The sequence below is a fragment of the Novosphingobium olei genome, assembly GCF_012927405.1.
GTDB classification, from domain to species: domain Bacteria; phylum Pseudomonadota; class Alphaproteobacteria; order Sphingomonadales; family Sphingomonadaceae; genus Novosphingobium; species Novosphingobium olei.
The window spans coordinates 526,963-580,966 of sequence record NZ_JABBGM010000001.1 but is presented as its reverse complement, the minus strand read 5'-3'; the positions used below and the strand labels follow the sequence as shown (position 1 = coordinate 580,966).

The following is a 54,004-nucleotide window of genomic DNA, read 5'->3' as shown; positions in this document are numbered from 1 at the left end:
TCGGTCTCGATCACCGGTCCGATATCGTTGATCACGGCCCCGGCGATCCTGTCGGCGCCGCCCAGTGCCAACAGCATGGTCAGCAGGCCGCCCAGCGACGTGCCGATCGACACGAAGCGCGAAATCGCCTCGGCCTCGAGCAGCGCCTCGATATCCTCGACATACTGGCCCGGATGGTAGGTCATCGGGTCCTTGGCATAATCGCTATCGCCACGGCCGCGCAGGTCGATGCAAAGGACACGCCAGCCAAGGTCCGAAAGATGCTCCGCCAACGCTTCGAAATCACGCGCATTTCGGGTGAGACCGGGCATGCAGAGCACCGGTGGGCGCGCTGGATCGCCCGGATAGTCGCGAAAATGGAGGCGCAAGCCATCGCGGCTGGACCAGCTGCGCACCTGGTAATCGGCCATGGTCGCCAAGATGTCCTTCCTGCTGCGCTCGCGCTCGACCGAACGCAAAACGGACCCGGCCGTCCCAGCGCGTGCTTGCGCGGGCGACCGACGGGGGCCACTAATGCCGCGATGATCCCCGACCCGCAAGACGCCGCCTATCGCCCCGCCCCCCGAATCCGCGCTTTGGCCGACTGGCTCGGCGATCCGGTGGCTGCGGCGGACTTTCCCGAAACGGTGCTGCGCTTGCGCAACGATCGCGCCGCGGCGCAAGTCGGGCTCGCCAATCTGTCGGATGCGCAATGGCTGGACCATTTCGGTCGGTTTTCGCCGCTGGACGACAATCTCCCCCAGCCGCTGGCCCTGCGCTACCACGGCCACCAGTTCCGCGTGTACAATCCGGATCTGGGCGATGGCCGCGGCTTCCTTTTCGCGCAATTGCTCGATGGCTCGGACCGCCTCATGGATCTTGGCACCAAGGGTTCGGGCCAGACCCCATGGAGCCGCCGCGGCGATGGGCGCCTCACGCTGAAGGGCGCCGTCCGCGAGGCGCTCGCCACCGAAATGCTCGAAGCGCTGGGCGTCAACACAAGCCGCACGTTCTCGATCATTGAAACGGGCGAGGCGCTGTGGCGCGGCGATGAACCTTCGCCCACCCGCTCTGCCGTGCTGGTCCGTCTGTCGCACGGGCACATTCGCTTCGGCACCTTCCAGCGCCTGCTCGCGCTCGAAGCCAGAGACGAAATGGCACAGCTGGTGCAATACTGCCTCGCCAACTTCCCCGGAGCCGCCGGCCCCGATGGGGCGAGCCCGGCGACACGGCTGCTCAACCAGGTGGTTGAAAGGATGGCCGATCTTGCCGCGAGCTACATGGTTGCGGGGTTCGTGCACGGCGTGCTCAACACCGACAACATGAACATCTCGGGCGAAAGCTTCGACTATGGCCCCTGGCGCTTCCTGCCGCGCTGGGATGCCGGCTTCACCGCTGCCTACTTCGACGAAGGCGGGCTCTATGCATTCGGCCGCCAGCCGGAAGCGATCCACTGGAATTGCGGGCAGCTTGCCGTTGCGCTCCGCCTTCTGGAAGATTCGCCACCGCTGATTGCCGCTTTGCAGCGCTTCCCTGACCTGTACCGCGAAGCGATGGCCCGCCGCTGGTGCTGGCGCCTTGGCGTCGAACCCAAGGGGCTCGATCCCGACAGCGCGCTGGTGGCCGCCTGCGAACAGGTCATGGTCAGCGACGGCGTCGCGCCAGATGCGCTGCTGTTCGGCTGGCGCGGCGGACGGCGCCCTGCCGATGCGACAAGCGAAGCGGCCAATGCGCTTGCGGATATGCTCGCCGGGTACGTACCCACACCTTCCGATCATCCCTACTGGAACGACGATGTACCGCAGTCGATGCTGATCGAAGAGGTCGAGGCGATCTGGGCTCCGATTGCCGAAAACGACGACTGGTCGGCCTTCCACGCCAAGATTGCCGCGTTGCGCCGGACGGGCGCAGCGCATGGTCCAGCCCCCATGCCGGCTGGACATATCGAAGGATAAGGGTAATCCCCTAATCCCCCGGTCCGGGTTTACCTTCTTTATTTGGTTACCAATTCCGTCCTAATGCGGAACAGCAGCTTGCGGCGGGAAGGCCGCCGTGATGAAGGAAAACGTGGAGCAGACGCCCGTCATTCCCGACGAGATCGTATCGATCGAACCCGCTACCGGCGTCGAATTCTGGCGCGGCAAGGTTGGGGACGTCGACGAGATAGTCGCCCGTGCGCGCAGGACGTGGCCGGCCTGGGCCGCACAACCGCTGTCGACGCGCATAGAACTTGTCCGCCGGTTCGCCAACGAAGTGCGCAAGGAAGCCGACAAGCTTGCCACCACGATTGCGCGCGAAACCGGCAAACCGATGTGGGAAGCCCGCGCCGAAGTCGAAAGCGTGGTCAACAAGGTAGAGATTTCGGTGCGCGCCTATGCCGAGCGCACGGCCCAGCGCCGGCTCGACAGCGCCTTGCAGGGGACTTCGGCGATCCGCCACAAGCCGCATGGCGTGATGGCCGTGATCGGTCCTTACAATTTCCCCGCACACCTTCCCAACGGCCACATCGTGCCCGCCCTGATCGCGGGCAACGTGGTGGTGTTCAAGCCTTCTGAAAAGGCGCCGGCCACGGGCGAATTGCTCGCGCAATGCTTCCACCGCGCGGGAATTTCCGCCGCCGTGGTCCAGGTCCTGATCGGCGGGCCGGCACAGGGCCAGGCGCTTGCCCAGCATGATGGCGTCGACGGCGTGCTCTTCACCGGCTCGGCGCATGTCGGCATCGCCATCAACCGCCGTCTTGCCGGAAACCCGGGCAAGGTCGTTGCGCTCGAAATGGGCGGCAACAATCCGATCGTGGTGTGGGACACGCCCAAGATCGCCGATGCCGCGGCCATCGTCGCCCAGTCTGCCTTCACTACGGCAGGGCAGCGCTGCACCTCGGCCCGCCGCCTGATCGTGAAGAGCTCGATCTACGACGACATCGTGGGTGAAGTGAAGCGGCTTGCCGATCGCATGATCGTCGGCGCGCCGTTCGATGATCCCCCGCCCTTCATGGGTCCGGTGATCGACAACCGCACCGCCGACGGCCTGACCGAGAGCTTCGTCTACCTGCTGTCCAGCGGTGGCCGACCGATCAAGCACATGGTGCGCCTGCACGAAAACCTGCCCTTCCTCAGTCCGGCGATGATTGACGTGACGTCGATCGCGGAACGGCCTGATGTGGAACTGTTCGGTCCGCTGCTCCAGATCGTCCGGGTCGATGATTTCGACGCGGCCATTGCCGAAGCGAACAATACCCGCTTCGGCCTGTCGGCGTCGCTGGTGGGCGGTACCCCCACCGATTACAGCCGCTTCTGGGCGAACGTGCGCGCGGGTGTGGTCAACTGGAACCGCCCGACCAACGGCGCTTCGTCCGCTGCACCATTCGGCGGCACGGGCCTTTCGGGCAACAACCGGCCGAGCGCTTATTACGCCGCCGACTACTGCGCCTATCCCGTCGCCTCGACGGAGATGGAGCAGCCGCGCGCCGGGATCGGCGTGGGCCTGCGCAGCGACTGACGCTTACTGCCCGGCTCGCCCGGTCGGATCGGGCAGCGGCCGCACCGGATCGATCGGCCCGGCGGGCACCATCGCGGCATTGCGCATGTTCTTCTGCGACAGGTCGGGATCGACGAGGAGCTGGCCTTCGATGGCCTCGGTCATCACCGGATCCTCGTTCTGCCTGCGCTCGTCGGGCGCGCTGTCTGCGCACCCCGTCACAAGCGCCAGAAGCGCCAGACTTGCCATCTTGCGACCCGTTCCCATCGACCTGCCCTAGCACGCCGCTGGTTAAGAACGCAAAAAGGAGCGCCCCGGCGAACCGGAGCGCTCCTCGTCTGCCTTGCCCTGGTGCGACCCGAAGGGCTGGCTATGTCTTAGCGGCAGCGCGAACCGCCACGGTCCACTTCACGGCCCAGCAGCGCGCCGCCGGCTGCGCCAAGGATGGCGCCAAGCGTGCGGTCGCCGCGGTAACCGGCCACTTCGCGACCGATCAGCGCGCCAGCCGCGCCACCGACCAGCAGACCCGTCGTGCCATCGTTGCGGCGGCAGTACGTGCGGCCATCCCGCCCGCGCCAGCTCTGCCCGCGGTAGTAATCGCCACGGCTGTAATCACGGCGATCGTAGTCGCTGTAGTAACGACGGCCATAATCGCCGCCGCGATAACGGTCGTACCGGTCATAGTCGCCATAGCGGCCATCGTGGTTCCAGCTCTGCTCGAGCTGCACCGTACGTGCCTGCGGCGTTCCGAAATCGGCGGCCACCGCCGGAGCGACAGCGGTGGTGAAGGTGCCTGCAGCGGCGAGCGCCATCGCGGCCTTGGTCATGATCTTCATGGTTGGTCTCCTGTTCTGGCGGCGCTTCGACCTCTTCGGAGCGGCGTCGTTGGTTCATGTTTAGAAGGTCGAACCTGAACGGAATGCAACGCGTCCGTCAGATTTGCCGAAATCGACGAACCGTTCGTTTGCAGCCATGAGCTGTGCGGAGTGAGCGACGAAACATTGCTTGGCCTGCCAGTCGCTCTCTGCAACAGAGCGGCCATGACGTCTTCCAAGTTGGTCGGCCCGGGTCTTGGCGCCGCAATCCTCGCCTATCTGATCTGGGGCTTCCTGCCCCTCTACTTCCATGCGCTCGTTCATGTGCCAGCGCTCGAACTCGTGGCGTTCCGGATCTGCCTTACGCTGCCATTCTGCCTGATCGTCATCGCCTGGCGGGGTTTTGGCGCTGAACTGCGCGCCGCGCTGCGCAATCGGGCCGTGCTGATACGTTTGTGCGCCAGTGCAGCGCTGATCGCCACCAACTGGCTGATATTCGTCATGGCCGTCGCCAACGGCCATGTCCTCGCATCGAGCCTGGGATACTATATCAACCCGCTGCTCAACGTGCTGATTGGTACAATCTTCCTTGGCGAAAAGCTGAACCGCACGCAGTGGACTGCCGTCGCCGTCGCTGCGGCCGGTATCGCTCTGCTGCTGTGGGGCGCGCTCGACATGCTCGGGATCGCCATGGTGCTGGCGGTCAGCTTCGCGCTCTATGGCCTGATCCGCAAGATAACGCCGGTCGCCTCGGTTCCGGGGCTGACGATCGAGACGATGGTCCTGTTCATTCCCGCAACCTGTGCGGTGATCTGGTTCGCGCTTCAGCCAGCCGGCTCCAGCCTCACCCACGGCGCCGGCACAGCAGGCCTCCTTGCGCTAAGCGGCATCGTCACCGGCGTGCCGTTGCTGCTCTTCGCCTTTGCCGCGCAGAAGCTTGACCTGTCGGTCCTGGGCTTCGTCCAGTTCCTTGCGCCCACGATCAGCTTCCTGCTCGGCACCGTGGTGTTCGGCGAACCGCTCGATACGGTGCGCCTTTCCTGCTTCGTGCTGATCTGGACCGCGATTGCGCTGTTCAGCGCCGACATGCTCCGCCGCCGGCGCATCGAATCGCGCTCAAGAAGCGAAGCGCCAGCCTAGCGATTCGCCGGCATGGAACGGCACGATCATCGTGCCGTTCGCATCGACCGTCTCGGGCACGCTCGTTCCCATGCGCTCCAGCGTTACCGTGCCCTCGTTCACCGGCATGCCGTAAAACGCCGGACCGTTGAGCGAGGCAAAGCCCTCGAACTTGTCGAGCGCGCCTTCCTCGTCGAACACCGCGACGTAGCTTTCCAGCGCATAGGGCGCATTGAAGATGCCGGCGCAGCCGCAAGCCGCCTCCTTCAGATGCTTGGCGTGCGGCGCGGTATCGGTGCCCAGGAAGAACTTCGCGCTGCCCGACGTTGCCGCCTTGCGCAGCGCCAGCCGGTGCTTTTCGCGCTTGGCCACCGGCAGGCAATAAGCGTGCGGACGGATCCCGCCGACCAGCATCGCATTGCGGTTGATGTGCAGGTGCTGCGGCGTGATCGTCGCGCCGATCCGGTCGGATGCCTCTGCCACGAACTGCGCGGCTTCCTCGGTGGTGATGTGCTCGAACACCACCTTCAGCCCGGGCAGCGCTTTCACCAGCGGGATTAGCGTGCGCTCGATGAACACCGCTTCGCGATCGAAGATGTCGACATGCGAATCGGTAACCTCGCCATGGATCAGCAAGGGCATTCCGATCTTCTCCATGCGTTCCAGAACGGCCATGATGTTGGCGATCGCCGTCACGCCATGCGCCGAGCCCGTCGTCGCGTGCGCCGGATAGAGCTTGGCCGCCACGAACACGCCGGCGGTGAAGCCGCGCTCGACCTCGTCCGGATCAGTCGCATCGGTGAGGTAAAGCGTCATCAGCGGGGTGAAATCGACGCCTTCGGGCACCGCTGCAAGGATGCGGTCGCGATAGGCGGAGACGCCGGCAACGTCGGTCATCGGCGGGGAAAGGTTGGGCATGACGATCGCACGGGCGAACTGGCGCGCGGTGTAGGGGAGCACGCCTTTCAGCACCTCGCCATCGCGCAGGTGAACGTGCCAGTCGTCGGGGCGGCGGATCGTCAGAGTCTCGGTCATGGGGCAGACGCTTTGCCACAGCGCGCCGATGACGCAACCTGCTCTGCAAGGAAAAGCTGGACCGCCCCACTTGAACGCGCCCCCGCCCATGCCAAATGGAGCGCATGACCCAGCCCCGCCTGTTCGACCGCGCGCTCGTCCGCCTCGCCCCTGAAGACCCGGCCGAGGATGTTGCCGCTTTCCTCCAGGGCATCGTCACCAATGACGTGAAGGGGCCGCTCCCGGTCTGGGCGGCGCTGCTCTCTCCGCAAGGCAAGGTGCTGTTCGATTTCTTGGTCTGGCCCGATGGCGATGGGCTGCTGCTCGATTGCGAAGCCTCGGTCGCCGATGCCCTTGCCAAGCGCCTGTCGCTTTACCGCCTGCGTCGCAAGATCCGCATCGAACGCGCCGACAACCTGGGCGTCTACTGGGAAGGCCATGCCGGCGATGGCGGCGCCGCCGATCCGCGGCTTCGCGCGCTCGGCCAGCGCTGGATCGCCCCGGTGGGGGATGAAGACCGGGCCGCGGATGCCGCATGGCTTGAACACCGCCTCCGCCTTGGCGTTACCGAAGGGCAGGCCGAACTCGGCAGCGACAAGACGCTTTGGCTCGAATGTAACGCAGTAGATCTCAACGGCGTCAGCTTCACCAAGGGTTGCTATGTCGGCCAGGAAAACACCGCGCGCATGAACTGGCGGCAAAAGGTCAATCGCCGGCTCGTGGTCCTGCCGCTGGATCGTTCGGACGAATCCCGCCGCCGCGCTGCATATCCCGAACTGGGTTTGGCGGTCGATCACCTGCGGGTCGAGGACATCACCCCCGACCTTGCGCCGCACTGGATGGACCTTACCCCTCCGGCGTGATCGGCGCGGGCTGCAACCCTTCGACCAGCATCGCTTCGGCCCGGTCGCGTGCGGCATTGCGCGGCAATTCGAGCGCTTGCGCCAGCGGCCCGCCCATCAGCGCATCGCCCAGCGCCATCAGCACCAGAGCCAGCGTATTGCCGCGCTGCGTGTCCGAACCGTATTCGTCCAGATCGACGACAAGGTCGTGGATCGTATCGACGATGGGATCGAGCGCGTCTTCGTTGCCGGAAAGCAGCATCCATGATGCCAGCGCACCTGCCCCTTCCTTGTCGAACGCATCGAACGTCAGGTCGACAACGTCGCGCGGGCAGCCGATACCGGAACGCTGTGCGATCACCGCCTCGCGGATCGTGGCGCAGATCGTCTCGGCCAGATAACCCGCTAGCGCCTTCTGCAGGCCCGAGGCAGAGCCGAAATGGTGGAGCAGATTGGCATGCGTGCGACCGATCCGTCCCGCCACTGCCTTCAGCGTCACCGCCTGCGGCCCCGCCTCGATCAACAGTGCGCGCGCGGCTTCAAGGGCGGCGACGCGGCTTTCCTCCGGACTGAGGCGCTTCCTTATTGACATTGTTGTCAGTTACTCTATCTCTGGCCCTACTGACATATCTGTCAATTATGCGTGGGTAGAACGATGACTGCAGACTTGCAAGCCCTTGACGTAGCGTCCGCCGCCTCGGCGGGCAAGGCGGCCGCCCTTGGCAGCGCCACCCCCGCCGATCTGGAGCTGGTCGTGCGCGACCGCCGCTTCGGCCGCGAACGCAAGCTGCCGCGCTGGTGGCTGAACAACGATCCCATCGCCTCGGCCTGGTACAATGCCCTGTCGCTGACCTTCCCCCGGGGCGAGGCGTTCTTCATCGAATCGGTCAAGGCCTTCCGCGAAGGCACGCCGCCCCGTCTCGAGGCCGAGATCCGCGACTTCATCCGCCAGGAAATCAACCACACCCGTGAACACGTCGCGTTCAACCGCGCGGCGACCGAAGCGGGCTACGACCTGTCGGAAATGGAACGCCGCCTCGCCGAAAACCTCGACGAAGCGAAGGGCCGCCCGCCGATCGCCAACCTCGCCACGACCATGGCGCTCGAACACTTCACCGCAATCCTTGCGCTCGAACTGTTGCGGACGCCGGCGCACCTCAGGGGCGGCGAGGAAGAGACCGCCAACCTGTGGCGCTGGCACGCGATCGAGGAAATCGAGCACAAGGGCGTCGCCTACGATACCTGGCTTCACGCCACCCGCGACTGGAGCCGGTGGAAGCGCTGGAAGATCAAGTCGCTGCTCATGCTGGCCGTCACGCGCGAATTCTTCATTCACCGCATCGACGATACGCTCGAACTGCTTCGGCAGGACGGCCTCACCGGCTGGAAGATCAAGGCCAGGCTCGCCGCCTACCTGCTTATCAAGCCCGGTCTCGTCAGCCGTATCCTGCCCTTGTGGCTCAGCTACTTCCTGCCCGGTTTCCACCCGTGGAACCACGATGACCGCGCCCTTATTGGCAAGGCCGAGCGCGACTTCCCGGCAACCGCCGCACTCGCCTGATGCCAGGTCATGCGGGCCGCTTCACGCGGCTCGCATGACTTCTTCCGATTGGCCGCCGCTGTCGTTTCCATCGCCATCGCCGTTGCCGGCGGGGGACAGCAACTTTTCGAACATCACCGACGTGCAGACCGTCTTTCGGCTCGCGCTATAGCGTGGCCGCCATTCGCCGGTGGGACGGAATCCCGCCTTGCGCAGCACCTGTCCCGACGCCGGGTTGTCGATGAAATGGCTCGCCTCGATGCGATCGTGGCCGATGGCCCGCGCGACGTTCAGCACTGCGCGCGCCGCCTCGGTCGCATAGCCCCTGCCCCAGTGGCTGCGCGCGATCCAGTAGCCGAGTTCGACGCCGCCCTGTTCCGCGGGCGCAAGCCCCGCGCATCCGATAAGCCTCGAACCGTGTGCCCCCGGCAGCGTGACAAAGAAGTGGGGATGGCGCAGATCCTGCGGCTGGCTGGCGAACCAGCGCGCGTCTTCGGGGCCATAGGGCCACGGCGCACGCGCCAGGTTACGCACGATGGCCTCGTCATCGATGATGGCGTGCAATTCGGCCCAGTCTTCGGGCCAGGCGGGCCGCAGGAACAGCCTTTCGCTGCGAATGAACACGTGAATTCTCCTCATCCGCCCTGTTGCCAACGGCCCCTAGGCCCCCGGCATGACAGGGATATTTCGCTGCCGACGCGAAGCCGCCGATGTCGAGACGATCGGGGCTGCGCGCGCGGCGATTCGGGTGAGGGAGAAACGAAAAAAGGGAGACGGGTTGGCCCCTCTCCCTCGATCTGCCGGTTACTGAAACCGGCGGGGCCATCCCGGCAGGATGGCCCTTTGCATGACCATCCGATTTATTCGGCGGCTTCAGCCATGGCGTCGACCGACACGTACTTGCGGCCGAGCTTGCCGGCGTGGAAGCGTACGCGGCCTTCGGCGAGCGCGAACAGGGTGTGATCCTTGCCCATGCCCACGTTGGCGCCCGGGTACACGCGGGTCCCACGCTGACGGATAATAATGTTGCCGCCGACCACTTCCTGGCCGCCGAACTTCTTCACGCCGAGGCGGCGGCCAGCTGAGTCGCGACCGTTGCGCGAAGAGCCGCCTGCTTTCTTGTGTGCCATCTCGTCTTACTCCGATCTCGTGCTCAGGCGACCGAAACGATCCGCAGCAGGGTCAGCTGCTGGCGGTGACCGTTCTTGCGGCGATAGTTGTGGCGGCGGCGCTTCTTGAACACCACGACCTTTTCCGACTTCGCCTGCGCGATGATCTCGGCCGAAACCGTGATCGCGGCGGCATCGGCGAGTTCGCCGTCCTTGCCGGCGAGGAGGACATCACCGAGGGTGATCGTGTCGCCGGCTTCACCCGCCAGCTTCTCGACAGCGATCTTGTCTCCGGCGGCTACCCGGTACTGCTTGCCGCCCGTGCGCACGATTGCGAACATGGTTCCTGCTATCCGTTTCAAATGCCTGGCCCACCAAGCACCGCGATTCTCTTGCGAGAAACCGAGGACAGCGGGCAATACGCCGGTATCCCGCCGAATGCGGAACCCCGGAAAGAGCGGTGCCGATAGTCCAAGGAGAGATTCGTGTCAACGCCGCAACACGCGGCAAAGGCGCAGGATCGCGATGGACTGGCTCGGCACGCTGGCGTCGGCGCGCGCGCATGCTATGGCACGCTCATGGCCGACCGCACCTTCTCAGTCCAACCGTATTCCATGCGCCACGGCGCACTCGCCCTGCTCGTGCTTGCCAGCCTTGCCACGACCGCCTGCAGCGGCGATCGCGGACGCTATCCCTCGCTCGCCCGCCGTCCGGCAGAGCGCGCCTATGGTTCCGCCATGCCGGTCACGGCCCCCACGCCCGATGCGCAGGCTCCGATCGCGCCCGATGCCGGCACCGCCGCCCGCGTCGCCGCGCTGACCGATCAGGCAGTCAAGGCCGATGCCAGGTTCGAAGCCCGCCGCGCCAGTGCCGAACGTGCGGTCGCTGCCGCTCGCGGCGCGGCCGTCGGCAGCGAAGCCTGGTCAGTGGCGCAGATCGCCATAGCCGATCTCGATTCGGCGCGCAGCGAAGGCATGGTTGCCATGGCCGACCTCGATCGCATGCTGGTCGTTGCCGCGCAGGCCGCGGTCGATGGCCCGCGCGCCGATCTTGACCTGATCGCACCAGCCCACGCGCAGGTCGACGAACTGATGCGCAAGGAACTGGCGACGCTCGATTCGCTCAAGAGCCGGGTCGCCGGCTAAGCCGCCTTCGCGCCGCTACCAGCGCGCCAGATCGCGCCGATCCTCGTCGCGCGGTTCGATCCAGCGCCAGCCGTCGGACGTCTTTTCCCGCTTCCAGAACCACGATTCGCTCTTGAGGTGGTCCATCGCGAAGTCGGCAGCGGCAAAGGCATCGCGGCGATGGCGCGCCGCGGCCGCCACCAGCACGATCGGATCGCGCGGCACCATCACGCCGATGCGATGGACGATCAGCAGCCCGTCGAGCGCCCAGCGGGCGAGTACCGCATCGGCCAACGCCCGCATCCCCGGCAAGGTCAGCGGCGCATAGTGCCGCAGCTCCAGCGCTTCCACGCCTTCACCCTGCCGCACTTGCCCCAGGAAGCTGACCACGCCGCCGGCCTGCGGGTGCCCGGCCGTAAACCGTTCGAGCTCCAGCGAAGGATCGAAGCCCAAGTCGAGCAGCCGCACGTCGCGCATCTCAGCCCCCGCTCACCGGCGGCAGGAAGGCGAGTTCATCGTCATCGGCGAGCACCACGCCGCCGGCCTCGGCCAGCAGCACGCCATTGAGCGCCAGGCGCACCCGTTCGCCCAACAACTGGACCGCCAGCGCCGGATCGAGCGTGGCGAGAATCTCGGCCAGAGGCCCGCATGCAACCTCGCGCTCGCTCGCACCGGCCGCGTCCTCGAGCCGCCCGAGAAAGATAAGCCTTGCCGCCATCAACCGCCCGTCATCGACATGTGCCGCGCCAGCGCCGGTGCCGCGCCTTCGTGGTCGATGGCAAAGGCGTGCCGCTCGGGCTTTTCGCCCATGGCGCGGGCAAAGGCCTGCGCCAGCGCGGCATCGGGATCGTCGGAGCGCAGCGCCGCGCGCAGGTCGACCCGGCCCTCGCCACCAAGGCACATGAACAGCTGCCCTGTCGCCGTCACGCGCACGCGGTTGCACCCTTCGCAGAAGTTGCCGGTCAGCGGGGTGATGAAGCCCAGCCGTCCGCCCGTCTCGGCAATGTCGACATAGCGCGCGGGGCCGCCGCTGCGCGCGTCGCTGGCCACCAGGGTCCAGCGCTGCGCAAGCTGCTGCCGAACCGCATCGAGCGGCAGGTACTGGTCGAAGCGGTCTTGCTCGATCTCGCCCAGCGGCATGACCTCGATCAGCGTGATGTCGTGGCCCTCGCCATGCGCCCAGGCAATCAGGTCGGGTAGCTCCTCCTCGTTTGCGCCCTTCAGCGCCACGGTATTGAGCTTGACCTTGAGCCCCGCCGCCTTGGCCGCGGCAATGCCGTCAAGCACCTGGGGCAATGCATCGCGCCGGGCGAGCCGGGCGAAAGTCGCGCGGTCGCGGGTATCGAGCGAAACGTTGATCCGCTTCACCCCTGCCGCCCCCAGATCACCGGCAAATTCGGTAAGCCGCGTGCCGTTGGTGGTGAGCGTCAGTTCCTCAAGACCATTGCCCAATTCGCGCCCCAGCGCGCGGACCAGCTCGATCATGTCGCGCCGCACCAGCGGTTCGCCCCCGGTCAGTCGCAGCTTGGTCACCCCGCGCGCGATGAAGGCAAGCGCAAGCCGGTGCAGTTCCTCTAGCGTCAGCACTTCGGCGCGGGGCAGGAATTCCATCCGCTCGGGCATGCAATAGGCGCAGCGCAGATCGCACCGATCGGTGACCGACATTCGCAGGTAGCTGATTCGCCGGGCGAATCGGTCGATCAAGGGTGCGGCAGCGTTCACTTCGCCAGATGTACGAAGTCCCGGGCATAAGATTCAAGGTGTGCGCCCGCATCGACGAAGATTGTCTGCCCCGTTACCGACGGTGCGTTCGCGAGGTAGGCCACCGCCTCGGCGATCTCGGCGGGATCGGCCAGCCGGTCGAGCGGCATCAGCGCGGCAAGGCGCTCCCACTGCCCGGCATCGTAATCAGCGGTCGGCAGCGTCAGCCCCGGCGCCACCCCGTTGACCCGCACCCGCGGTGCCAGCGATCGTGCCAGCGTGCGCACCGATGCGTGCAGCCCCTGCTTCGACAGCGTGTACGAGAACTGGTCCGGCACGGGATTGAGCACCCGCTGGTCGAGGATCATGACCACGCTTCCCGCCGCGTCACCCAGCGCCTGGGCAAAGGCGCCGGTCATCAGCACCGGCGCGGCAAGGTTGACCTGGAGATGCTCGGCGAGCCCCTTGGCGTTGAACGTCGTCGCATCGTCGTCGCGGAACAGCGAGGCGCAATTGACCAGCAGGCTGGCCGACCTTCCCGCCGCTTCGGCAGCCCGTGTTACGAGCGCCACGGCCGCGTCGGCATCGCCAAGGTCTGCCTCCAGCGCATGGACCTGCGCGCCGAGCTCTTCCAGCCGCGCGGCGAAATCAGGGTCGAACGTCGTCGCGTGGTGGGCATGAAGCGCCAAATCCCAGCCCGCCACCGCCAGCCGTTCCGCTATCGCTGCGCCGATCCGCCGCCAGCCGCCGGTAACCAGCGCCATCGGGCGCGTCGAGGCGGAGGAGGAGGAGGCAGCCTCGCTCACCCGACGTAGGCTTCCCAGGCGCTGCGCTCGCGGGTCAGCGTCATGCCGATGTCCTCGCCCGCCTCGCTGATCGCCAGCTTGACGATCTTCACCTCAATCCGCTCGACCCGCACGTCCTGCAGGAACAGCGTTTCGCAGATGTGGTCAGCCACGGATTCGATCAGCTTGAAATGGACATCCTTCGGCAGACCGTCCGAGGCCGCGAACTTCAGGTCCATGTAGTTCTTGCTCTCGGTCAGCGGGCAGTCGGGCGTGTAGCGCGGGCGCGGGCGCAGCCACGCACGGATCGAGATGCGCAGCGGTTGCGGGCGGCCGGTCTCTTCCGAATAGATGCCGGTCAGGACATCGGTTTCGACGTTGGCGACTTCGAGGATCAGGCTGTCGGACACGGCGCGCCCCTTACACCCGTGCCCGGCAATGTCCAGAGCGGCGCGTTCTCAACCCGCGCGCCATCGGGCGAAGATCGCGGTCGGCAACACGCGCCCGCCCGCCCCTTCCTCGCGGATGGCAAGGTCGCCATGCTCGATCGTGCCGGGCAGATGACGCAGCGCTTCGTCCAGCAAGCCTGCGATGGCGAGCGAGGACATGCGCACGGCGTAGACGGTCAGGAACAGGAACCGGCTGTCGCCATCGAGCAGCGCCGCACAATCCTTGACCAATCCCGGCAGGCTTTCCTCCAGCCGCCAGACTTCGCCCTCCGGGCCGCGCCCGAACTTCGGCGGATCGAGGATGATCCCGTCATAGCGCCTGCCCCGCCGCACCTCGCGCGCGGTGAACTTGGCCGCATCGTCGACGATCCACCGCACCGGCCGCGCTTCCATGCCCGAAAGCGCGGCGTTGGCGCGGGCCTGCGCCACCGACTTCTTCGATGCATCTACATGCGTCACCGCCCCGTGTTCGGACAGCGACAGCGTGCCGACGCCGGTATAGCCGAACAGGTTGAGCGTGCTCGCCTCGGCCTTGCCGGCCAATTGCTCGCCCATCCAGTCCCACACCGGGGCCATGTCCGGAAAGAACCCCAGGTGCCGGAACGGGGTGCAGCTCGCGGTGAAGCGCACGTCTCCGCGCGAAAGGTCCCAGCCCTCGCGCGGGACCGGCCGGTCGAAGCGCCACTTGCCGCCGCCGTCCTCGTCCGATCCGGGCACGAATTCGCCGTGGGCCTGCCATTCGCCTTGCGCCGGGCTCCACATCGCCTGCGGTTCGGGCCGCACGAAGCGATAGTCGCCATAGCGCTCGAGCTTGCGGCCGTGCCCCGAATCGATCAGGCCGAAGTCACCCCAGCCCTCGCCGACCATCAGCTTCGGTTGGAGGTCGAGAACCGCCATCAGCCGTGCTTCGGCGTCGCCCGCTCGGCCACGAAGGCCGCGATTGCGTCATAAGTGCCGGGCAGGTGCGAACAAGCCTCGGCGCGTTCGAACAGGTCTCCCACGCGCGAAGGCAGCGGCGGACGCACGCCCGTGGCGCGTTCGACCGCGTCGACGAACTTGGCCGGATGCGCCGTCGCCAGCGTCACCACCGGCACGTCGGCGGGAAGATCGGTGGCCGCACGCGCCGCGTGGAGCGCGATCGCCGTGTGCGGATCGAGCACCTCGCCGCATTCCTCGTGCGCCCAGCGCATCGCGTTGGCCATGTCCGATGCATCGGCCCGCGCGCTGGTGAACAGCGCGGCGGCGCTTTCGCGCTGCGCGTTGGTCAGCTGGATCGCCTTGGTCGCCTCGAACGTGCGCATCTGCTCGGCCATCGCCGCGCCATCGCGCCCGCCGGCATCGAACAGCAGCCGCTCGAAGTTGGAACTGACCTGGATGTCCATCGACGGCGCGGCGGTGGGAGTCACCGTCCCGGCCGAATAGTCGCCGGTGGACAGCGCGCGGTGGAGGATGTCGTTGACGTTGGTCGCCACGATCAGCCGCTCGATCGGCAGCCCCATCTTGGCCGCGACATAGCCTGCGAACACATCGCCGAAGTTGCCCGTCGGCACCGAGAAGGCGACCTTGCGCTGCGGCGCGCCCAGCTGGAGCGCGGCGGCGAAGTAATAGACCACTTGCGCCATCAGGCGGGCCCAGTTGATCGAATTGACCGCGGCGATGCCGAACGTGCCGGTCATGCCGGGATCGTTGAACATGCGCTTCACCATCGCCTGCGCATCGTCGAAGCTGCCGTCGATGGCGATGTTGTGGACGTTGGGCGCCAGCACCGTCGTCATCTGCCGGCGCTGCACGTCGCTCACCCGGCCGTGGGGGTGGAGCATGAAGATGTCGATCTTGGCGCGGCCGGCAACCGCGTCGATCGCCGCCGAACCGGTATCGCCCGAAGTCGCGCCAACGATCGTCAGGTGATCGTCGCGGCGGCCGAGGAATTCCTCGAACAGCAGGCCGAGCAGCTGCAGCGCCACGTCCTTGAACGCCAGCGTGGGCCCGTGGAACAGCTCGAGCACCCACTGCCGCTCATCCAGCTGCTTGAGCGGGGTCACCGCGGCATGGGCGAACCGGCCATAGGCCTGGCGGGTCAGCTCGAGCAGGCGTTCCGGGGTCAGGCTGTCGCCCACGAACGGCTGCATCACCTTCTGCGCCAGCTCGGCGTAGGGCAGCCCGGCCATGGCGGCGATCTCGTCGGCGCTGAACGAAGGCCAGCTTTCCGGCACGTACAGCCCGCCGTCGGAGGCGAGCCCGGCAAGGGTCACTTCCTCGAAATCGAGCGCCGGAGCCGATCCACGGGTGCTGACGTACTTCATGTGACTTCCAATCTGGCCCCAACCTTTGTCCTGCGCGCGCCTAGCGGCGGGCAGGCTTGGGGGCAAGCCGCCTGTACAGCAGCAGGCCATAGATGACCGAGGCAACCACCGCGAAGGCGAACCACTGCACCGCGTAAGCCAGGTGGTTGTTGGGCAGCGAATTGGGGTCGGGCTTGGCCAGCGGCTGCAGTCCCGCAGCCGGCGGATAAGCGACCAGCCGTGCGCGGGGGTTGCCATCGGCGTCCTTGCCGCCCGACGCGACGATGCCGTGGACCTCGCCCCCTTCCCACGCGATGGTCTTGGGCTGCTGCGACCAGCCGAGCGAAACAGCGACCTCGCTCTTGAGGCCGAGCCGGCACGTTGCCACCACGGCAAGGCCGGGCTCGTCGAGCGCGTTGCGCGCCGCGATCGTGGTCATCGACAGCACCTTGTCGCAATGGAAGTGCGACGTGCGGTACAGCGCGTCCTCGACCGCAGCAGGCCGCTCCGGCCAAGGCACATCCCCGGTCTGTTGCGAAGCGGCGGCATAGCGCGCGATCAGCGCTTCCTTCCACTGCTTGCGCTGCAGTTGCCACACGCCCAGCGCGATCATCGTCAGGATCGCCGAGCACACGACAATCGTCGAAAACACGGGGAAACGCGGCTTCATGGCTGATCTCTCCGATCGAGGGCGCGCCGCAGCGCGGCCGTCTTGGCAAGGCGCAGCGCACCGATCATGACAAGGGGCACCAGCGTCCCCCACAGGGCGGCCTGCACCCACAGCGCCGGGCGTAGCGCATCGTCCAGCTTGAGCGCGGCGGCGACGAGAATGACCGTCACCGGCAGCACCACCAGGAACAGCGTGCGCCCGTGCGGTTCGTGCGCGGCGAAGTCCGTGTCGCAGGCCCGGCATCGCGGGGCGAACGCGGCCGGGGCCTGCCACAGCGTGCGCGCGCCGCACACGGGGCACAAACCGAAAAGGGCAGCCTGGGTAACCCCGGGCTGCCCCTTCGATGCCGGGCTTTCGCCGTCCTGCATCATTCGGTGCTCGTCATCGGTGATCGATCACTCGATGTGCGCGCCCCAGTTGCCCCACACGTAGATGGCAACGAACAGGAACAGCCATACCACGTCGACGAAGTGCCAGTACCACGCGGCGGCTTCGAAACCGAAGTGCTGGCGCGGGGTGAAGTGGCCCTTGTAGGCGCGGATCAGGCAGACGATCAGGAAGATCGTGCCGACGATGACGTGGAAGCCGTGGAACCCGGTCGCCATGTAGAACGACGAACCATAGGTGTTCTGGCCGAAGGCGAACGGCGCGTGGGCGTATTCGAAAGCCTGGATCGCGCTGAACAGCATGCCGAGCAGGATCGTCGCCCACAGGCCCTTCTTCAGGCCGTCACGGTCGCCGTGGATCAGCGCGTGGTGCGCCCAGGTCAGCGTGGTGCCCGAGCACAGCAGGATCAGGGTGTTGAGCAGCGGCAGGTCGAACGCGTTCATCACCGCTTCGATCGCCTTGGGTGGCCAGACGCCGCCGATGACGTCGGTGTTCACCTTCGAAGGGAACAGCGAGAAATCAAAGAAGGCCCAGAACCAGCCGACGAAGAACATCACTTCCGAAGCGATGAACAGGATCATGCCGTACCGCTGGTGCAACTGCACCACCGGAGTGTGGTCACCCGCGTGAGCTTCCTTGATGATCTTGCCGAACCACGAGAAGAACGTGACGATCACGCCCAGGAAGCCAAGCAGGAGCACGGCATTGCCGTTCGGCAGCTTGTGCATGTGGAGCACGCCGCCGGTGGTCATGACGAGCGCGGAGATCGCGCCGATGAACGGCCAGATGTCGGGCGGCAGGATGTGGTAATCGTGGTTCTTTGCGCCGGCCATGGTTCTCGACTTCCCCCGATGAATTTCCGGTCAGTCCGGACCTCGCGCCCGGACGCATAACGAGCCGCCTTTATCGGGCGGAAGCGGTGTGGTCCAGAGGCTTTGCAAGCGTGGACGAACTCTTAGGTGCAGCCCCGCCCGAACCCGCCACGCGCTTGGCCCCCGGGCCGGTCACCAGGCTCTGGTCGGCGGCGAGCAGGAACGTGTAGCTGAGCGTGATCTCCGGCACGTCGCGGGCATTGGCGTCCTGCAGCATGGCGGGATCGACGTAGTAGATCACCGGCATCCGCACTTCCTGTCCGGGCTCCAGCCGCTGTTCGTTGAAGCAGAAGCACTGGATCTTGTGGAAGTAGGCGCCAGTCTGCTCGGGCGTCACGTTGAACACGGCGCGGCCGACGATGGGCTTGTCCGACAGGTTCTTGGCAATGAAGAAGGCGATCTTGCGCTCGCCCACCTTGCCATCCTGCGTCACCTGCTCGGGCTTGAAGATCCACGGCAGGCCCGGGGCGACATTGGCGTCGAAGCGGATGGTGATCGGGCGCGTCGTCGCCTTGATGCCAGCGGCCTGCTGCGCGGTCGCCCGCTGGGTCGTGCCGTTGAAGCCGGTCGCCTGGCAGAACAGGCGATAGAGCGGAACCGAAGCATAGCCCAGGCCGAGCATGGCCAGCGCGCCCGAGGCCGCGATGATCGCGACCTTGCGGTTGCGCCGGTCGATCCGCGGGGCAGCGCCTGCCGCCAGCTCGCCAGCCATCACATCTGTCCCGAAGAATGCAGGCCCATCTTCACGATGGTGATCGCAAAGAACAGCACCACCAGCGCCAGCAGCACGAAGCCGAGCGCGCGGTTGCGCGCCTTTTGCCGGGCACGAAACAACTGGAGGTCGGTGGCGGGATCGAACTTCGGATCGTCGGACATCATTGCCAGCCTTGCAGGGTCGCGTAGCGGTCCGCGACAAGCACCGCGAAGAGCGCGAAAAGATAGATGATCGAGAAGGCAAACAGCCGCTTTTCGGGCGCCATGCCATCGCCCGGCACGCTTGTGCGCAGCCCGACTCGGGCGGACAGCAGCAGGAACAGCGCCCCCAGCACCAGCGCCGCCACGCCATAGATCGGGCCAGTCGCACCGATGAACCACGGCGTCGCCGCCAGCGGCAGCAGCAGCGCGGCATAGATCAGGATCTGACGGCGCGTGGCCTTCTCTCCCGCCACCACCGGCATCATCGGAATGCCCACCTTGGCGTAATCGGTCTGCACGAACAGGGCGAGCGCCCAGAAGTGCGGCGGCGTCCACATGAAGATGATCAGGAACAGCAGCACCGGCATCAGCGTGATGTGCCCGGTTACCGCCACCCAGCCGATCAGCGGCGGAAAGGCCCCTGCCCCGCCGCCGATCACGATGTTCTGCGGTGTGCGCGGCTTGAGCCAGACGGTGTAGATCCACGCATAGTAGAAGATCGACAACGCCAGGATCGCGGCGGGGAGCCAGCCGTTGGCAAGGCCCATGACGAAGACCGAGCCGCCGGCCAGCGCAAAGCCGAAGTCGCGCGCCGAGGTGCGATCCATGCGCCCAGCAGGCAACGGGCGGTTCGCGGTGCGCTTCATGCCCGCGTCGATATCGGCTTCCCACCACTGGTTCAGCGCCGCCGCACCGCCTGCGCCGACCGCGATGCACAGGATCGCGGTGAAGGCGAGCACGGGATGGATCTCGCCCGGCGCGGCGAGCAGGCCGCACAGCCCGGTGAAGATGACCAGAGTCATCACCCGCGGCTTCGTCAGCGCGAAAAAGTCCCGCCAGTCAGCGGGCAACGGAAGGGTTCTGGTGGAGTCCATGGATCTTGCCGCCGCCCATAGGCCAGTTGGAGCGCGCTGGAAAGGTGCCGATGGACACCATTCGCCGCGATCGTCAGCGAACCCGCTTCAGCCAGTCGAGCAGCAGCGCGTTGACCTCCTCCGGCCGCTCCTGCTGCGTCCAGTGACCGCAGCCTTCGAGCATGTGCCCTTCGACGTGGGGCGCATAGCGGCGCATCATCGCGGTGGGATCGGAAACCTGCCCGAACAGCGTGCTTGCCGGGTCCTTCGTGCCGCCGATGTAGAGCGCGGGCTGGTCAAGCGTGCGGTCGGCCCAGGCCTTGAGATAGGCATAGTCCGCTTCGTGGTTGCGATAGCGGTTGAGCGGACCGCGCAGGCCCGATGCGGTGAATTCGGCGACATAGTAGTCGAGATCGGCATCGCTCAGCCAGGCAGATGGCGCGGTCGGTTCGGGCAGGCCATCGAGCAGCAGCGAATTGACCGGCTTGAGCGGCCAGGCCTTGGGCGGCGCCTCTCCCGAGATCGAGTGCAGGAACACACGCAGGAACCGCCGCACGTCCGGCTCCAGCTCGGCCTCTGCCTTGCCCGGCTGTTGGAAGTATTCCTGGTAGAAGAATATACCCTTGGCGGTGAACAGTTCGCGAAACACATCGGTGAAGGGCCGGGTCGGCGCGCCTGCGAACGGGACGGAGAGCCCGGCAACCGCCTTGAACCGGTCCGGGCGGGTGAAGGCCGAGTTCCACACGATCGGCGCGCCCCAGTCGTGTCCCACGAGGATCGCGGGCTCGCCCGGCTGGAGCGCGTCCGCCACGCCGACGACATCGCCGATCAGGCGCTCCATCGCATAGGCTTCGACCGGATGCGGCTTGTCCGATCCGCCGTAGCCGCGCACGTCGATGGCGCAGACGGTGAAGCCGGCGGCAGTGACGGGACCGATCTGGTGGCGCCAGGAATACCAGCTTTCGGGAAAGCCGTGGACCATGATGACCAGCGGCCCCTGGCCTTCGACCCGGGCACGCAGGGTGACTTCGCCTGCATCGATCATGCGGAATTCGGACATTGCGGCTCCTCTCGTTGCCCCTTCCCTATCGCACGATAGCCGGACTGCAAACCGGCTTCGCAGGAGAGCGCGAAGGACGCCCAAGTTGACGAAGTTGACAGACTACATGTCAACTTTGCGCGAAGGACCCGAAAGCAGGTACGGGCGTCCATCGGTCCGGGACAATTCGCCCTAGTTCCAGCCAGTTGCGGGGCGAAGATGAAGCCATGACGAAGGGTTTTACGCCCTGCTGTCCCTGTAGGACAGAGCATGTCCATCTTGCGTATGCAACACGAACGAAAACACCCCGGTGTTGCCACCGGGGTGCTTCGAAACCTGGCCTTGCGGCGAGGGCTTAGTGGTGCGCGCCGTCTTCGATGACCGGAAGGGTCTCGAACTGGTGGAACGGCGGCGGCGAGGACAGCGTCCACTCGAGCGTGGTCGCGCCTTCACCCCAGTAGTTCCCTTCGGCCTTGCGACCGGCGATGAACGCGTAGGCGATGTTGATCAGGAAGATCACGATCGAGACGGCCATGATCTCGTAGCCGAACGAAGCGATCTTGTTCCAGTGCTCGAACGCCGGGGCATAGTCGGGGTAGCGACGCGGCATACCCTGCATGCCCAGGAAGTGCATCGGGAAGAAGATCGTGTTCACCCCGACGAAGAACACCCAGAACTGCAGGTGGCTAAGGAATTCCGAGTGCCAGCGGCCGCTCATCTTCGGGAACCAGTAGTAGAACCCGGCGAAGAGCGAGGTCACCGCACCCAGCGACAGCACGTAGTGGAAGTGACCCACGACGTAGTAGGTGTCCTGCAGGTTGTCGTCGATGCCACCGTTCGCCAGCACGACGCCGGTAACGCCGCCCATGGTGAACAGGAAGATGAAGCCGATCGCCCAGACCATCGGCGACTTGAACTCGATCGAACCGCCCCACATCGTCGCGATCCACGAGAAGATCTTGATGCCGGTGGGGACCGCGATGACCATGGTAGCCGCGGTGAAGTACATCTTCGTGTTCACGTCGAGGCCGGTGGTGTACATGTGGTGGGCCCACACGATGAACCCGACGACGCCGATCGCGACCATGGCGTAGGCCATGCCGAGGTAGCCGAACACCGGCTTCTTCGAGAAGGTCGAGATGATCTGGCTGATGATGCCGAAGCCCGGCAGGATCATGATGTACACTTCGGGGTGGCCGAAGAACCAGAACAGGTGCTGGTAGAGGATCGGGTCGCCGCCGCCGGCAGCGTCGAAGAAGGTGGTGCCGAAGTTGCGGTCGGTCAGCAGCATGGTGATCGCAGCGGCGAGAACCGGCAGCGACAGCAGCAGCAGGAACGCGGTCACGAGCACCGACCACACGAACAGCGGCATCTTGTGCAGGGTCATGCCCGGCGCGCGCATGTTGAAGATGGTGGTGATGAAGTTGACCGCACCGAGGATCGAACCGGCGCCGGCGAGGTGGAGCGAGAAGATCGCGAAGTCCACAGCCGGGCCGACCGAGCCCGAAGTCGAGAGCGGAGCATAGACCGTCCAGCCGGTGCCCGCGCCGTTGCCGGTGCCGCCCGGGAAGAAGGCCGAGGCCATCAGCGAGCAGAAGCCCGAGAAGGTCAGCCAGAACGACACATTGTTCATGCGCGGGAAGGCCATGTCGGGCGCGCCGATCATGATCGGCACGAACCAGTTGCCGAAGCCGCCGATGATCGCCGGCATGACCATGAAGAACACCATGATCAGACCGTGCGCGGTGATCAGCACGTTCCACAGGTGGAGCTGCTGGTCGAAGCTGGGGTTCTTTTCACCCAGGAACTGGGCAAACACGCCGAGGTACTGGATCCCCGGCTGCGCGAGTTCGGCGCGCATCATGCCCGAGACGGCGCCACCGATGATCCCCGCGAAGATCGCGAAGATCAGGTAGAGCGTCCCGATGTCCTTGTGGTTGGTCGACATGAACCAACGCGCGAAGAAGCTCGGCTTGTGGTCATGGTCGTGGGCATCGTCGTGATGCGCCCCGAAGTGTTCGTGGTCGGCTGGAATGGAAGCCATGGCTTGCGAACCTTGTCCTTGATTCTCTTACGCGGCCGGGGCGGCCGAAGCGTCCGCCGCGGGAGCGGCAGGCGCCGTGGCGGCAGCAGGCGTGACGGCGGGAGCGGCGGCCGGAGCAGCAGCGGGGGCGCCACCGACGGTGCCACCCTGGGCCTTGACCCACGCCTCGAACTTGGGACGCGGCAGGGCCTCGACGACGATCGGCATGTAGCCATGGCGAGCGCCGCACAGTTCCGAGCACTGGCCGTAATAGACGCCCGGCTCGTTGACGATCAGAACCTTCTCGTTGATCCGGCCCGGCACAGCGTCGAGCTTGAACCAGAGCGAGGGAACCGAGAACGAGTGGATCACGTCGGACCCGGTGGTCTGCAGACGGATCGGTTCACCCACCGGAACGACCATACGCGCATCGGCACCAAGCTGCGGCGGCTCGCCACGCTTGAGCGCTTCTTCATCGGGCAGCATGTTCGAGATGACTTCGAAGCCGCCGTTGTCCGGATAGGTGTAGCCCCAGTACCACTGGTAGCCAGTGACCTTCACGGTCAGCGCGCCCTTGGGCGCGGGCTTGTACTGCTGGGCAAGGAGACGGATCGAAGGCACCGCGATCACCACGAGGATGAGCACGGGGACCAGCGTCCAGATCACTTCGATCAGCGTGTTGTGGCTGGTCTTCGACGCAACCGGATTGGCGCGGCGGTTGAACTTCGCCATCGCCACGAGCAGCAGCACGAGCACGAGGAACGTGATCGCGACGATGATCGGGAGGAGGATGTAGTCGTGCATCGCCAGGGCCTGCTTGCCCGTGGGCGAGTACTGGTCCTGGAACGTCACGCCACCATCGACGGGCATGCCCTTGCCGGCGGTAGGTTTCATCGGCACGTAGGCGCCATCGGCGGGCGCGGCCTTCGCAGCCTCGGCCGCAGGCGCCGCGGCGGGCGCAGCACTGGCGGAGACAGCCGGAGCGGGCGCGGCAGCCGTGGCTGCCATCGCCGCAGGGGCGAAGCTCAGCGCGGCAGCAAGGCCCAGGGTCCGGATCGCATTGCCCGCGAGGCGGGCGGTATCGGCAAGACTCATCGTCAAAAGTTCCGCTTTTCCCTGATTTGCGCTGTGCCAAAAAGGCGCGGGCGCAACCCCTCTAATTCCCTCGATTGGACCGGCCTATACGCGCCGTTGTCCCAACCCTCAAGCGGCTGGGCGCAGTTTTTTAGGGCAGCCCGAAAGTGTATAAAAGGCTTGCCGCCAGCCGGGTGGCGGGCCATGGCGGCGCGTCTATAGAAGGAGCCCGCCGCCCCTTGTGCGGCGCGTGATGGAAGCGCCATGTCGGAAGACGAAATCCTAGCCGAGTTCCGTGCAAGCCAGGCCCTGCTGGAGGGCCACTTCCTGCTGTCTTCGGGCCGCCACAGCGCGCATTACCTGCAATGCGCGCGCGTGCTGATGGACCCGATGCGCGCGTCTCGTCTCGCCACCGCGACCGCCGCCAGGATCCCGCGCGAGCTGCGCCAGCAGATCCAGAAGGTGGTCAGCCCGGCGATGGGCGGGGTGATCATCGGCCACGAGATGGGCCGCGCGCTGGGCGTGGAGGCGATGTTCGTCGAACGGCCGACCGGCACGTTCGAGCTGCGCCGCGGATTCGCCCTTAGCAAAGGTGACAGGGTGCTGCTGGTGGAGGACGTGGTCACCACCGGGCTTTCGAGCCGCGAGGCGATCGTCGCGATCGAGGCGGCCGGCGGCGAGGTGATCGCCGCAGCCTCGCTCGTCGACCGGTCGGGCGGCAGCGTCGATCTTGGCGTGCCGTTCTTCCCGCTCGTGGCGTTGAACTTCCCGACCTATGCGCCCGACGAAGTACCGGCCGATCTCGCCGCGACTCCGGCGATCAAGCCGGGCAGCCGGGCGCAGGCCTGATGAGCGCGCTCGCTCCGGGGCGCCTGCGCCCTAATTCGCTGCGGCTGGGCGTCAATATCGATCACGTCGCCACCATCCGCAATGCGCGCGGTGGCGATCACCCCGATCCGGTCCGCGCGGCCGAGATCGTGGCGTCGGTGGGCGGCGATGGCATCACCGCGCACTTGCGCGAGGATCGCCGCCATATCCGCGACGAGGATCTCGCCCGCATCCAGGCGGCGACCAGCCTGCCGCTGAACCTGGAAATGGCCGCGACCGACGAGATGCTGGCGATCGCGCTCAAGCATCGCCCGCACGCGGCCTGCATCGTGCCTGAGCGGCGCGAGGAGCGCACGACCGAGGGCGGTCTCGATGCCGCGGGCCAGCACAACCGGCTTGCCCCGATCGTTGCACGACTGTCCGACGCGGGCATCCGCGTGAGCCTGTTCATCGCGCCCGAGGCGCGGCAGATCGAGGCGGCGATGAAGCTGGGCGCGCCGGTGGTGGAGCTGCACACCGGCGAATATGCCCATGCCACAGGCGAAGCGCGGGCGGTGGAGCTGAAGCGAATCGCCGACATGGCCGCGCTTGCCGCGCGCAACGGGATCGAGCCGCACGCGGGCCACGGACTGACCTATGACAATGTGCAGGCCATTGCCGCGATCCCGCAGCTCGCCGAGCTGAACATCGGGCACTACCTGATCGGTGAAGCGATCTTCACCGGGCTGGAAGCCGCGGTGCGGCGGATGCGCGAGCTGATGGACGAAGCGCGATAGAACCGGTGTCGGCACGATGATCATCGGCATGGGGTCCGACCTCTGCAACATCGAGCGGATCCAGGCCTCGCTCGACCGGTTCGGCGAGCGATTCGAAAATCGTGTGTTCACGGCCAATGAACGCGCCAAGGCGGCGCGGCGGCCGTTCACCAAGGCGGGCACGCTGGCCAAGCGGTTCGCTGCCAAGGAAGCGTTCTCCAAGGCGGTCGGCACCGGCTTTCGCGCCGGCGTGTTCATGAAGGACATCGGCGTGGTCAACGCCCCGTCGGGCGCGCCGACCCTTGCCCTGAGCGGCGGCGCGGCGGCGCGGCTGGCGGCAATCACGCCCGAGGGTCACCAGGCGGTGGTCCACCTGACGCTGACCGACGACCACCCCTGGGCGCAGGCCTTCGTGGTGATCGAAGCGCGGCCGGTGAAGGCGCCAGCGTGAGCGAGGAGCAGGTCTCCCCTTCCCCCGCCAGTCCTTCGTCCGGCGCGACGCAGGCCACCGAGGGGGCTGGTGCGGAAGCTGGCGAAGCCGCGATCAACTGGTGGGTGGAACTGCGGGGCCTTGCGCTGATGCTGCTGGCAGTGATCGCGTTCCATTCGTTCGTGGCCAAGCCGTTCTACATCCCGTCGGGCTCGATGATGCCCAATCTGCAGATCGGCGATCGGCTGGTGGTGTCGAAATACCCCTATGGCTGGTCGTGGGTTTCGGCCTCGTTCCACGTGCTGCCGCGATCTTCGGCGCGGCTGTTCGGGCGCACGCCCGAATATGGCGACATCGTGATCGTGGTGCCGCCCAACATCGACGAGGACTATATCAAGCGCGTGGTCGCGCTGCCGGGCGACCGGATCGCGGTGGTCAACGGGCAGATCGTGCTGAACGGGCGCAAGGTGCCGCAAGTGGTCGAGCCGCCGATCGAACTGCCGGTCGATCCCAACCAGCCGTGCGAGCCGGAGGAATTCCCGGGCCTGCGCTTCCGTGCGGCGGACGGGCGCATGTTTTGCGAACTGCCGATCCTGCGCGAGACGCTGCCCAACGGCGCCACCTATCGCATCATCGATCACATGCGCCAGCCGCTGGACGACTACCCCGAAACGCGCGTGCCCGAAGGCTACGTGTTCGTTATGGGCGACAATCGCGACCATTCGGCCGACAGCCGCGCGCCGGTGGAAGAGCGCGGCCTGGGCGGGCCGGTGCCGCTGTCGAGCGTGGGCGGCCGCGCCGAGTTCATTACCGCGTCGCTCGACGGCAGCGAAGGGTGGAACCCGCTGACCTGGTGGAAGGCCTTGCGCCCCGGGCGCGCGTGGACGAGATTGCGCCCCCAGATCGTGACGCCTCCCGGCGCATAATGAGAGCCTGAGCAGCGATGAGCGACGATAGCGGGCCAATCCCCCCGGGCGTGCCGACGCGGACCGGGCCGACCGACATCAGCGACGGCATGATTCGCGCCGAAGCGAAGAAGGCGGCGGTTTGGCTCGGCATGGCGGCGCTGATCGTGCTGGCGGTGTTTTTGGCACAGCCGCTGCTGGTCATCTTCGGCGGTGTGGTGTTTGCCGCGCTGATCGACGGCGGCCAGCGGCTGCTCGGCAGGGTCCTGCCCGTGCCGCGCGGCGTGCGCATCGCCATCGTGCTGCTGGCGGGCGTGAGCTTTGCCGCCTGGCTGTTCTATTCCGCCGGCAACCAGATCGCGACGCAGGCGGCGGAGCTGCCGGCAATCGTGAAGACGCAGGCGCAGCGCGCCCTCGATTGGGCGCACAGCCGCGGGATGCTGATGGAACAGCCCGACTTCTCGCGCCTTGCCGGGCAGGTGATCGGCGGAGTCGGCCCCGTCACACGGGCGCTGGGCGGGATCTTCGGCGGGTTCACCACTGCGTTCCTGATCATGATCCTGGGCATCTACTTCGTGATCGAGCCCGACATCTACCAGCGCGGCTTTGCCTGGATGTTGCCAGTGGAGAATCGCGAGCGGTTTCACGGCACGGTGCGCCGGATGGGGAAGTCGCTGCGCATGCTGCTGTTCGGGCGGCTGATCGGGATGACCGTGGAAGGCGTCGCCACGTGGATTGCGCTGGCCGTCTATGGCGTGCCGATGGCCGCGCTGCTCGGCATCCTGACCGGCCTGCTGGCCTTCCTGCCCAATATCGGCGCGCCCATTTCCGGCCTGCTGATGGTCATGGTCGGCTTTTCGGGCGGGACGACCATGGGCATCTACTGCATCGCGGTCTACTTCATCGTGCAGACGGTCGACGGCAACATCATCGTGCCGATGGTGGCCAAGCGCACCGCCGATCTTGCCCCGGCGCTGGTGCTGGGCGCACAGCTGATCTTCGGCGTGCTGTTCGGGATCCTGGGTCTGGCGCTTGCCGATCCGATCGTGGCGATGCTCAAGATCGCGCTGGAGCGGCAGGCCGAACACAACAAGCAAATGGCGACGACGGACGCGTAATCGATGGCTCGCAAGTTTCTCTATGGCGTGGCGCTGCTGGTGGTGCTCGCGCTCGGCGCGTCGCTGGTGCTGCGCTTCTATTCCAAGGAGCTGACCCGCTTCGCCTTCGTGCCGCGCGGGACGTTCGAGGCGCTGGGCCCCCTGCCCGCGAATTTCTATACACGCGATGAAGCGTGGATATCGCGTCCCGGCGTCAGGGACGATCCGGCACAATTCCTGCCCGAAGGCGCGAAGCGCACGCCACCCGGACCCGCCTACGTTTTCTTCGCACATCCAACGAGCTATCTTGCCCGCGACCACTGGAACGGACCGATCGACGACAAGGACGCGCGCTTTCGCGCCGACCTGTTCGTGCGCGGCATGGCGAGTGCGTTCAACGCAGCCGGGCCGGTCTACGTGCCGCGCTATCGCCAGGCGGCGTTCGGCGCATTCCTGACCGACCGCCCGGAAGCGCGGCGCGCGCTTGACATCGCGCAGGGCGACCTTGCCCAGGCCTTCGATGCCTTCGTCGCGCAAGTTCCCGCCGGCGCGCCGATCATCATCGCCGGGCACAGTCAGGGATCGCTGCAACTGCTGCGAATCCTGCAGGACAAGGTGCGCGGCAAGCCGATCGCGAAACGGGTCGTTGCCGTCTACCTGATCGGCTGGCCCATTTCGCCCAACCATGACCTGCCGCTGCTGGGCATGTCCGGCTGCACCCGCCCCGACCAGACCGGATGCGTGGCAAGCTGGATGAGCTTTGCCGAACCGGCGGACGCATCGCAGATGATGGAAGCCTGGATGGCGCAGCCCGGGCTCGACGGCAAACCGCGCGGCAGCAGTGCGATCCTGTGCTTCAACCCGTTGACCGGAACCGTTGGCGGAACGGCTCCCGCCTCGGCCAACATCGGCACGTTCGTGCCATCGGACGACTTGGCAAGCGGGAAGATCGTTCCGCGCGCGGTGCCGGCGCGTTGCGACGCAAAGACAGGGCTGCTGATGCTGGGCGACGCGCCGAAGATGGGGCCCTTCGTGCTGCCGGGCAACAACTACCACGTTTATGACGTGCCTCTGTTCTGGTCGAACCTGCGTGTCGACGTCGCCCGCCGCGAGGCCGCCTGGATGGCGGCGCAGGGGCGCAAGTGATCACGGCGTTCGCCCGCGACCTGCGCGATGCGCTGCCGCAGGGCGGCGTGCTGCTGGGGCTGGATACCGGCACCAAGACAATCGGCGTGGCGCTGTGCGACGCGGGATGGCGCTTCGCCACCGCAGGCAAGACGATCGTGCGGCGCAAGTTCACGCAGGACAAGGGCGTGCTCAAGGACCTGATCGCCGAGCGCGGCGTGGTGGGCATCGTCATGGGACTGCCGCTCAACATGGATGGCAGCGAAAGCCCCCGCAGCCAGGGCGCGCGGGCAATGGCAAAGAACCTTGAGGATATCGGCCTGCCGATCCTGCTGTGGGACGAACGCTGGACCACGCAGGCCGCCGAGCGCGCGATGATCGAGCAGGACTTCAGCCGCGCCAAGCGCGCCGAGCGCATCGATTCGCATGCCGCCGCCTTGATCCTGCAAGGCGCGATCGACGCGCTGGCGGGATCGGCGTTCTGACAATTTAGCCGGGCGATTAAATTTCTTGCCAAGCCCAGTGGCTGCGCGCAGGAATTGCCCATGGCCAAGGATCAGGAACACGCCGCGCTCGTCTCGCGGATGATGCAGGACGATAGCTTCGACCCGCAACGCTGGGCGAAGATGATCAACTTTCGCGGGCACAGCGGCTTTCTCGACATGCGTTACATCGCGCATGGGGACGACTGGATCGAACTTGCCGTGCCATGGCGCGAGGATCTGGTCGGCGATCCGGAAACCGGAGTCATGGCGTCTGGGCCGATCATCAGCCTGCTGGACAACGCGACATCGATGTCCGCTTCCGCCCGACTCAAGCGCTTCCGCCCGCAAGTGACGCTGGACCTGCGGATCGACTATGTCCGTGCGGCGGTGCCGGGGCGGACGATTGTGGCTCGCGCCGAATGCTACCAGACGACGCGGAGCATGGCTTTCGTGCGCGGCATTGCCCACGATGGCGACCTGACCGACCCCGTGGCCCACGCCGCCGGCATCTTCATGCTGGTCGAAGCCCCGCAATTCATGAAGGCCAAGTGATGGTGGCGCTCCCCCCCTATGCCCGCGCGATGGGCATGTTCGTTGTCGAGGCCCATGACTCCGCGGCCCCCGCATCGCCGGTCGTCGCGATGGATTTTTCCGAGTGCAACACCGGTCGCCCCGGCTTCCTGCATGGCGGCGCCATCGGCGGGCTGCTGGAGATGGCAGGCTTCGCCACGCTGCACGCCCACCTGGAGCGTGAAGGAATCGATGCGCAAGTTCGGCTCAAGCCGGTCAACATCAGCATCGAATACCTGCGCTCGGGGCTCCCGGAGCGGATATTCGCGTGCGGTGAAGTGGTGCGCGCCGGGCGGCGCGTGGCCAACGTGCGGGTCGAAGCCTGGCAGGCGGACAGATCCAAGTCGGTGGCAAGCTGCTGGATGAACTTCCTGATCGCGCCGAAGAAGGTGGCGGCCGAGTAGAGCAGTTATGGCTGCGGAAATCGCGATCGAGCGACTCCAGCGCAGCGACTTGCCCGCTGCCCTGCAGCTTCAGTCGGCGGCTTATCCGGCCTTCCTGGTCGAGGAGGAAGCTGCCTTCGCTAGTCGGATGGTATTGCGCGCCTCGTACTGCCTTGCCGCGAAGCGCGACGGCAGACTGCTGGGCTACCTGCTGGCACATGGCTGGGCGTCGGGATCGCCGCCGCCTGTGGGGACGGTGCTTGCCGACGGAGGGCCGAGCGAAGTGCTGTTCGTGCACGATCTTGCGGTTGGCTCCGCGCTGCGCGGCCTCAAGATCGGGGATCGGCTGGCGGCGCGCGCCTTTGCGCTGGCCGCAGTGGATGGCCTTCGGCGCGCCGAACTGATCGCGGTCGAAGGCGCAGCGGAATACTGGCGCCGGCTGGGCTTTGCCGAGGAGGAGACTTCAGAGGCGCTGCTTTCGAAAGTGCGAGGGTATGGCCCGGCGGCACGCTGGATGAGCGCGGCCATCCCGACAAACGAGCCCGCCTGATCAGTCCGGCAGGCGGAGTTCGACGGTCAGACCTTCGGCCTTGGCGCCAACCGGCAGGCGGGCGGCATCGGCGCGAGCACGGGCCAGGATCGCCTGCGGTACCTGCCGGGGCGCGATCACGGCGTCGGCCTGCCCCAGCAGGCGCGCTTCACGCAAGGTCAGGTCGTCGGGATCAAGGCTGCGCAGCGTGACGACGTGGTGCGTCACCGTGCCCTGCGCCGCGCCTTCGAGCCAGGCGTCCACAGCCCCCTCCACCGCCTCGCGGAACGGATCGAGCGCGCCGCCTTCTTCGAGCGCGGCATCGAGCGCGCGGCGACGGTCGCTGCCGGTGGGAAACCGCGCCTTGAGCGCCGTACGCGCGGCGTAGAGGGCGTCGGCCAGTCGTCCCAGCCCCTGCGGCAACAGGCGCTCGAGGCGCAGGCGAACGGCCTTGGCGAGCCCGGCGGACGTGCCCGCAGTGCCGACCGCGATGATGACAGGATCGCGATCGACGATCGACGGCGTGGTGAAATCGCACAGCGCGGGGCGGTCCACCACGTTGACCAGCAGCCCGGCGCAGCGCGCGCGGATCGCGTCGGCCTGGGCGGAGGCTTCGTCCTCGTGCGCGATGAAAGCGAGCCGCGCGCCCTTGTCGATCCCTTCGGCGAGATCGTCGAGGACGTGTGCCCCGGCGCGCTCGACCAGGCGGCGCTTGGCCTCGGCAGCCTCACCCTGCCCCAGCACCACGACCGGCTGGCCGGACAGGCGATGGAACAGGGGCAGGCTGCTCAGCATCTCAGGCGAGCCAGTCGGGAACGCGCTCGGCGGCAAGGATCGTTGCCGGCTCGATGCGGTCGGCGACCACGGCCCACTTATCGCCATCGACCATGACTTCGGGCACCAGGGGCCGGGAGTTGTAGGTGTTGGCCATCGTCGCGCCATAGGCACCGGCGGTGCGGAACACGGCGAGGTCGCCGCGCTTCACGCTGTCGATCTCGCGGGCCATCGCGAAGGTGTCGCTCGATTCGCAGATCGGGCCGACGATGTTGGCGGTGAAGGTTTCGCCGGTGGGCTCGACCGCGGCGAAATCGTGCCACGCATCGTAGAGCGCGGGGCGGGCGAGATCGTTCATCGCGGCATCGACCACCACCCAGGGGTTGGTCGCCCCTTCCTTGACGCGGACGACGCGGGTGACGAGCACGCCGGTGTTGCCGGTGATGACGCGGCCGGGCTCGAACATCAGCGTGACGCCCCAGTTGCCGGTAACGCGCGCGACCATCGCAGCGTATTCCTCTGGCTGCGGGAAGACCTCGCCGGCCTTGTAGGGCACTCCGATGCCGCCGCCCAGGTCCATGTGGGTGACGCTGTAGCCGGCAGCGCGGATGTCCTGCATCAGCGCGCCGACCTTGGTGAAGGCGGCTTCGAGCGGTTCGAGCTTCGACAGCTGGCTGCCAATGTGAAGGGCTAGCGCCCGCATCTGCAAGCCCTCGGTCTGGCTGAGGCGCGCGTAGATGGCGGCAGCGCGGTCGTATGGCACGCCGAACTTGTTCTCGGCCTTGCCGGTCGAGATCTTGCCATGCGTGCCGGCGTCGACGTCCGGGTTGACGCGCAGTGCGCAGGCCGCGGTCTTGCCGAGGCGGCGGGCGATCTCGGCGAGTTCGAGCCCTTCTTCCTCGCTTTCGAGGTTGAACTGGCCGCAGCCGGCTTCGAGCGCGCGGGCCATTTCGGCCTCGGTCTTGCCGACGCCCGAAAACACGATGCTGTCGGGCGCCATGCCGGCGGCCAGCGCGCGCTCCATTTCGCCGACCGAGACGACGTCGGCGCCGTAGCCTTCGGCCGCAAGCACCTTGAGCACCGCGAGGTTGGGGTTCGACTTGACCGCGAAGGCGATCCGCGCCGACGGCAGCACCGAAAGCGCATCGCGGAAGACGCGGGCGTGGCGGGTCAGCGTGGCGCGCGAATAGACGTAGACAGGGGTGCCGACTTCGGCGGCGATGCGCGGCAGGGGAACGTCCTCGGCGTGGAGCACGCCGGCGACCTGGTGAAAGTGATCCATCTGGAAACCTTGAAGAAAATCAGTTCTCGGGCGGCAGGTTGAAGGGATCGTCGCCCCTGTCCTGCGAACGGGCGCGCAGCTCCACGCTGCGTTCGGGCTTGGCCTGCACGGGCACCTTGAGCAGGTCGTCCGGATCCGGTTTGTCCGCACGGCCATAGGGTGCAGGCGGCAGCGCCTGGCCCGCGACCGGTTTCAGCTCTCGCCGGTTGCCGCACGCCGACAGCGCGAGGCCCAGGATGCCGAGCAACAGGATCGTGCGGGTGCGCGCCATGACGGTCAGTTCTCCAGCCCCAGCGCGATGCGCGCCTCGGCAACGCGCTTCCTTACCTCGACCGGTGCGGTTCCGCCATGGCTGGCGCGCGCGGCGACGCTCGCTTCGACCGAAAGCGCGGCATAGACGCGTTCGTCGATGCGCGGATCGATCGCCTGAAGGTCCTCCAGCGGAAGCTGATCGAGTGCGATGCCGCGCGATTCGGCAAGTTTCACCGCGCTTCCGGTGATGTGGTGCGCTTCGCGGAAGGGGATGTTCGCCTGCCGCACCAGCCAGTCGGCAAGGTCGGTGGCGGTGGCATAGCCGAGTTCTGCGGCCGCGCGCATCCGGTCGGTGCGGAACGTGGCTTCAGCAACCATGCCGGTCATCGCCGCGATCGACAGCGCGAGCAGGCTGGCCGCTTCGAACACCGGCGGCTTATCGTCCTGCATGTCCTTCGAATAGGCGAGCGGCAGGCCCTTCATCGTGATCATCAGGCTGGTGAGACAGCCGACGATCCGGCCCGAATGGCCGCGCACCAGTTCCGCCGCGTCGGGATTCTTCTTTTGCGGCATGATCGAGCTGCCGGTCGACAGGCTGTCGGGCAGCGTGACGAAACCGAAGGGCTGACTCGCCCAGATGATGAACTCCTCGGCGAGGCGCGAGAGGTGCAGCGAGCATTGTGCTGCCGCCATCAGGTAATCGAGCGCGAAATCACGGTCGGACACCGAATCGAGGCTGTTGTCGGTCGGCCCATCGAAGCCCAGCGCTTCGGCCGTGCGGAAGCGGTCGATGGGAAAGCCGGTGCCGGCGAGCGCGGCCGCGCCCAGCGGGCTGCGGTTCATCCGCTTGCGCGCATCGGCAAAGCGCGACCGGTCGCGCCCAGCCATCTCGCAATAAGCCATCAGGTGATGGCCGAGCGTGACCGGCTGCGCAGTCTGCAGATGGGTGAAGCCTGGCATGATGCTGTCGGCATGTTCGCCGGCGCGCGCGACAAGCGCGAGCTGGAGCTGGCGCAGGCCCTCTTCGGCCTGGTCCATCGCATCGCGCACCCACAGGCGGAAATCGGTCGCCACCTGGTCGTTGCGGCTGCGTGCGGTGTGCAGGCGTCCAGCGGCCGGGCCGATCAGTTCGGCGAGCCGGCTTTCGGTGGTCATGTGGATGTCTTCGAGGTCCCAGTTTTCGGGCACCCCGCTTGCTTCGTATTCGGCGGCCACCTGATCGAGGCCGCCCGCGATCAGCTCGGCGTCCTCCACCGTGACGATGCCCTGCGCGGCAAGCATGCCCACGTGGGCCTTTGACGCGGCGATATCCTGCCGCCACAGCGCCTTGTCGAAGGGAATCGAGGCGTTTATCTCGCGCATGATGGCCGAAGGGCCGGCGGCGAAACGCCCGCCCCACATCTGGTTGGAGCCCGAATTGCCGCTCATCTCGCTACGCTCGCCCGCCTTGCTGCTGCTTCCCCTGACTCTGGGGATCGCGGGGTGCGATAGGCAAAGCCCCACGGCCACGCAACCGTCGAGCGCCCCCACCGGCGCGGAAACTGCCGCGAATGCTTCACAAGGCAGCAAGGGCGAGTTCAACGGCACGCTCGATATCGCCAATCGCGGCGCGGCGATGCCCGACTTCGCGTTCCAGGACACCGCCGGCAAGACGTTGCGCAGCGCGGACCTGAAGGGCAAGCCGGTGCTGATCAACCTGTGGGCCACGTGGTGCGGCCCCTGCGTGCTGGAAATGCCGATGCTCGACAGCCTTGCCGCGGCGCATGCCGGCAAGCTGCGCGTGGTTACCATCTCCCAGGACATGGGCCAGCCCGAAAAGGTAAAGGCGCTGTTCGAACAGAAGAAGTTCGCTCACCTCGAACCCTGGCTCGATCCCGAAAACCAGCTCGGCTTCCACTACAACACGGGCTTGCTGCCCACGAGCGTGCTGTACGACGCCAAGGGCCGCGAAGTGTGGCGGATGATCGGCGCGCACGACTGGTCTGGCGCGCGCACCAGGGCGCTGCTGGCCGACACGCTGGGCGGCTAAAGCCCCTGCGAACCGCCAAGGGGAAGAGGCCGTTGGCCGCCCCTTCCCCCGACGTCCGGATCAGGCGATTTCCGCGTTGTCGATGACGATATTGGTTCCGGAGACGTGCTTGCCATCGTCGCTGGCAAGGTAAAGCACCATGTTTGCGATATCGATCGGCTGGCCCATGCCCTGCAGGTGGGTGTGGCCGCCGGTGCCTTCGCCGTCTTCGGGCAGTTCGGCCAGGGCCTGCGCGGTCATCGGCGTGACGATGCTGCCCGGCGCGATCGAATTGCAGCGAATGCGGTAGCCCTGCTCCTTGCAGTGCACCGCGATCGAGCGGGTCATGCCGATGATGCCCGCCTTGGCGCCGGCATAGGCGGGGATCGCGCTCATGCCCTTCATCCCGCCGATCGAGGCAAGGTTGATGATCGAGCCCGAACCGTCGCGGCTCATGTGCGGGATCGCCGCCTGGCAGCCGAGGAACGTACCGTCGAGCATGACATCGATCTGCAGCTTGTAGTCGGCGTAGGACAGTTCCTCGATATTGCCGAAGCGGACGATGCCCGCATTGTTCACGAGCGTGTCGAGCCGGCCATAGGCCTTGAGCGTTTCGGCGACGACTTCGTGCCAGCGCGCTTCGTCACGGACGTCCTGTTCCAGGAAAAGCCCGCCGACTTCGGCAGCAATGGCGCGGCCCTGATCGGCCTGCATGTCGGTCAGCACGACCTTGGCGCCTTCGCGCGCCAACACGCGTGCGTCTTCGGCGCCAAGCCCCGAGGCGGCGCCGGTGACCAGCGCGACCCTGCCATCCATCTTGCCCATGTCGTATCGTTCCTTGCTGCGTTGAAACTGGAAGGTGTTGTAAGCGAAAGCGGCCTCAGGCCGGCCAGGTCAGCGTGACCCGGCGCAGCGCGCCGACGATGCCGGGGACTGGCGACAGATCGGCATCGGGCGCCAGCGCAAAGTCGGGAATGCGGCGCAGCCATTCTTCCAGCGTGATGGCGACTTCCTTGCGCGCGAGTTCCTGGCCCGGGCACATGTGCGGGCCGCTGCCAAAGGCCGAATGCGGCGCGCGGCGGCGGGCGAAGTCGATCGCCAGCGGATCGGGGTTGAGCGTTTCGTCGAGACCGTGAACCTGTGTGGGGATGCAGATCATGTCACCCGCCTTGAGCGACACACCGTGGAAATCGGCGATATCGTCGCGCACTTCGCGGGCGATGGTGACAAGGCCGAAGCGGCGGAAGAATTCGTTCACCGCTGGCATCACGTTGTCCCCCATGGCGCGCAGCTGCGCCCGCAGCGCCGGGTCGCGCGCGAGTTCGACGATGACGAAGCCGAGGAAGTTGACCACGGTGTCCACCCCGGCGATCAGCACCTGGGTCGAAATCTTGAGCGCTTCGTCACGGGTGAGGCGCCGGTCGAGGCCGGGCATCTGCGCTGCCATCATCCCGCTCAGCATGTCCTCGCCCGGCTGGGCGCGGCGTTCGTCTACCACCGGGGCAAGCCGGTCGAAGAACGCCTGCTTGGCGTCCTCGAAGCTCATGTCCATGCCGGGTCGTGTCATGCACGAAGCCCAGTGGCGGATCGTCGCCGCCTCGCTTTCGGGCAAGCCGACCATCGCCATGAATACGCGGATCGGGAAGATTTCGGCATAGCGGGCGGTGAAGTCGCAGCCGCCATCGGCGATGAAGCCGTCTATCAGGTCGATGGCGGTCTGGCGGATGGTATCGTCCAGCCCGCGCACCGTGGCGGGATTGAGATGCGCGTTGAGGAGCACGCGATAGGGGCGATGCTCGGGCGGGTCTATCGTCGTCGGGATCAGTCCATGCCCTTCGCCGATCGAGCGCGGCAGCACGATCACGCGCGAGGAGAAGCGCGCCGCATCGGACTGCACATCGCGCAGCGCATCGCCCGAAAGCGCGATCCAGTGCCCTTCGTTCTGCGGGGTCCAGACCACAGCCGGGCTGTTCGCCTGAAGTTCGCGCCATGCGTGATGAAAGCCCAGCTCGGCAATGCGGGGCGGCGCGTAAATATCGACGTCTACAACGTGGTCTGCCGGGACATGCGCCGGCCGCGCCGGGTCGGCAGCAGAGTTCGAGGGGGCAAGCGTTGCCATGGCATTCTCCCGATCTTGGCCCATCGTCTTAATGTTGGGGAGCATGCCGGACCGGGCATCTCCCCTGCCCATTCACGACGTCATGAAATCCGCTCGCTCACAACGCGCAAATTGGAGAGGTGCCGGTTGCTTCCCTCGGAAAAAGCACCCCGGCCGGCAAGCCGACCGGGGCCAGGGAGGAACCGGTCAGAAGCTGTAGTTGAACGTCGCGCCATATTCGCGCGGCGTGCCGAGCGAGGCGAGCGTGCCGATCCCGGCAAGCGTCAGCTTCTGGTTGAAGTACTTTTCGTTGAACAGGTTGCGGGCATAGGCGCCTATCTTCCAACCGGCATCGACCGGCCCCCAGGACAGGCTCGCGTTGACGAGATTGACCGGGGCGATGAGGTCGGTCGGCAGGTTGGTGTAGCCGGTGTATTTCGAGCTGGTGTAGCTGTACTGCGCGTTGGCATTGAACGTGCCGTTGCCGAGCTGCGTCGCATAGTTGACCCCGGCCGACGCGCTCCATTCCGGCGCGTTCATCAGGCGGTTGCCGGCATAGGATACCGCAACCAGCGCGCCACCCGCGCCAAGCACCTTGGTATCGTACTTCTTGTACTTGGCATCGAGGTAGGCAAGCGAACCGGTGAGCGTCAGCCCGCGTGCCGGCGCGGCCGTCAGCTCAAGTTCGAAGCCCTTCGTTTCGGCGCGGCCGGCATTGGCGATCGAGGCCGAGTTCGCGCCGCTCGGGTAGGTGATGTTCTGCACCACCTGCATGTCGCGGTACTTGTTGAAGAAGGCGGCAAGGTTCAGGCGCAGGTGGTGGTCGAGCAAGTCGCTCTTGATGCCCACTTCATACGTATCGAGTTTCTCGGGATTGAACGGCCCGATATCCTCGGCAATGGCGATGCGGCCGGTGAAGCCACCCGACTTGAAGCCCCGCGCGTAGTAGCCGTAGAGCAGCACGTTGCGATCTGCCTGGTAATCGAGCCCGATCTTCCAGCCGGTGTTGTTCCACGACTTCGATCCTGCGGCGCGGATGAAGGTGGCCGGGATGATCGGATCGTCGTAGGTCGCAACGCCGCTCGGGTTGATGCCGTTCGCGGTGGTCGAAACCGCGCGGGTCTTTTCGTGACTGTATCGGATGCCGGCCTGCAGGCGCAGCTCGGGGGTCAGGTTCTGGTAGAGCTGGGCAAAGCCCGAGATCGACCAGTTGTGCTGGTCCTGCGTCTGCGGCTGGCTGAGCCCGGGGAGGAAGCCGTCGAGCTTACCGCCCTGGTTCAGGAAGTACTTCTGCTGGAAGTAATAACCGCCGAAGATCAGCTGCGTCGCATCGCCGATCTGCAGCAGGTCGCGCAGTTCCTGCGAGAACTGTTCGTGATGGGTCTGGCGGCGCGTTTCGAGCAGGACGCGTGTGGTGCCGTCGTCGTCCGAATAGAGGTCGCTATCGTATTTGCGCCATGCGGTGATCGACGTAATCTTCCCGATCGCGCTGTCGACGTTCTGGGTGAAGGTCAGCGCATAGGTGTCGCGGTTGTTGTAATCGGGCTGGTCGCTGCTGAGCCCGCGCTTGAAGCTGAACGGATCGGTGGTCTGGCCGGGGGTGTAGAACAGCTCGCCCGGGCCGGCGATGACCACGCCGGTCTGCGACCCGTTGCGGCTCTTGACGTATTCGCCGATCAGCGTTCCGTCGTACGCGCCAGCCGAATACTTGAGATAGCCGCGCAACTGCGTCACGTCGCGACGACCGATGCGGCGGTTGTCGGCCGTGTTGCGGAAGAAGCCATCGTTCGAATTGTGCATCACGCTGACTTTGCCGGCGAGGCTGTCGGTGATGGGAAAATTCAGCGCGGCGTCGGCTTCAATCTGGTCGTAGTTGCCATAGACGATCTGCGCTTCGCCCCCGGTCTTGCCGGTCGGCTGCTTGGTCACGACGTTGATCACGCCGCCAGTGGTATTGGCGCCGAACAGCGTGCCCTGCGGCCCGCGAAGCACTTCGACACGCTCAATGTCGAACAGCGAAAGCAGCGCGGCAGTGTTCACGCCGACGACGACCCCGTCGACCACGACAGACACCGTGGTCCCGACATAGGGGTCGGCATCGTTCACGCCGACGCCGCGGATGGTGAACACCGCCGAATCGGGCGAATTCGAGAAGCTGTTGATCTGGACGTTGGGCAGTGAGTTGGTGAGATCCGACACGCTGCGCACTTGCGCCGCCTGCAGCGCATCGCCGGTCAGCGCAGTGACCGCGATCGGCACTTTCTGCAGGTTTTCGGCCTTCTTTTGCGCGGTGACGACAATTTCGGCGACACCGCCGTTATCTTCGGCAGACTGCGCCTGGGCGGCGACTGGCGTTGCGGCGGAAATGGCGATTGCGCTGGCTGCGAGGGCGCACGCGTGGAGCGTTTTCATGCTGACTTCCTCTTCCCCTGGAGCCTGGCTGTGATCGCCCTTCGCTCCACCCCGGCAATAACAATCCGGTCGGCATGTTTCTGCGCCGACGTGGTCTCCCCGCAAACTGTGCCTTTGATCAGGTGCCCATTGCGCACGCCTTCGCGCTGATGCAGGACTTCGCCGACAAGGAGGTGCCCCGGAGGCTCCATGGCCAGAACCACGATGCAACAGCGGATGCTGGGTGCGCTGCGCCCCGCCGATCTCGAAGGCGAGCCGGAGCGCTGGCAACAGCAGAAGAGCACGCGCACGCGGCTTCGGATCATCGAGGCCGCGATCGCCTGTCTGCTGGAAGGCGGTTATGTCGGCCTGACCACGCACCGCATCGCGGCGCGGATCGGGATTTCGCGGGGCGCGATGCAGCACCACTTCCCCGCCCGCGCCGATCTCGTGGCAGCGGTGGTGGAGCACGTGTTCTATGCCCGCATGCGGCTGTTCCTGGACGACTACCTTTCCGGAATGGCCAAGGCGGGCGAGGACAACCTGGTCGAGATCGCCACCCAGGCGCACTGGCGCAGCGTGCAGAGCCCCGAATATGCCGCCTATGTCGAACTGGCCGTCGCAGCCCGCAGCGACGAAGCCCTGCGCGAGGTGTTCGAGCCGGCAGCGCGCCGGTACGACGAAGTGTGGGTGTCGGAGATGATCGAGAGCTTCCCGCAATGGCGCGCGCGCTGGGAAGCGATGAAGCTGGCGAGCGACCTGGTCACTTGCGCGCACATGGGCATGCTTTTGCAGCGCCCGACGTTCGGCGAAGCGCGGATCGAGCAGCTCAATACGCTTATCTGGGACGTGCTGCGCGGGCTCTACAAGGCATGACCGACGCAGCGCTCCGCATCGCCATCCGCATGACCTGCGGCGAAGAGATCGCGTTTGGCCCGGGCAAGGCCGACCTGCTCGAAGCGATCGCGCGCGAGGGTTCCATCTCGGCCGGCGCGCGCGCCCTGGGCATGAGCTATCGCCGGGCATGGACACTGGTGGACGTGATGAACCGGTGCTGGGACGAACCCCTTGTCGCCACGGTACCGGGCCGAGCGCATGGCGGCGCCACGCTGACCGATTTGGGGCGGTTCGTGCTGGCGCGCTACCGCGCGATGCAGGAAGCGGCACAGCAAGCAGTCAGCGCCGATGCCAGCGCCCTTTGGTCGAGACTGCTGGACGCACCGCACCCGGCAGACGGCTGATACCGTTCAGCCGTGCTCGGCCGCCTCGGCGACTGGTGCCTTGCTACGTCTCAACGCCACGATGAGCACGCCGATGAGAGCGATCGCCGCACCGAGCAGCATCCTTGCATCAAGCCGATCGTGCGTAATGAAATATCCCAGCGCGATGGTGAACAGCGGCGTCAGCAGCGTCAGCGGAGCGATCAGGTTCGCCTCGTACCGCTTGATCAGGCTGTAGTAGACGGTGTGCGCACCGACCGAGACGACAAGCGCCGAAAAGGCGATTGCGACCCCGAAATGCCAGCCGTGCCTCAACGCAAGGTCAATTTGGTGATGCTCGAACCCCCACGAGAACAGGGCGAGCGGCAGCAGCGAGGTAAGCCCCACCCAAGCCTGCAAGCGGATCGCCGGCACTTCTTCCATCTGCTTCATCAGCACCGCGCCAAGCGAGCCGGCAAAAGCTGCCCCGAGGATGTAAAGGACACCGGCGGACAGCTGCAGACCCGGCTGCCATACCACGATCAGCACGCCAGCAAGAGCGAGCGCAATACCGAGCCCTCGACGCCAGTGAATGCGTTCACCAAGCAGAACAACCGACAGCAGCGTGGTTATCGGGACACTCGACTGGACGACAATGGCTGCCATGGACGGCGTGACGGTGCGCAAGCCGAGGAACAGCACGGCGAAGTTGCCGCCGCCCATCAGCATCCCAACGACAATCATCCGCCACGCCGGACGGGGCATGGGCAAAAGCCATGGCAAAGTGGCCAACATTACCACTGCGAATCGCACGGCGGCGAAGAACAGCGGCGGCACCATCCACTGCCCGACGACAATGCGACTGACCACGTTGCTGAGCGCCCAGATCACGCAGACCAGCACAAGCAGGAAGAAATCGCGCAGTCGCATCAGGACGTTGGGCACCTTGCCGCCGGAGTTGCTTGGTCGCTTAACTAGGCCGGCGCCCTTGCGCAAACTCTTGATGATGCATCCGTCACAGACGGTGGGGCGGCGATGCGCCGCCCCGGCTCCATTCAGCCGCGTCCGCGGTAGGATGGCACGCCCTGATCGGGCAGCCAGAGATCGGCGGGCGGCGCCGAGGATTGCCAGAACACGTCGATCGGGATGCCGCCGCGCGGATACCAGTAACCGCCAATGCGCAGCCACTGCGGCTTCATCTCGTCGAACAGGCGCTGTCCGATGCCGACGGTGCAATCCTCGTGGAACGCGGCATGGTTGCGGAACGATCCGAGGAAGAGCTTGAGCGACTTGGATTCGACGATCGTTTCGCCCGGCACGTAATCGATGACGAGGTGCGCGAAATCGGGCTGCGCGGTCACCGGGCAGAGCGAGGTGAATTCCGGGCTGACGAAGCGCACGAGATAGAGCGTGCCCGGCCTGGGATTGGGCACATAATCGAGCACCGCCTCTTCAGGCGATGCGGGCAAGCTGCTGGTCCGCCCGAGATGCAGCGGCGCGGTGTCGGCCATGAGGGCTGGCTCCTGTGATGCAATGATGCGACGCCCATGCACCTGCCGCTTCGCCGAGGCAAGACGGCGGTTTCGGGTTGCCCATTAAGCCGCTATTCACCCGCCCCCGCCTTGGCGGGACAGGTTTACGAGATCGATGGGGTACAGGACGTGAGTGGGGCGCGGGTCAAGACGGCGCGATTGGACAAGGCAGGTCGGCTCGCCGCTGCTGCGCTGGCGGTTTCGTGCATGGCAGCCACAGTGCCGCTGTCGCACGCGCAGCCGGCGAGCGACTATCAATTGCCGCCCTCGAGCCCCTCGCCCGCACCGCGCGCCGCCGGGCCGGTCGATGACGGCGCACCGCCGCCAACCGTCGCCACCCCGCAGCCAAGCGCCAGCGCCAGTGCCGCCCCGACCATCGTCCTGCCCTCGCCGACACCCGCAGTGCGCCCAACGCCCCGCCCCCGCACCGCGCAAACGGAAGCGGTGGCGCCGGCAGCATCGGCCCCGAGGCCCGCTGACTCGCCAACGCCCGACGCCGCGGCCGCACCATCGGCCGCTTCGGCGCCCACAACTACTGCGACGAACGAGGCGATACCTGCACCATCGGCGAGCACGGTGCCCGCATTGCCTGAGGCTCCGGCCGCCGGATCGCAAGCTTCGCCATCCGCTCCATGGTGGCCTTGGGCGGCAGGTGCAGCTGCCCTGGCCCTCGTCGGTGGAGCGCTTGGGCTGATGCAGCGGCGGCGCAAGCCTGGCGTGCCCGAATTCGTGCGCCCCACGCCGGTTGCGTACCCTGTCGCATCGGACGACGCCGAGCCGACAGCCGCCGCGCCGGTTGCAACGCCACTTTCCCCGCCAGCTCCGGCGATCGCTCCGAAACCAGCGCCCGGTCCCGCGATCACGCCCCGGCCTGCGATGCGCGAAGGCGAGCCGCTTGTGCTGGTGCTTGAGGCGACGCGTCTTTCCGCAACCCTGGTCAACACCACGCTCGCGTACCGCATCGTGGCGCTCAATCGCGGGCACGAACCGCTGGAGGATATCGCCATCGGAGGCGACATGGTCGCCGCCCATTCCTCGCGCCCGATGGAGGAGCAGCTCGGCCTCGTCGGCCCCGAGCTGCCGCCGATCCACCGGATCGACCGACTCGATCCCGGGGCCGAAGTCCTGCTGCAAGGCGAGATGCGCCTGCCGCTGGCTGCAGTCATGCCGATCCGTCACGCCGAGCAGGCGTTGTTCGTGCCGCTGGCGCGGCTCGATGCTTGGGCAAGCGCACCCGGCGGCCGGGCAGTCCGCGCGCGGGCGGCATGGCTCGTCGGGCAGGAGGCACGACCGGCAGCCGCACGGCTGCAGCCGTTCCGGCTCGACCTCGGCCCGCGCATCTGGGCCGATCTCGGCCAGCGCCCTCTGGCGATGCCGGCGGGCTGAACACATCGCATCCTGAACCATTGAGGGGTCGACGCCTCCGCCCGGCATGGCTAGGCTGATTGCTTCCGAGTCCGCAAAGACGGTCCGGAACCCAGGCAGGAGCACATGATGGATTCGTTGGTGACCACCCAGTGGCTCGCGGACGAGATGGGTGCGAGCGACCTTCGGGTGGTCGACGCGAGCGCCTTTCTTCCCGAGCACACGCGCAATGCAGCGCTCGAGTACGAGGCCTGCCACATTCCCGGCGCAGTGTTCATGGACCTTGCCAATCTCATCGATCCCGCCGCATCCGTTGCCAACACCCTGCCGAGTGCGGAACGCTTTGCCAGCCGCATGCAGAGCCTCGGGCTCGGCGACGGCAGCCGCATCGTCGTCTATGATGACAGCCCGATCAAATCCGCCACGCGCGCCTGGTTCATGTTGACGATGTTCGGTGCGCAGAACGTCGCGCTGCTGGATGGTGGCATCGCCAAGTGGAAGGCCGAAGGCCGTCCCTGCGCGCAAGGGCGGGAAACGCTGCGCCATCGCCACTTCACCGTGTGGAGTGACGACAGCCACGTGCGGTCGAAGGCGCAGGTGCTCGCCAACATCGACAGCGGCGCCGAACAACTGGTCGATGCGCGCGGTGCCGGGCGCTTCACCGGCGACGTGGCCGAAACCAAGCCCGGTCTTGCCAGCGGCCACATCCCGGGCGCCCGCAACGTGCCCTATGCGAGCCTGTTCGCTCCCGACGGCACCTGGAAAAAGCCGGAAGCCTTACGCGCAGCCTTCGATGCGGCCGGGATCGACATGGATCGCCCGGTGATCTCCTCGTGCGGATCGGGGATGACGGCCAACGTGCTGATCTTCGCGCTGCACCTCCTCGGCAAGGAGGACGTCTCGCTCTATGACGGTTCGTGGTCGGAATGGGGCGCAGACCCGGCACTTCCGGTGGAAACCGGCCCGGCGCGCTGATCTGGGCCGCCTTGCGACAAGGGCGGCTGGCAGCGATTCCCTTTGCGACGGAAACCGCCTAAGGCAGGCGCATGGCCAACAGTGATAGCGAAAACGCCGGTCCCGGCACCCGTCTGGCAGGGGCAGGACGACGCCCCGAATGGACCGGCACGCCCGACCACCCTGGCGCAGTCGTCGCCCCCCCGGTATGGCGGGCAAGCACGCATCTCTATCCCGACGTGGCGGCGCTGCGCGCGCATCCGGCGAACGAGGACGGCAAGTTCTACTACGGCCGCCGGGGTGCGCCGACGCAATGGGCATTGTCCGATGCGCTGACCAGCCTCGAGCCTGGCGCGGCCGGCACAGTGCTCTATCCTTCGGGCGTTGCCGCGATCGCGGGCGTCCTGCTGACCGTGCTGCGGCCGGGCGACGTGCTGCTGATGACCGACAACGCCTACGAGCCCAGCCGGGTGATGGGCCGCGGCCTGCTGGCGGACTTCGGCGTGACGACGCGCTGGTTCGATCCGACCGATCCGGCCGCGTTCGAGGCTGCGATCTGCGAAAAGACGCGCTGCGTCCTGCTCGAAAGCCCGGGCAGCCTGACGCTGGAAGTGCAGGACGTGCCCGCGCTGGCCGCGATGGCCAAGGCGCGCGGGATCGTCACCGTGCTCGACAACACCTGGGCCTCGCCGCTTGGTTTCGCCGCGCTTGACCACGGCGCCGACATTACGGTGATGAGCCTGACCAAGCACGTCTCCGGCCATTCCGACTGCATGATGGGTTCGGCAAGCGCCGGCCCCGACTGGTACCGACGCCTGCGCCTGCGCGCGCAAGGGCTGGGCAATGTCGTCTCGCCCGACGATGCCGCGCTGATGCTGCGCGGCATGCGCACGATGCACCTGCGGCTCGAGGCCGAGACCCGAAGCGCCACGGCCATTGCCGAATGGCTTGCGGCGCGCCCCGAAGTTTCCCGCGTGCTTTGCCCGATGCTGCCCGGCTCCCCCGGGCACGACCTGTGGCGCCGCGATTTCACCGGCGGGTGTGGGCTGTTCAGCTTCGTGCTCAAGGGCGGGACCAGCGCCGCGCGCGATGCGCTGATCGATGCGCTGCACCTGTTCGGCATCGGCTATTCGTGGGGCGGGTTCGAGAGTCTGGCGACGCCGGTCGATCCGCAGGCCATCCGCACCGCAAGCGCCTGGCCGCTCGCGGGCATGGACGCGGACGACCGGTTCGGCGTTCGCCTGTCGATCGGCCTTGAAGACACCGCCGATCTCATCGCCGATCTCGAGCTTGGCCTGCGGGCCTGGGAAGAAGCGCGATGACCCGCCACATGCGCGACCTGTCGCGGATGCTGCGCGATGCGCGCGAGGCGATCGATTCCATTTCGATCGACGTCGGGCATTACCACATCTCGCTGCTCAATGCGGTGTGGATGATTTTCGTCGTGCTCTGCGCCTTCTACGGCGCGCGGCTGGCGGCGCGGATCGGCCGCGTGATGGTGCGGCGCATCACTTCGCTAGACGCGACGCAGAAGGTGCTGACCGAAAAGCTCGCCACGATGGCGATCTGGGCGCTGGCCTTCTTCACCGCGATCGACGTGCTGGGCATCAGCCTGACGGCGCTGACGGTGTTTTCCGGCGCGTTCGGCCTCGCCATCGGTTTCGGTCTGCAGAAGACCTTCGGCAACATGATCGCCGGAATCATCCTGCTGATGGACCGTTCGATCAAGCCGGGCGACGTGATCGCGGTGAGCGATGGCAAGGGCAACACCTTTGGCGAGGTAAAGCGGATCGGCCTGCGCGCGGTATCGGTGACCACGCGCGACAATCGCGAATACCTGATCCCGAACGAGATCCTGATGACCAGCCAGGTCGAGAACTGGTCCTATTCGTCGCGTCAGGTGGCGATCTCGATCCCTGTAGGCATCGCTTACGGCAGCGACATCGACCTTGCCGAACGCCTGTTGCTCGAAGCCGCACGCTCGGCGCCGCGGGTTCTGGCGCATCCCGAGCCCGGCGTGCTGCTGTCCGCCTTCGGCCCCAGCGCGATCGAGATGCAGGTGATCTGCTGGATCGACGACCCCGAAATGGGCGTCGGCAACGTACGCTCGCAGGTGCTGAAAGCCGCCTGGCACCTGTTCCGCCGGCAGGGCGTGGAAATCCCCTTCCCCCAATCGGACGTACACTTGCGCGATTCCGATGGCCTGCGCGAAGTGGCGCGGATTTTGGCGGCAAGGGGCGGATCGCAAGAGCCCTAAAGCTGGCCTAGCGATCCCCCAAGCCATTCTCGCTGGCGAGTCTGGCTGGCCCGGCCCACATGGCCGACGATGACCCAGTCTCCTACCCGTTCTGGCACTGTCTACCTCGTAGGCGCAGGCCCCGGCGATCCCGACCTGCTCACGCTGCGCGCAGCGCGCCTGCTGATGCGTGCCGAAGTCGTGGTGCATGACGGGCTGGTCGATCCGTCGATCCTGGCAATGGCGCCCCGAACCGCGCGCATGATCTCCGTCGCCAAGAGCCGGGCGCGCCATACCCTGCAGCAGGACGAGATCAACGCGCTGCTGGTCCGCGAGGCGCTGGAGGGTCACGACGTGATCCGTCTGAAGGGCGGCGATCCGTTCGTGTTCGGTCGCGGCGGCGAAGAGGCGGAAGCCTGCCACGCGGCGGGTGTCGCGGTGGAAGTCGTGCCCGGCATCAGCGCAGCGATGGGCGCAGCCGCGGCGGCGCAGATCCCGCTGACCCACCGCGAGAACGCCAGCATCGTCAGCTTCGTTGCCGGGCAGTGCAAGGGCCTGTCCGAACAGAACTGGGCCGGCCTTGCCGGCGTGGGCCGCACGCTGGTGATCTACATGGGCATCGCCACGAGCGAGGCGATCGCCGAAAAGCTGATCGCAGACGGACTGTCGCCCGACATGCCGCTGGCGGTGATCGAAAACGCCGCGCGCCCGACGATGCGGGTGCTGCGCGGGCAGCTGGCCGGCCTCGCCGCGCTGGTTGCCGACAACAAGGTCAAGAGTCCTGCCCTCATCGTGATCGGTGAGGTGACAGGCCGGGGAGACATGATGGAATTGAAGCAAGTGCTGGAGGCCGTACAGTGAAGATCATCACCGGCAGCGACCTGAGGACCGGCGACGTGATCTGGTGGACCGGTGAAGGCTGGTCGCGCCATGTCAACGACGCCGTCGATGTGCCCGAAGGCGCCGAAGCGATCATCGCCCGCGAAAACGCCAAGCAGATCGTCACCGATACGCAGGTGATCGACGCCGCGCAGACCGACGAAGGCGTTCGCCCCGCGCACATCAAGGACCGCATCCGCGCCCTTGGGCCGACGGTGCGCCTCGACCTTTCCCTCAAGCCTGCCGACCCTGCCGCCGGCACCTGGGTGATCTGACATGTATCAGTACGACAGCTACGACCAGGCGATGGTCGATGCCCGCGTCGCGGAATTTCGCGATCAGGTGAACCGCCGCCTTGCCGGTGAAATCACCGAGGACCAGTTCAAGCCGCTGCGCCTGAAGAACGGCCTCTACCTTCAGCTCCACGCCTACATGCTGCGGGTGGCGATCCCCTATGGCACGCTCAACAGCCGCCAGATGCGCATGCTGGGCGACATCGCGGACAAGTACGACCGCGGCTATGGCCACTTCACCACGCGCCAGAACATCCAGTACAACTGGATCAAGCTGGAACAGGCGCCGGACCTTCTGGCCGACCTCGCCTCGGTCGAGATGCACGCCATCCAGACCAGCGGCAACTGTATCCGCAACACCACGGCCGACCACTTCGCTGGTGCCGCTGCGGACGAGCTGGTCGATCCGCGCCCCTATGCCGAGCTGCTGCGCCAGTGGTCGACGTTCCATCCGGAATTCGATTACCTGCCGCGCAAGTTCAAGATCGCGATCATCGGCAGCGAGACCGACCGCGCGGCGATGAAGCTGCACGACATCGGCATTCAGCTGGTGAAGAACGACGCGGGCGAGATCGGCTGCAAGTTCTACGTCGGTGGCGGCATGGGCCGCACCCCGATGATCGCGCCCGTGATCGGCGATTTCGTGCCGCCGCTGCAGATGATCTCGTACCTCGAAGCGTGCCTGCGCGTGTACAACCGCTACGGTCGCCGCGACAACAAGTACAAGGCGCGGATCAAGATCCTCGTCCACGAGATCGGCGCCGACGAATACCGTCGACAGGTCGAGGAAGAATTCGCCCATATCCTGACGCTCGGGCTTGAGCCGCCGCCGGCCGAACTTGAACGCATCAAGGGCTTCTTCGAACAGCCCGGCTTCGACGCCGCGGCATCGGACGATCTGGACCTGTCCGACCCCGATTTCGCCGTCTGGGTGAAGCAGAACGTCCACGCCCACAAGCAGGCGGGCTATGCCATCGCCACCATCGCGCTGAAGCCGGTGGGCGGCATCCCGGGCGACGCGAGTGCCGACCAGATCCGCCTGATGGCTGACCTCGCGCGCGATTACAGCTTCGACGAACTGCGCGTCACCCATGCGCAGAACATCGTGCTGCCGCACGTCAAAAAGGCCGATCTCTACACGCTGTGGCAGAAGCTGGACGAAGCGGGGCTCGCCAACGCGAACCTCGACCTGATCAGCGACATCATCGCCTGCCCGGGCCTCGATTACTGCAGCCTTGCCAACGCGCGCTCGATCCCGGTGGCGCAGAAGATTTCCGAACGCTTTGCCGATCTCGGCCGCCAGCAGGAACTGGGTGAGCTGAAGCTGAAGATCTCGGGCTGCATCAACGCCTGTGGCCACCACCACGCCGGCCACATCGGCATCCTGGGTGTCGACCGCAAGGGCGTCGAGAACTACCAGCTGCTGCTGGGCGGCTCGGAAGGCGCGGACACCTCGCTCGGCACGATCACCGGCCCGGGCTTCAACGAGGACGGCATCGTCGACGCGATCGAGAAGGCAACCGACGTCTATCTCGCACAGCGCACCGACGGGGAGCGTTTCCTCGACACCTACCGCCGGATCGGCATGGCCCCGTTCAAGGAGGCGATCTACGCCAAGGAGTCCGTCAATGGTTGAACAGACCCTGCGCTATCGTTCGGACGAGCCAGTGGCCGACCCCGCCGTGACGGTCGACGCGTTCGCCGATCAATCGAACGCCACCGCCGTCCGCATTGAACCGGGCGACGATGCCCGCGACCTGTTGCCGCACCTCGACCGGCTGGCGCTCGTGGAAGTGAACTTCCCCGCCTACACCGATGGGCGCGGCTATTCGGCAGCGCGCATCCTGCGCGAACATGGCTACACCGGTGAACTGCGCGCGATCGGCGACGTGCTGCTCGACCAGTTGAGCCACATGCGCCGCTGCGGGTTCGACAGCTTCGCGCCCAATCAGGACATCAGTCGCGAAGCCGCGGACAAGGCTTTCGCCACCTGGCCCGAAGTCTACCAGAAGACGGTCGATGGCCGTCCCGCGATCTGGGCCAAGCGCCACGGTTGAAGGGACCCTTCGTCTTTCAAGGACATCATGATGAGCAGCACCACGCGCACCTCTGGAGAGACCGGGGCCGATCGCAAGATCGACCTGATCGACACTTCGCCGCGCTTCACGGAAAGCGATGCGATTCGGCTGAACAACCTGTTTCGCGGTACCGACACGCAGGACATGCTGCGCTCGGTGATCCGCGACGGGCTGGCCGGCGACCTCGCCATCGTCTCCAGCTTCGGCGCGGAAAGTGCGGTGCTGCTGCATCTCGTGGCCAGCATAGATCCGTCGGTGCCCGTGCTGTTCCTGGAAACGGGCAAGCACTTCCCGGAAACGATCGCCTATCGCGACGCGCTCATCGCCCATCTCGGCATGACCGCACTGCAGATCGTCGAGCCTGACTGGGACTTGGTCGCCAAGAAGGACGAGAACGGCCTGCGCTGGTCGTGGGACCCCGACGGCTGCTGCGAGATCCGCAAGGTCGAGCCGCTCGCCAGAGCGCTGCTGCACTACGATGCGTCGCTGACCGGCCGCAAGGGCTTCCAGTCGAGCACCCGCGCCGGTCTGCCGCGCTTTGAGATCGACAAGTCGGATGCGCAGGGGCGGCTCAAGATCAATCCGCTGGCATCGTGGACCAAGGAGCAGCTGGACGGCTACTTCGCGGCGCACGGCCTGCCCCGGCACCCGCTCGAAGCTCAGGGCTATCCCTCGATCGGCTGCGCGCCCTGCACCAGCAAGGTCGCGCCCGGTGAAGACCCGCGCTCGGGCCGCTGGAAGGGTTGGGACAAGACCGAGTGCGGCATCCACGTCCCCGGCAGCGAGGACCAGAGCGGTCCTGCAAACGATCTGCCTCCCGGATACGACCCCGCCTTCTGAACGTTTGCAGGGATTTCAATACTAACTAAGGTTGACCCCGATACTGCACTGCGTTAGCGGTGCTCGTGGCGGTCAGTCGCCAAAACCCTGAATCGAGGCGGCCGGCCCCCCAAATCCCCGCGCCGCCTCGGTTCTCCCGGCATCCCACAGTTTGTTGCGCCCCGCCGAACCAAATTGTGTCTGGCGCGTTGCTGCTTGCGATCAGGCAAGGGACAGCGGATGTGACCAACCAAGCTCCTCACGGAACGCCACTTCTGCTGCACATTGTCGCGTGGGCGGCCATTGCCATCGGATTGGCAAATCTGGTGGGAGGTGTGTGGCTGCTGGTTCTTGGTGGCTCGCCCTATTATGGATTGGCCGGCCTTGCCCTGATTGTGATCGGCTGGCTGTTGCTGCGCCGCAATCCACTTTCCCTCCACCTGATGGCAGCGCTCATCGTCGTCACCCTGATATGGGCGATCGACGAAATCGGGTTCGACTGGTGGAAGCTGGTACCGCGCGGCGATCTTATCGTGCCGCTGGGCCTTGCCATGACCCTGCCATGGATTACCCGTGCCCTGCGTCACCGGACCGATGACAGCCGCCCTTGGCTGACTGTCGCCGGCCCCCTTGCACTCGCCTTGGTCGGCGCCGGGGGGGTTGCCGTGGCATCGGGCATTGCCGACCATGACTGGCACGGGCGCTTGCCCGGCGTTCGCACGCCCGTCGGATTAAGCGACCAGCCTGACGGCGACTGGCGTGCCTATGCACGGTCGTGGGAAGGACAGAAATGGTCTCCGCTCAAGCAGGTTACGCCCGGCAACGTGGCAAAGCTGGAGCTTGCCTGGCAGATCCATACTGGCGACCGCCAACGCCCGGGTGATCCGGACGAGATCACCTACGAGGTAACGCCGATCAAGGTTGCCGATACGGTCTATCTGTGCACCCCGCACAACCATGTCCTTGCCCTCGATGCCGAGACAGGGCGCACGCGCTGGACGTACGATCCCCGCATTCAGGTAACGGGAGAGATGCAGCATCTGTCCTGCCGTGGGGTATCCTATGCGGAGGTTCCCCAGGCCGCATCGTGCCAGCGCCGCATCATAACCGCCACCAACGACGCCCGCCTGATCGCTCTTGACGCCACGACCGGGCGGCCCTGCCCCGGCTTCGGCACGAATGGCCAGATCTCGACGCTTCCGGGCCAGCCCGGCCATCCACTGGGATGGTACCAGTTCACCTCCGCACCGTTGATCTCGCGCGGTCTCATCGTGCTCGGAGGCGCAATTTACGATAACAAGGCCATGAAAATGCCTTCGGGCGTGATCCGCGCCTACGACCTTGCCGACGGCCATCTGGTGTGGAACTTCGATCCCGGCCGGCCAGACGACACATCGCCGATCAAGCCCGGCCAGCACTACGTTCTCTCCACGCCCAATTCGTGGAGCACTTCGGCCGCCGACGATAAGCTGGGCCTGATCTACGTGCCGATGGGCATGGGGGCGGTGGACCAGTGGGGCGGCACTCGCCCCGCCACCACCGAGCGCTTTGCGACATCGGTCCTCGCGCTCGATACCATGACCGGAAAGGTGCGCTGGGTGTTCCAGACCGTGCACCATGATCTGTGGGACATGGACGTGCCCGCACAGCCGGCGCTGGTCGATCTCGATCTGCCGGGCAAGGGCCGCGTGCCCGCGCTGGTCCAATCGACCAAGACCGGCAACATCTTCGTCCTGGATCGCCGCACCGGCCAACCGCTCCATTCCGTGACCGAACGCCCGGTTCCGCAAGGCGCAGCACCAGGGGACCGCCTGTCGCCGACGCAGCCCTATTCCGCGGTTTCGATGCTGCCCGACCGCGCGACAGAGAGCGGAATGTGGGGTGCCACCATGCTTGATCAGCTTGTCTGCCGCATCAAGTTCAAGCGCCTGCGCTATGATGGCGAATTCACACCTCCTTCGCTGCAGGGCACGCTGGTCTATCCCGGCAACTTCGGCGTGATGGACTGGGGCGGCATGGCGATCGATCCCGAACGCCAAGTTGCTTTCGCTCATCCCAACTACATGGGCTTCGTCGACAGACTGGTGCCACGTGCCGATCCGGCAAGCGGAAATCGCCACGGTCCGTCCGGCGGATCGGACATGCATGGGGCAAGCGAACACGGCTATAATCCGAACTTCGGCGCGCCGTATGCCGTCGAACTGAACCCCTTCCTGTCACCGCTTGGCCTCCCGTGCCAAGCACCGCCATGGGGATATGTGGCCGGGCTCGACCTTGTCACCGGCAAGATCATGTGGCGACGCGCGAATGGCACGACGCGGGATCAGATGCCCGTGCCCATCCCGTTCAAGATGGGCGTCCCGTCGCTGGGCGGCCCGATGGTGACTGCCAGCGGCCTTGGCTTCATGTCGTCGACGATCGACTATTATGTCCGCGCCTATGACCTGGCGACAGGCGATGTGCTGTGGCGGGCACGGCTGCCTGCAGGCGCACAGGCCACCCCGATGACGTACCTCAGCCCTTCAGGGCGACAGATGGTGATCGTGGTAGCCGGTGGTCACAATTCGCTCGGCACAAAGCTGGGAGACTCTGTTCTGGCCTACGCGCTGCCGCGTTGACGCGCGGCCCCTCGCGGCGCAGAACATCCGCCCACGAACGGATGTGCGG

At 66.3% G+C, this 54,004-nt stretch carries 63 protein-coding genes (1 of these 63 cut by a window edge); 29 read left to right on the top strand and 34 right to left on the bottom strand.

Annotation, left to right across the window (positions count from 1 at the left end; all coding sequences use genetic code 11):
- On the bottom strand, positions 1-410 hold the 5' end (the start) of the coding sequence (locus HHL27_RS02755) for an alpha/beta fold hydrolase (protein WP_169492096.1). Its footprint begins 451 nt before the window's first position; only the first 410 of its 861 coding nucleotides appear in the window; its start codon is at positions 408-410; the stop codon falls past the left edge of the window.
- A gap of 111 nt (positions 411-521) precedes the next feature.
- Between HHL27_RS02755 and HHL27_RS02750 the strand changes: the two genes are divergently transcribed.
- Both HHL27_RS02750 and astD read left to right on the top strand, forming a co-directional pair.
- Complete coding sequence (locus tag HHL27_RS02750; protein ID WP_169491818.1) at positions 522-1,934, top strand: protein adenylyltransferase SelO family protein; 1,413 nt, start codon at positions 522-524, stop codon at positions 1,932-1,934.
- Between the two features lie 100 nt (positions 1,935-2,034).
- Positions 2,035-3,477 carry a succinylglutamate-semialdehyde dehydrogenase gene (gene astD, locus HHL27_RS02745; protein WP_169492095.1) on the top strand — a complete coding sequence of 481 codons (1,443 nt, stop codon included), beginning with the start codon at positions 2,035-2,037 and terminating at the stop codon, positions 3,475-3,477.
- A 3-nt stretch (positions 3,478-3,480) separates the two neighbouring features.
- On the opposite strand, the gene HHL27_RS02740 is transcribed toward astD, so the two are convergent.
- Together HHL27_RS02740 and HHL27_RS02735 are read right to left on the bottom strand one after the other, a co-directional pair.
- Complete coding sequence (locus HHL27_RS02740) at positions 3,481-3,705, bottom strand: hypothetical protein (RefSeq protein ID WP_169492094.1); 225 nt, start codon at positions 3,703-3,705, stop codon at positions 3,481-3,483.
- A gap of 128 nt (positions 3,706-3,833) precedes the next feature.
- On the bottom strand, positions 3,834-4,292 hold the full coding sequence (locus HHL27_RS02735) for a glycine zipper 2TM domain-containing protein (RefSeq protein WP_240959265.1): 459 nt from the start codon (positions 4,290-4,292) through the stop codon (positions 3,834-3,836).
- Positions 4,293-4,496: 204 nt separating this feature from the next.
- Here HHL27_RS02735 and rarD point away from each other — a divergent pair, with 204 nt between their 5' ends.
- Positions 4,497-5,411, top strand: a complete 915-nt coding sequence (rarD, locus tag HHL27_RS02730; protein WP_169491817.1) for an EamA family transporter RarD — start codon at positions 4,497-4,499, stop codon at positions 5,409-5,411.
- Here the strand turns inward: rarD and pyrC are convergent.
- Positions 5,388-6,425, bottom strand: a complete 1,038-nt coding sequence (gene pyrC, locus HHL27_RS02725; RefSeq protein WP_169491816.1) for a dihydroorotase — start codon at positions 6,423-6,425, stop codon at positions 5,388-5,390. The two genes, rarD and pyrC, sit on opposite strands and share 24 nt — an antisense overlap.
- A gap of 104 nt (positions 6,426-6,529) precedes the next feature.
- Between pyrC and ygfZ the strand changes: the two genes are divergently transcribed.
- Complete coding sequence (gene ygfZ, locus HHL27_RS02720) at positions 6,530-7,267, top strand: CAF17-like 4Fe-4S cluster assembly/insertion protein YgfZ (RefSeq protein WP_169491815.1); 738 nt, start codon at positions 6,530-6,532, stop codon at positions 7,265-7,267.
- On the opposite strand, the gene HHL27_RS02715 is transcribed toward ygfZ, so the two are convergent.
- Positions 7,251-7,838, bottom strand: a complete 588-nt coding sequence (locus tag HHL27_RS02715) for a TetR/AcrR family transcriptional regulator (RefSeq protein ID WP_169491814.1) — start codon at positions 7,836-7,838, stop codon at positions 7,251-7,253. The genes ygfZ and HHL27_RS02715 overlap by 17 nt on opposite strands.
- Positions 7,839-7,901: 63 nt before the next feature.
- On the opposite strand from HHL27_RS02715, the gene HHL27_RS02710 reads away from it, so the two are divergent.
- A complete protein-coding gene (locus HHL27_RS02710) occupies positions 7,902-8,807 on the top strand; it encodes a metal-dependent hydrolase (protein ID WP_169491813.1) in 906 nt (301 codons plus the stop codon).
- A gap of 21 nt (positions 8,808-8,828) precedes the next feature.
- Here HHL27_RS02710 and HHL27_RS02705 read toward each other — a convergent pair whose 3' ends face one another.
- From HHL27_RS02705 to rplU, 3 genes are all read right to left on the bottom strand, one after another.
- Positions 8,829-9,410, bottom strand: a complete 582-nt coding sequence (locus HHL27_RS02705; protein WP_169491812.1) for a GNAT family N-acetyltransferase — start codon at positions 9,408-9,410, stop codon at positions 8,829-8,831.
- Positions 9,411-9,646: 236 nt separating this feature from the next.
- Positions 9,647-9,916 (bottom strand): 50S ribosomal protein L27, encoded by a 270-nt coding sequence (gene rpmA, locus HHL27_RS02700; RefSeq protein WP_169491811.1) that lies wholly within the window; start codon positions 9,914-9,916, stop codon positions 9,647-9,649.
- 23 nt (positions 9,917-9,939) lie between these two features.
- Positions 9,940-10,236 (bottom strand): 50S ribosomal protein L21, encoded by a 297-nt coding sequence (gene rplU / locus HHL27_RS02695; protein ID WP_169491810.1) that lies wholly within the window; start codon positions 10,234-10,236, stop codon positions 9,940-9,942.
- Between the two features lie 144 nt (positions 10,237-10,380).
- On the opposite strand from rplU, the gene HHL27_RS02690 reads away from it, so the two are divergent.
- Positions 10,381-11,040, top strand: coding sequence for a hypothetical protein (locus HHL27_RS02690; RefSeq protein ID WP_169491809.1), 660 nt, complete (start codon positions 10,381-10,383; stop codon positions 11,038-11,040).
- 15 nt (positions 11,041-11,055) lie between these two features.
- On the opposite strand, the gene HHL27_RS02685 is transcribed toward HHL27_RS02690, so the two are convergent.
- The 16 genes from HHL27_RS02685 to coxB all read right to left on the bottom strand — a co-directional run bounded on the left by HHL27_RS02685 (position 11,056) and on the right by coxB (position 24,091).
- Positions 11,056-11,496 carry a molybdenum cofactor biosynthesis protein MoaE gene (locus tag HHL27_RS02685; protein WP_169491808.1) on the bottom strand — a complete coding sequence of 147 codons (441 nt, stop codon included), beginning with the start codon at positions 11,494-11,496 and terminating at the stop codon, positions 11,056-11,058.
- A gap of 1 nt (position 11,497) precedes the next feature.
- Entirely contained in the window at positions 11,498-11,737 is a 240-nt protein-coding gene (locus HHL27_RS02680) for a MoaD/ThiS family protein (protein ID WP_169491807.1), read from the bottom strand.
- Positions 11,737-12,741 (bottom strand): GTP 3',8-cyclase MoaA, encoded by a 1,005-nt coding sequence (gene moaA / locus HHL27_RS02675; RefSeq protein WP_169491806.1) that lies wholly within the window; start codon positions 12,739-12,741, stop codon positions 11,737-11,739. Before moaA ends, HHL27_RS02680 begins: the two co-directional genes overlap by 1 nt.
- Positions 12,738-13,526 carry an SDR family oxidoreductase gene (locus tag HHL27_RS02670; RefSeq protein ID WP_338114805.1) on the bottom strand — a complete coding sequence of 263 codons (789 nt, stop codon included), beginning with the start codon at positions 13,524-13,526 and terminating at the stop codon, positions 12,738-12,740. The genes moaA and HHL27_RS02670 overlap by 4 nt, the downstream gene beginning before the upstream one ends.
- Positions 13,523-13,915: a dihydroneopterin aldolase gene (locus tag HHL27_RS02665; RefSeq protein ID WP_169491805.1), complete on the bottom strand. Its 393-nt coding sequence runs from the start codon at positions 13,913-13,915 to the stop codon at positions 13,523-13,525. Before HHL27_RS02665 ends, HHL27_RS02670 begins: the two co-directional genes overlap by 4 nt.
- A 48-nt stretch (positions 13,916-13,963) precedes the next feature.
- Positions 13,964-14,851, bottom strand: a complete 888-nt coding sequence (locus HHL27_RS02660; protein WP_169491804.1) for a class I SAM-dependent methyltransferase — start codon at positions 14,849-14,851, stop codon at positions 13,964-13,966.
- The gene (gene thrC, locus HHL27_RS02655) at positions 14,851-16,257 is read right to left on the bottom strand and encodes a threonine synthase (RefSeq protein WP_169491803.1); all 1,407 of its coding nucleotides are present in this window, start codon (positions 16,255-16,257) and stop codon (positions 14,851-14,853) included. Before thrC ends, HHL27_RS02660 begins: the two co-directional genes overlap by 1 nt.
- A gap of 40 nt (positions 16,258-16,297) precedes the next feature.
- Entirely contained in the window at positions 16,298-16,906 is a 609-nt protein-coding gene (locus HHL27_RS02650) for an SURF1 family protein (RefSeq protein WP_169491802.1), read from the bottom strand.
- The gene (locus HHL27_RS02645) at positions 16,903-17,277 is read right to left on the bottom strand and encodes a DUF983 domain-containing protein (protein WP_169491801.1); all 375 of its coding nucleotides are present in this window, start codon (positions 17,275-17,277) and stop codon (positions 16,903-16,905) included. The genes HHL27_RS02650 and HHL27_RS02645 overlap by 4 nt, the downstream gene beginning before the upstream one ends.
- Before the next feature lie 24 nt (positions 17,278-17,301).
- Positions 17,302-18,126, bottom strand: a complete 825-nt coding sequence (locus tag HHL27_RS02640; protein ID WP_169491800.1) for a cytochrome c oxidase subunit 3 — start codon at positions 18,124-18,126, stop codon at positions 17,302-17,304.
- A 70-nt stretch (positions 18,127-18,196) separates the two neighbouring features.
- Positions 18,197-18,877 (bottom strand): cytochrome c oxidase assembly protein, encoded by a 681-nt coding sequence (locus HHL27_RS02635; RefSeq protein WP_169491799.1) that lies wholly within the window; start codon positions 18,875-18,877, stop codon positions 18,197-18,199.
- Positions 18,877-19,041, bottom strand: coding sequence for a cytochrome oxidase small assembly protein (locus HHL27_RS02630; RefSeq protein ID WP_169491798.1), 165 nt, complete (start codon positions 19,039-19,041; stop codon positions 18,877-18,879). Before HHL27_RS02630 ends, HHL27_RS02635 begins: the two co-directional genes overlap by 1 nt.
- Positions 19,041-19,955, bottom strand: a complete 915-nt coding sequence (locus HHL27_RS02625) for a heme o synthase (protein ID WP_169491797.1) — start codon at positions 19,953-19,955, stop codon at positions 19,041-19,043. The genes HHL27_RS02630 and HHL27_RS02625 overlap by 1 nt, the downstream gene beginning before the upstream one ends.
- 73 nt (positions 19,956-20,028) lie before the next feature.
- On the bottom strand, positions 20,029-20,994 hold the full coding sequence (locus tag HHL27_RS02620; protein ID WP_169491796.1) for an alpha/beta fold hydrolase: 966 nt from the start codon (positions 20,992-20,994) through the stop codon (positions 20,029-20,031).
- A gap of 334 nt (positions 20,995-21,328) precedes the next feature.
- Entirely contained in the window at positions 21,329-23,017 is a 1,689-nt protein-coding gene (ctaD, locus tag HHL27_RS02615; RefSeq protein ID WP_169491795.1) for a cytochrome c oxidase subunit I, read from the bottom strand.
- 27 nt (positions 23,018-23,044) lie between these two features.
- Positions 23,045-24,091 carry a cytochrome c oxidase subunit II gene (gene coxB / locus HHL27_RS02610; RefSeq protein WP_169491794.1) on the bottom strand — a complete coding sequence of 349 codons (1,047 nt, stop codon included), beginning with the start codon at positions 24,089-24,091 and terminating at the stop codon, positions 23,045-23,047.
- 243 nt (positions 24,092-24,334) lie between these two features.
- Between coxB and pyrE the strand changes: the two genes are divergently transcribed.
- From pyrE to HHL27_RS02560, 10 genes are read left to right on the top strand one after another with little or no spacing between them, the layout of a single operon-like run.
- Positions 24,335-24,919, top strand: coding sequence for an orotate phosphoribosyltransferase (gene pyrE, locus HHL27_RS02605; protein ID WP_169491793.1), 585 nt, complete (start codon positions 24,335-24,337; stop codon positions 24,917-24,919).
- Positions 24,919-25,674, top strand: a complete 756-nt coding sequence (locus tag HHL27_RS02600) for a pyridoxine 5'-phosphate synthase (protein WP_169491792.1) — start codon at positions 24,919-24,921, stop codon at positions 25,672-25,674. The genes pyrE and HHL27_RS02600 overlap by 1 nt, the downstream gene beginning before the upstream one ends.
- Positions 25,675-25,690: 16 nt before the next feature.
- The gene (gene acpS, locus HHL27_RS02595; protein WP_169491791.1) at positions 25,691-26,104 is read left to right on the top strand and encodes a holo-ACP synthase; all 414 of its coding nucleotides are present in this window, start codon (positions 25,691-25,693) and stop codon (positions 26,102-26,104) included.
- Entirely contained in the window at positions 26,101-27,009 is a 909-nt protein-coding gene (lepB, locus tag HHL27_RS02590) for a signal peptidase I (protein ID WP_420874024.1), read from the top strand. Before acpS ends, lepB begins: the two co-directional genes overlap by 4 nt.
- Before the next feature lie 17 nt (positions 27,010-27,026).
- The gene (locus HHL27_RS02585; RefSeq protein ID WP_169491790.1) at positions 27,027-28,106 is read left to right on the top strand and encodes an AI-2E family transporter; all 1,080 of its coding nucleotides are present in this window, start codon (positions 27,027-27,029) and stop codon (positions 28,104-28,106) included.
- Between the two features lie 3 nt (positions 28,107-28,109).
- Positions 28,110-29,231: a DUF3089 domain-containing protein gene (locus tag HHL27_RS02580; protein WP_169491789.1), complete on the top strand. Its 1,122-nt coding sequence runs from the start codon at positions 28,110-28,112 to the stop codon at positions 29,229-29,231.
- On the top strand, positions 29,228-29,695 hold the full coding sequence (gene ruvX, locus HHL27_RS02575; protein ID WP_169491788.1) for a Holliday junction resolvase RuvX: 468 nt from the start codon (positions 29,228-29,230) through the stop codon (positions 29,693-29,695). The genes HHL27_RS02580 and ruvX overlap by 4 nt, the downstream gene beginning before the upstream one ends.
- A 60-nt stretch (positions 29,696-29,755) precedes the next feature.
- Positions 29,756-30,247: a PaaI family thioesterase gene (locus tag HHL27_RS02570; protein ID WP_169491787.1), complete on the top strand. Its 492-nt coding sequence runs from the start codon at positions 29,756-29,758 to the stop codon at positions 30,245-30,247.
- Positions 30,247-30,669: a PaaI family thioesterase gene (locus tag HHL27_RS02565; RefSeq protein WP_169492090.1), complete on the top strand. Its 423-nt coding sequence runs from the start codon at positions 30,247-30,249 to the stop codon at positions 30,667-30,669. Before HHL27_RS02570 ends, HHL27_RS02565 begins: the two co-directional genes overlap by 1 nt.
- Before the next feature lie 7 nt (positions 30,670-30,676).
- The gene (locus tag HHL27_RS02560) at positions 30,677-31,198 is read left to right on the top strand and encodes a GNAT family N-acetyltransferase (protein WP_169491786.1); all 522 of its coding nucleotides are present in this window, start codon (positions 30,677-30,679) and stop codon (positions 31,196-31,198) included.
- Here the strand turns inward: HHL27_RS02560 and HHL27_RS02555 are convergent, their stop codons facing one another.
- Genes HHL27_RS02555 through argH form a run of 4 tightly spaced genes read right to left on the bottom strand, consistent with a single transcriptional unit; the run spans position 31,199 to position 34,886 of the window.
- On the bottom strand, positions 31,199-31,972 hold the full coding sequence (locus HHL27_RS02555; RefSeq protein ID WP_169491785.1) for a precorrin-2 dehydrogenase/sirohydrochlorin ferrochelatase family protein: 774 nt from the start codon (positions 31,970-31,972) through the stop codon (positions 31,199-31,201).
- 1 nt (position 31,973) lies between these two features.
- Complete coding sequence (lysA, locus tag HHL27_RS02550) at positions 31,974-33,233, bottom strand: diaminopimelate decarboxylase (protein ID WP_169491784.1); 1,260 nt, start codon at positions 33,231-33,233, stop codon at positions 31,974-31,976.
- Positions 33,234-33,252: 19 nt separating this feature from the next.
- Positions 33,253-33,504, bottom strand: a complete 252-nt coding sequence (locus HHL27_RS02545) for a hypothetical protein (protein ID WP_169491783.1) — start codon at positions 33,502-33,504, stop codon at positions 33,253-33,255.
- A gap of 5 nt (positions 33,505-33,509) precedes the next feature.
- Complete coding sequence (gene argH, locus HHL27_RS02540) at positions 33,510-34,886, bottom strand: argininosuccinate lyase (protein WP_169492089.1); 1,377 nt, start codon at positions 34,884-34,886, stop codon at positions 33,510-33,512.
- 16 nt (positions 34,887-34,902) lie between these two features.
- Between argH and HHL27_RS02535 the strand changes: the two genes are divergently transcribed.
- On the top strand, positions 34,903-35,514 hold the full coding sequence (locus HHL27_RS02535) for a TlpA family protein disulfide reductase (RefSeq protein WP_240959261.1): 612 nt from the start codon (positions 34,903-34,905) through the stop codon (positions 35,512-35,514).
- A 60-nt stretch (positions 35,515-35,574) separates the two neighbouring features.
- On the opposite strand, the gene HHL27_RS02530 is transcribed toward HHL27_RS02535, so the two are convergent.
- The 3 genes from HHL27_RS02530 to HHL27_RS02520 all read right to left on the bottom strand — a co-directional run bounded on the left by HHL27_RS02530 (position 35,575) and on the right by HHL27_RS02520 (position 40,003).
- Complete coding sequence (locus HHL27_RS02530) at positions 35,575-36,318, bottom strand: SDR family oxidoreductase (RefSeq protein ID WP_169491781.1); 744 nt, start codon at positions 36,316-36,318, stop codon at positions 35,575-35,577.
- 55 nt (positions 36,319-36,373) lie between these two features.
- Entirely contained in the window at positions 36,374-37,612 is a 1,239-nt protein-coding gene (locus HHL27_RS02525; RefSeq protein ID WP_169491780.1) for a cytochrome P450, read from the bottom strand.
- Positions 37,613-37,798: 186 nt separating this feature from the next.
- Positions 37,799-40,003: a TonB-dependent receptor gene (locus HHL27_RS02520; protein WP_169491779.1), complete on the bottom strand. Its 2,205-nt coding sequence runs from the start codon at positions 40,001-40,003 to the stop codon at positions 37,799-37,801.
- A 189-nt stretch (positions 40,004-40,192) separates the two neighbouring features.
- Here HHL27_RS02520 and HHL27_RS02515 point away from each other — a divergent pair, with 189 nt between their 5' ends.
- Both HHL27_RS02515 and HHL27_RS02510 read left to right on the top strand, forming a co-directional pair.
- Positions 40,193-40,858: a TetR/AcrR family transcriptional regulator gene (locus tag HHL27_RS02515; protein WP_169491778.1), complete on the top strand. Its 666-nt coding sequence runs from the start codon at positions 40,193-40,195 to the stop codon at positions 40,856-40,858.
- Complete coding sequence (locus HHL27_RS02510; protein ID WP_169491777.1) at positions 40,855-41,223, top strand: winged helix-turn-helix domain-containing protein; 369 nt, start codon at positions 40,855-40,857, stop codon at positions 41,221-41,223. Before HHL27_RS02515 ends, HHL27_RS02510 begins: the two co-directional genes overlap by 4 nt.
- A gap of 6 nt (positions 41,224-41,229) precedes the next feature.
- On the opposite strand, the gene HHL27_RS02505 is transcribed toward HHL27_RS02510, so the two are convergent.
- The 3 genes from HHL27_RS02505 to HHL27_RS02495 form a co-directional block, all read right to left on the bottom strand.
- Complete coding sequence (locus tag HHL27_RS02505; RefSeq protein WP_240959258.1) at positions 41,230-42,177, bottom strand: DMT family transporter; 948 nt, start codon at positions 42,175-42,177, stop codon at positions 41,230-41,232.
- Between the two features lie 59 nt (positions 42,178-42,236).
- On the bottom strand, positions 42,237-42,692 hold the full coding sequence (queF, locus tag HHL27_RS02500; protein ID WP_169491776.1) for a preQ(1) synthase: 456 nt from the start codon (positions 42,690-42,692) through the stop codon (positions 42,237-42,239).
- Positions 42,693-42,967: 275 nt separating this feature from the next.
- The gene (locus HHL27_RS02495; RefSeq protein WP_206069325.1) at positions 42,968-43,423 is read right to left on the bottom strand and encodes a hypothetical protein; all 456 of its coding nucleotides are present in this window, start codon (positions 43,421-43,423) and stop codon (positions 42,968-42,970) included.
- Here HHL27_RS02495 and HHL27_RS02490 point away from each other — a divergent pair.
- The 10 genes from HHL27_RS02490 to HHL27_RS02445 all read left to right on the top strand — a co-directional run bounded on the left by HHL27_RS02490 (position 43,407) and on the right by HHL27_RS02445 (position 53,955).
- Complete coding sequence (locus HHL27_RS02490; protein ID WP_169491774.1) at positions 43,407-44,099, top strand: hypothetical protein; 693 nt, start codon at positions 43,407-43,409, stop codon at positions 44,097-44,099. The genes HHL27_RS02495 and HHL27_RS02490 overlap by 17 nt on opposite strands.
- A 108-nt stretch (positions 44,100-44,207) precedes the next feature.
- Positions 44,208-45,053, top strand: a complete 846-nt coding sequence (sseA, locus tag HHL27_RS02485; protein ID WP_169491773.1) for a 3-mercaptopyruvate sulfurtransferase — start codon at positions 44,208-44,210, stop codon at positions 45,051-45,053.
- A gap of 71 nt (positions 45,054-45,124) precedes the next feature.
- Positions 45,125-46,354 (top strand): cystathionine beta-lyase, encoded by a 1,230-nt coding sequence (metC, locus tag HHL27_RS02480; protein WP_169491772.1) that lies wholly within the window; start codon positions 45,125-45,127, stop codon positions 46,352-46,354.
- A complete protein-coding gene (locus HHL27_RS02475; protein ID WP_169491771.1) occupies positions 46,351-47,289 on the top strand; it encodes a mechanosensitive ion channel family protein in 939 nt (312 codons plus the stop codon). Before metC ends, HHL27_RS02475 begins: the two co-directional genes overlap by 4 nt.
- A gap of 69 nt (positions 47,290-47,358) precedes the next feature.
- Positions 47,359-48,129 carry a uroporphyrinogen-III C-methyltransferase gene (cobA, locus tag HHL27_RS02470; protein WP_169491770.1) on the top strand — a complete coding sequence of 257 codons (771 nt, stop codon included), beginning with the start codon at positions 47,359-47,361 and terminating at the stop codon, positions 48,127-48,129.
- Positions 48,126-48,422 (top strand): DUF2849 domain-containing protein, encoded by a 297-nt coding sequence (locus HHL27_RS02465; RefSeq protein ID WP_169491769.1) that lies wholly within the window; start codon positions 48,126-48,128, stop codon positions 48,420-48,422. Before cobA ends, HHL27_RS02465 begins: the two co-directional genes overlap by 4 nt.
- A 1-nt stretch (position 48,423) precedes the next feature.
- Positions 48,424-50,076, top strand: coding sequence for a nitrite/sulfite reductase (locus HHL27_RS02460; protein ID WP_169491768.1), 1,653 nt, complete (start codon positions 48,424-48,426; stop codon positions 50,074-50,076).
- Positions 50,069-50,497, top strand: coding sequence for a DUF934 domain-containing protein (locus HHL27_RS02455; RefSeq protein WP_169491767.1), 429 nt, complete (start codon positions 50,069-50,071; stop codon positions 50,495-50,497). The genes HHL27_RS02460 and HHL27_RS02455 overlap by 8 nt, the downstream gene beginning before the upstream one ends.
- A gap of 30 nt (positions 50,498-50,527) precedes the next feature.
- Positions 50,528-51,358: a phosphoadenylyl-sulfate reductase gene (locus HHL27_RS02450; RefSeq protein WP_169491766.1), complete on the top strand. Its 831-nt coding sequence runs from the start codon at positions 50,528-50,530 to the stop codon at positions 51,356-51,358.
- Between the two features lie 221 nt (positions 51,359-51,579).
- Positions 51,580-53,955 (top strand): membrane-bound PQQ-dependent dehydrogenase, glucose/quinate/shikimate family, encoded by a 2,376-nt coding sequence (locus tag HHL27_RS02445; protein WP_206069324.1) that lies wholly within the window; start codon positions 51,580-51,582, stop codon positions 53,953-53,955.
- The last annotated feature ends 49 nt before the right edge of the window (positions 53,956-54,004 follow it).

Excerpts from the sequence above, each read along its gene's own strand:
- HHL27_RS02640 (WP_169491800.1), bottom strand. The coding sequence starts at position 18,126 with ATGGCCGGCGCAAAGAACCACGATTACCACATCCTGCCGCCCGACATC.
- rplU (WP_169491810.1), bottom strand. The coding sequence starts at position 10,236 with ATGTTCGCAATCGTGCGCACGGGCGGCAAGCAGTACCGGGTAGCCGCC.
- HHL27_RS02510 (WP_169491777.1), top strand. The coding sequence starts at position 40,855 with ATGACCGACGCAGCGCTCCGCATCGCCATCCGCATGACCTGCGGCGAA.
- HHL27_RS02740 (WP_169492094.1), bottom strand. The coding sequence starts at position 3,705 with ATGGCAAGTCTGGCGCTTCTGGCGCTTGTGACGGGGTGCGCAGACAGC.
- pyrE (WP_169491793.1), top strand. The coding sequence starts at position 24,335 with ATGTCGGAAGACGAAATCCTAGCCGAGTTCCGTGCAAGCCAGGCCCTG.
- ctaD (WP_169491795.1), bottom strand. The coding sequence starts at position 23,017 with ATGGCTTCCATTCCAGCCGACCACGAACACTTCGGGGCGCATCACGAC.
- metC (WP_169491772.1), top strand. The coding sequence starts at position 45,125 with ATGGCCAACAGTGATAGCGAAAACGCCGGTCCCGGCACCCGTCTGGCA.
- HHL27_RS02565 (WP_169492090.1), top strand. The coding sequence starts at position 30,247 with ATGGTGGCGCTCCCCCCCTATGCCCGCGCGATGGGCATGTTCGTTGTC.
- argH (WP_169492089.1), bottom strand. The coding sequence starts at position 34,886 with ATGTGGGGCGGGCGTTTCGCCGCCGGCCCTTCGGCCATCATGCGCGAG.
- acpS (WP_169491791.1), top strand. The coding sequence starts at position 25,691 with ATGATCATCGGCATGGGGTCCGACCTCTGCAACATCGAGCGGATCCAG.
- cobA (WP_169491770.1), top strand. The coding sequence starts at position 47,359 with ATGACCCAGTCTCCTACCCGTTCTGGCACTGTCTACCTCGTAGGCGCA.
- HHL27_RS02660 (WP_169491804.1), bottom strand. The coding sequence starts at position 14,851 with ATGGCGGTTCTCGACCTCCAACCGAAGCTGATGGTCGGCGAGGGCTGG.
- HHL27_RS02645 (WP_169491801.1), bottom strand. The coding sequence starts at position 17,277 with ATGATGCAGGACGGCGAAAGCCCGGCATCGAAGGGGCAGCCCGGGGTT.
- HHL27_RS02685 (WP_169491808.1), bottom strand. The coding sequence starts at position 11,496 with ATGCGCGACGTGCGGCTGCTCGACTTGGGCTTCGATCCTTCGCTGGAG.
- HHL27_RS02710 (WP_169491813.1), top strand. The coding sequence starts at position 7,902 with ATGACTGCAGACTTGCAAGCCCTTGACGTAGCGTCCGCCGCCTCGGCG.
- HHL27_RS02515 (WP_169491778.1), top strand. The coding sequence starts at position 40,193 with ATGGCCAGAACCACGATGCAACAGCGGATGCTGGGTGCGCTGCGCCCC.
- HHL27_RS02680 (WP_169491807.1), bottom strand. The coding sequence starts at position 11,737 with ATGGCGGCAAGGCTTATCTTTCTCGGGCGGCTCGAGGACGCGGCCGGT.
- HHL27_RS02625 (WP_169491797.1), bottom strand. The coding sequence starts at position 19,955 with ATGGACTCCACCAGAACCCTTCCGTTGCCCGCTGACTGGCGGGACTTT.
- HHL27_RS02460 (WP_169491768.1), top strand. The coding sequence starts at position 48,424 with ATGTATCAGTACGACAGCTACGACCAGGCGATGGTCGATGCCCGCGTC.
- HHL27_RS02715 (WP_169491814.1), bottom strand. The coding sequence starts at position 7,838 with ATGTCAATAAGGAAGCGCCTCAGTCCGGAGGAAAGCCGCGTCGCCGCC.
- rarD (WP_169491817.1), top strand. The coding sequence starts at position 4,497 with ATGACGTCTTCCAAGTTGGTCGGCCCGGGTCTTGGCGCCGCAATCCTC.
- pyrC (WP_169491816.1), bottom strand. The coding sequence starts at position 6,425 with ATGACCGAGACTCTGACGATCCGCCGCCCCGACGACTGGCACGTTCAC.
- HHL27_RS02585 (WP_169491790.1), top strand. The coding sequence starts at position 27,027 with ATGAGCGACGATAGCGGGCCAATCCCCCCGGGCGTGCCGACGCGGACC.
- HHL27_RS02580 (WP_169491789.1), top strand. The coding sequence starts at position 28,110 with ATGGCTCGCAAGTTTCTCTATGGCGTGGCGCTGCTGGTGGTGCTCGCG.
- HHL27_RS02450 (WP_169491766.1), top strand. The coding sequence starts at position 50,528 with ATGAGCAGCACCACGCGCACCTCTGGAGAGACCGGGGCCGATCGCAAG.
- HHL27_RS02635 (WP_169491799.1), bottom strand. The coding sequence starts at position 18,877 with ATGGCTGGCGAGCTGGCGGCAGGCGCTGCCCCGCGGATCGACCGGCGC.
- thrC (WP_169491803.1), bottom strand. The coding sequence starts at position 16,257 with ATGAAGTACGTCAGCACCCGTGGATCGGCTCCGGCGCTCGATTTCGAG.
- HHL27_RS02455 (WP_169491767.1), top strand. The coding sequence starts at position 50,069 with ATGGTTGAACAGACCCTGCGCTATCGTTCGGACGAGCCAGTGGCCGAC.
- coxB (WP_169491794.1), bottom strand. The coding sequence starts at position 24,091 with ATGAGTCTTGCCGATACCGCCCGCCTCGCGGGCAATGCGATCCGGACC.
- HHL27_RS02490 (WP_169491774.1), top strand. The coding sequence starts at position 43,407 with ATGCAGCGGCGGCGCAAGCCTGGCGTGCCCGAATTCGTGCGCCCCACG.
- sseA (WP_169491773.1), top strand. The coding sequence starts at position 44,208 with ATGGATTCGTTGGTGACCACCCAGTGGCTCGCGGACGAGATGGGTGCG.
- HHL27_RS02750 (WP_169491818.1), top strand. The coding sequence starts at position 522 with ATGATCCCCGACCCGCAAGACGCCGCCTATCGCCCCGCCCCCCGAATC.
- HHL27_RS02525 (WP_169491780.1), bottom strand. The coding sequence starts at position 37,612 with ATGGCAACGCTTGCCCCCTCGAACTCTGCTGCCGACCCGGCGCGGCCG.
- ygfZ (WP_169491815.1), top strand. The coding sequence starts at position 6,530 with ATGACCCAGCCCCGCCTGTTCGACCGCGCGCTCGTCCGCCTCGCCCCT.
- queF (WP_169491776.1), bottom strand. The coding sequence starts at position 42,692 with ATGGCCGACACCGCGCCGCTGCATCTCGGGCGGACCAGCAGCTTGCCC.
- HHL27_RS02545 (WP_169491783.1), bottom strand. The coding sequence starts at position 33,504 with ATGGCGCGCACCCGCACGATCCTGTTGCTCGGCATCCTGGGCCTCGCG.
- lysA (WP_169491784.1), bottom strand. The coding sequence starts at position 33,233 with ATGGATCACTTTCACCAGGTCGCCGGCGTGCTCCACGCCGAGGACGTT.
- HHL27_RS02650 (WP_169491802.1), bottom strand. The coding sequence starts at position 16,906 with ATGAAGCCGCGTTTCCCCGTGTTTTCGACGATTGTCGTGTGCTCGGCG.
- HHL27_RS02620 (WP_169491796.1), bottom strand. The coding sequence starts at position 20,994 with ATGTCCGAATTCCGCATGATCGATGCAGGCGAAGTCACCCTGCGTGCC.
- astD (WP_169492095.1), top strand. The coding sequence starts at position 2,035 with ATGAAGGAAAACGTGGAGCAGACGCCCGTCATTCCCGACGAGATCGTA.
- HHL27_RS02570 (WP_169491787.1), top strand. The coding sequence starts at position 29,756 with ATGGCCAAGGATCAGGAACACGCCGCGCTCGTCTCGCGGATGATGCAG.
- HHL27_RS02475 (WP_169491771.1), top strand. The coding sequence starts at position 46,351 with ATGACCCGCCACATGCGCGACCTGTCGCGGATGCTGCGCGATGCGCGC.
- HHL27_RS02530 (WP_169491781.1), bottom strand. The coding sequence starts at position 36,318 with ATGGGCAAGATGGATGGCAGGGTCGCGCTGGTCACCGGCGCCGCCTCG.
- HHL27_RS02630 (WP_169491798.1), bottom strand. The coding sequence starts at position 19,041 with ATGTCCGACGATCCGAAGTTCGATCCCGCCACCGACCTCCAGTTGTTT.
- HHL27_RS02600 (WP_169491792.1), top strand. The coding sequence starts at position 24,919 with ATGAGCGCGCTCGCTCCGGGGCGCCTGCGCCCTAATTCGCTGCGGCTG.
- HHL27_RS02735 (WP_240959265.1), bottom strand. The coding sequence starts at position 4,292 with ATGAAGATCATGACCAAGGCCGCGATGGCGCTCGCCGCTGCAGGCACC.
- rpmA (WP_169491811.1), bottom strand. The coding sequence starts at position 9,916 with ATGGCACACAAGAAAGCAGGCGGCTCTTCGCGCAACGGTCGCGACTCA.
- HHL27_RS02520 (WP_169491779.1), bottom strand. The coding sequence starts at position 40,003 with ATGAAAACGCTCCACGCGTGCGCCCTCGCAGCCAGCGCAATCGCCATT.
- HHL27_RS02555 (WP_169491785.1), bottom strand. The coding sequence starts at position 31,972 with ATGCTGAGCAGCCTGCCCCTGTTCCATCGCCTGTCCGGCCAGCCGGTC.
- HHL27_RS02560 (WP_169491786.1), top strand. The coding sequence starts at position 30,677 with ATGGCTGCGGAAATCGCGATCGAGCGACTCCAGCGCAGCGACTTGCCC.